At 65.9% G+C, this 57,671-nt stretch carries 47 protein-coding genes (1 of these 47 only partly in view); 20 read left to right on the top strand and 27 right to left on the bottom strand.

The window, feature by feature from the left end:
* Nucleotides 1-233 precede the first annotated feature (233 nt).
* The 5 genes from hutU (at nt 234) to hutG (ending at nt 7,114) form a co-directional block, all read left to right on the top strand.
* Nucleotides 234-1,907, top strand: a complete 1,674-nt coding sequence (gene hutU / locus N7422_RS19330; protein ID WP_279808030.1) for a urocanate hydratase — start codon at nt 234-236, stop codon at nt 1,905-1,907.
* A gap of 85 nt (nt 1,908-1,992) precedes the next feature.
* Complete coding sequence (gene hutH, locus N7422_RS19325) at nt 1,993-3,525, top strand: histidine ammonia-lyase (protein WP_279808029.1); 1,533 nt, start codon at nt 1,993-1,995, stop codon at nt 3,523-3,525.
* Between the two features lie 150 nt (nt 3,526-3,675).
* Nucleotides 3,676-5,079 carry an amino acid permease gene (locus N7422_RS19320; RefSeq protein WP_279808028.1) on the top strand — a complete coding sequence of 468 codons (1,404 nt, stop codon included), beginning with the start codon at nt 3,676-3,678 and terminating at the stop codon, nt 5,077-5,079.
* 15 nt (nt 5,080-5,094) lie between these two features.
* Nucleotides 5,095-6,300: an imidazolonepropionase gene (gene hutI, locus N7422_RS19315; RefSeq protein WP_279808027.1), complete on the top strand. Its 1,206-nt coding sequence runs from the start codon at nt 5,095-5,097 to the stop codon at nt 6,298-6,300.
* 10 nt (nt 6,301-6,310) lie between these two features.
* Nucleotides 6,311-7,114, top strand: coding sequence for an N-formylglutamate deformylase (hutG, locus tag N7422_RS19310; protein ID WP_279808026.1), 804 nt, complete (start codon nt 6,311-6,313; stop codon nt 7,112-7,114).
* 36 nt (nt 7,115-7,150) lie between these two features.
* On the opposite strand, the gene N7422_RS19305 is transcribed toward hutG, so the two are convergent.
* Nucleotides 7,151-12,679 carry a DUF6543 domain-containing protein gene (locus N7422_RS19305; RefSeq protein WP_279808025.1) on the bottom strand — a complete coding sequence of 1,843 codons (5,529 nt, stop codon included), beginning with the start codon at nt 12,677-12,679 and terminating at the stop codon, nt 7,151-7,153.
* Nucleotides 12,680-12,883: 204 nt separating this feature from the next.
* On the opposite strand from N7422_RS19305, the gene pip reads away from it, so the two are divergent.
* The 7 genes from pip (at nt 12,884) to N7422_RS19270 (ending at nt 21,640) form a co-directional block, all read left to right on the top strand.
* Nucleotides 12,884-13,855, top strand: coding sequence for a prolyl aminopeptidase (gene pip, locus N7422_RS19300; protein WP_279808024.1), 972 nt, complete (start codon nt 12,884-12,886; stop codon nt 13,853-13,855).
* Nucleotides 13,852-14,289, top strand: a complete 438-nt coding sequence (gene dtd / locus N7422_RS19295) for a D-aminoacyl-tRNA deacylase (RefSeq protein ID WP_279808022.1) — start codon at nt 13,852-13,854, stop codon at nt 14,287-14,289. Before pip ends, dtd begins: the two co-directional genes overlap by 4 nt.
* A 263-nt stretch (nt 14,290-14,552) precedes the next feature.
* Nucleotides 14,553-16,289 (top strand): glucan biosynthesis protein G, encoded by a 1,737-nt coding sequence (locus N7422_RS19290; RefSeq protein WP_279808021.1) that lies wholly within the window; start codon nt 14,553-14,555, stop codon nt 16,287-16,289.
* Complete coding sequence (mdoH, locus tag N7422_RS19285) at nt 16,282-18,849, top strand: glucans biosynthesis glucosyltransferase MdoH (protein WP_279808020.1); 2,568 nt, start codon at nt 16,282-16,284, stop codon at nt 18,847-18,849. The genes N7422_RS19290 and mdoH overlap by 8 nt, the downstream gene beginning before the upstream one ends.
* Nucleotides 18,850-19,074: 225 nt before the next feature.
* Nucleotides 19,075-19,872, top strand: a complete 798-nt coding sequence (locus tag N7422_RS19280; RefSeq protein WP_279808039.1) for a transporter substrate-binding domain-containing protein — start codon at nt 19,075-19,077, stop codon at nt 19,870-19,872.
* A 78-nt stretch (nt 19,873-19,950) separates the two neighbouring features.
* The gene (locus tag N7422_RS19275; RefSeq protein WP_279808019.1) at nt 19,951-20,913 is read left to right on the top strand and encodes an amino acid ABC transporter permease; all 963 of its coding nucleotides are present in this window, start codon (nt 19,951-19,953) and stop codon (nt 20,911-20,913) included.
* Nucleotides 20,906-21,640: an amino acid ABC transporter ATP-binding protein gene (locus tag N7422_RS19270; protein ID WP_279808038.1), complete on the top strand. Its 735-nt coding sequence runs from the start codon at nt 20,906-20,908 to the stop codon at nt 21,638-21,640. Before N7422_RS19275 ends, N7422_RS19270 begins: the two co-directional genes overlap by 8 nt.
* 85 nt (nt 21,641-21,725) lie before the next feature.
* On the opposite strand, the gene N7422_RS19265 is transcribed toward N7422_RS19270, so the two are convergent.
* The 11 genes from N7422_RS19265 to ubiE form a co-directional block, all read right to left on the bottom strand.
* On the bottom strand, nt 21,726-23,666 hold the full coding sequence (locus N7422_RS19265; protein ID WP_279808018.1) for a methyl-accepting chemotaxis protein: 1,941 nt from the start codon (nt 23,664-23,666) through the stop codon (nt 21,726-21,728).
* Nucleotides 23,667-23,806: 140 nt separating this feature from the next.
* On the bottom strand, nt 23,807-25,723 hold the full coding sequence (locus tag N7422_RS19260; protein ID WP_279808017.1) for a methyl-accepting chemotaxis protein: 1,917 nt from the start codon (nt 25,721-25,723) through the stop codon (nt 23,807-23,809).
* Nucleotides 25,724-25,822: 99 nt separating this feature from the next.
* Complete coding sequence (locus N7422_RS19255; RefSeq protein ID WP_279808016.1) at nt 25,823-26,530, bottom strand: 16S rRNA (uracil(1498)-N(3))-methyltransferase; 708 nt, start codon at nt 26,528-26,530, stop codon at nt 25,823-25,825.
* Nucleotides 26,527-27,318 (bottom strand): twin-arginine translocase subunit TatC, encoded by a 792-nt coding sequence (gene tatC / locus N7422_RS19250; RefSeq protein ID WP_279808015.1) that lies wholly within the window; start codon nt 27,316-27,318, stop codon nt 26,527-26,529. The genes N7422_RS19255 and tatC overlap by 4 nt, the downstream gene beginning before the upstream one ends.
* Complete coding sequence (gene tatB, locus N7422_RS19245; RefSeq protein WP_279808014.1) at nt 27,315-27,683, bottom strand: Sec-independent protein translocase protein TatB; 369 nt, start codon at nt 27,681-27,683, stop codon at nt 27,315-27,317. The genes tatC and tatB overlap by 4 nt, the downstream gene beginning before the upstream one ends.
* A 3-nt stretch (nt 27,684-27,686) precedes the next feature.
* Nucleotides 27,687-27,959, bottom strand: a complete 273-nt coding sequence (locus tag N7422_RS19240; protein WP_279808013.1) for a twin-arginine translocase TatA/TatE family subunit — start codon at nt 27,957-27,959, stop codon at nt 27,687-27,689.
* A gap of 154 nt (nt 27,960-28,113) precedes the next feature.
* On the bottom strand, nt 28,114-28,449 hold the full coding sequence (locus N7422_RS19235) for a phosphoribosyl-ATP diphosphatase (protein ID WP_050707262.1): 336 nt from the start codon (nt 28,447-28,449) through the stop codon (nt 28,114-28,116).
* A 1-nt stretch (nt 28,450) separates the two neighbouring features.
* Complete coding sequence (hisI, locus tag N7422_RS19230) at nt 28,451-28,843, bottom strand: phosphoribosyl-AMP cyclohydrolase (protein ID WP_023632585.1); 393 nt, start codon at nt 28,841-28,843, stop codon at nt 28,451-28,453.
* A gap of 73 nt (nt 28,844-28,916) precedes the next feature.
* Entirely contained in the window at nt 28,917-30,530 is a 1,614-nt protein-coding gene (gene ubiB / locus N7422_RS19225; RefSeq protein ID WP_279808012.1) for a ubiquinone biosynthesis regulatory protein kinase UbiB, read from the bottom strand.
* The gene (locus tag N7422_RS19220) at nt 30,527-31,150 is read right to left on the bottom strand and encodes an SCP2 sterol-binding domain-containing protein (protein ID WP_279808010.1); all 624 of its coding nucleotides are present in this window, start codon (nt 31,148-31,150) and stop codon (nt 30,527-30,529) included. The genes ubiB and N7422_RS19220 overlap by 4 nt, the downstream gene beginning before the upstream one ends.
* Nucleotides 31,150-31,920: a bifunctional demethylmenaquinone methyltransferase/2-methoxy-6-polyprenyl-1,4-benzoquinol methylase UbiE gene (gene ubiE, locus N7422_RS19215; RefSeq protein ID WP_279808009.1), complete on the bottom strand. Its 771-nt coding sequence runs from the start codon at nt 31,918-31,920 to the stop codon at nt 31,150-31,152. The genes N7422_RS19220 and ubiE overlap by 1 nt, the downstream gene beginning before the upstream one ends.
* A gap of 125 nt (nt 31,921-32,045) precedes the next feature.
* On the opposite strand from ubiE, the gene N7422_RS19210 reads away from it, so the two are divergent.
* On the top strand, nt 32,046-32,321 hold the full coding sequence (locus N7422_RS19210; protein WP_279808008.1) for a polyhydroxyalkanoic acid system family protein: 276 nt from the start codon (nt 32,046-32,048) through the stop codon (nt 32,319-32,321).
* Nucleotide 32,322: 1 nt separating this feature from the next.
* Here the strand turns inward: N7422_RS19210 and N7422_RS19205 are convergent, their stop codons facing one another.
* The gene (locus N7422_RS19205; RefSeq protein WP_279808007.1) at nt 32,323-37,059 is read right to left on the bottom strand and encodes a DUF6543 domain-containing protein; all 4,737 of its coding nucleotides are present in this window, start codon (nt 37,057-37,059) and stop codon (nt 32,323-32,325) included.
* Between the two features lie 183 nt (nt 37,060-37,242).
* Here N7422_RS19205 and N7422_RS19200 point away from each other — a divergent pair, with 183 nt between their 5' ends.
* A complete protein-coding gene (locus N7422_RS19200) occupies nt 37,243-37,662 on the top strand; it encodes a phasin family protein (RefSeq protein WP_279808006.1) in 420 nt (139 codons plus the stop codon).
* Nucleotides 37,663-37,672: 10 nt separating this feature from the next.
* Nucleotides 37,673-38,419 carry a phasin family protein gene (locus N7422_RS19195; protein ID WP_279808005.1) on the top strand — a complete coding sequence of 249 codons (747 nt, stop codon included), beginning with the start codon at nt 37,673-37,675 and terminating at the stop codon, nt 38,417-38,419.
* Nucleotides 38,420-38,504: 85 nt separating this feature from the next.
* Here the strand turns inward: N7422_RS19195 and N7422_RS19190 are convergent, their stop codons facing one another.
* The 14 genes from N7422_RS19190 to gshB all read right to left on the bottom strand — a co-directional run bounded on the left by N7422_RS19190 (nt 38,505) and on the right by gshB (nt 52,588).
* Nucleotides 38,505-39,119 (bottom strand): TetR/AcrR family transcriptional regulator, encoded by a 615-nt coding sequence (locus N7422_RS19190; protein ID WP_279808004.1) that lies wholly within the window; start codon nt 39,117-39,119, stop codon nt 38,505-38,507.
* 4 nt (nt 39,120-39,123) lie between these two features.
* The gene (phaC, locus tag N7422_RS19185) at nt 39,124-40,806 is read right to left on the bottom strand and encodes a class II poly(R)-hydroxyalkanoic acid synthase (RefSeq protein ID WP_279808003.1); all 1,683 of its coding nucleotides are present in this window, start codon (nt 40,804-40,806) and stop codon (nt 39,124-39,126) included.
* Between the two features lie 116 nt (nt 40,807-40,922).
* The gene (gene phaZ, locus N7422_RS19180; RefSeq protein WP_279808001.1) at nt 40,923-41,774 is read right to left on the bottom strand and encodes a poly(3-hydroxyalkanoate) depolymerase; all 852 of its coding nucleotides are present in this window, start codon (nt 41,772-41,774) and stop codon (nt 40,923-40,925) included.
* Between the two features lie 64 nt (nt 41,775-41,838).
* Nucleotides 41,839-43,518, bottom strand: a complete 1,680-nt coding sequence (phaC, locus tag N7422_RS19175; protein WP_279808000.1) for a class II poly(R)-hydroxyalkanoic acid synthase — start codon at nt 43,516-43,518, stop codon at nt 41,839-41,841.
* Nucleotides 43,519-43,854: 336 nt separating this feature from the next.
* Nucleotides 43,855-44,232, bottom strand: coding sequence for a DUF971 domain-containing protein (locus tag N7422_RS19170; RefSeq protein ID WP_279807999.1), 378 nt, complete (start codon nt 44,230-44,232; stop codon nt 43,855-43,857).
* A gap of 171 nt (nt 44,233-44,403) precedes the next feature.
* Nucleotides 44,404-45,747, bottom strand: a complete 1,344-nt coding sequence (gene hslU, locus N7422_RS19165) for an ATP-dependent protease ATPase subunit HslU (RefSeq protein WP_279807998.1) — start codon at nt 45,745-45,747, stop codon at nt 44,404-44,406.
* A gap of 73 nt (nt 45,748-45,820) precedes the next feature.
* The gene (gene hslV / locus N7422_RS19160; RefSeq protein ID WP_279807997.1) at nt 45,821-46,351 is read right to left on the bottom strand and encodes an ATP-dependent protease subunit HslV; all 531 of its coding nucleotides are present in this window, start codon (nt 46,349-46,351) and stop codon (nt 45,821-45,823) included.
* Nucleotides 46,352-46,595: 244 nt separating this feature from the next.
* Entirely contained in the window at nt 46,596-47,867 is a 1,272-nt protein-coding gene (locus N7422_RS19155) for a dihydroorotase (RefSeq protein ID WP_279807996.1), read from the bottom strand.
* Nucleotides 47,864-48,868 (bottom strand): aspartate carbamoyltransferase catalytic subunit, encoded by a 1,005-nt coding sequence (locus N7422_RS19150; protein WP_279807995.1) that lies wholly within the window; start codon nt 48,866-48,868, stop codon nt 47,864-47,866. The genes N7422_RS19155 and N7422_RS19150 overlap by 4 nt, the downstream gene beginning before the upstream one ends.
* A 12-nt stretch (nt 48,869-48,880) precedes the next feature.
* Nucleotides 48,881-49,399, bottom strand: coding sequence for a bifunctional pyr operon transcriptional regulator/uracil phosphoribosyltransferase PyrR (gene pyrR / locus N7422_RS19145; protein WP_279807994.1), 519 nt, complete (start codon nt 49,397-49,399; stop codon nt 48,881-48,883).
* A gap of 51 nt (nt 49,400-49,450) precedes the next feature.
* The gene (gene ruvX / locus N7422_RS19140; protein ID WP_028688357.1) at nt 49,451-49,876 is read right to left on the bottom strand and encodes a Holliday junction resolvase RuvX; all 426 of its coding nucleotides are present in this window, start codon (nt 49,874-49,876) and stop codon (nt 49,451-49,453) included.
* Nucleotides 49,876-50,445, bottom strand: a complete 570-nt coding sequence (locus N7422_RS19135) for a YqgE/AlgH family protein (protein WP_279807993.1) — start codon at nt 50,443-50,445, stop codon at nt 49,876-49,878. The genes ruvX and N7422_RS19135 overlap by 1 nt, the downstream gene beginning before the upstream one ends.
* Nucleotides 50,446-50,643: 198 nt before the next feature.
* Nucleotides 50,644-51,543, bottom strand: a complete 900-nt coding sequence (locus tag N7422_RS19130) for an energy transducer TonB (protein WP_279807992.1) — start codon at nt 51,541-51,543, stop codon at nt 50,644-50,646.
* 91 nt (nt 51,544-51,634) lie between these two features.
* Nucleotides 51,635-52,588, bottom strand: coding sequence for a glutathione synthase (gene gshB / locus N7422_RS19125; protein ID WP_279807991.1), 954 nt, complete (start codon nt 52,586-52,588; stop codon nt 51,635-51,637).
* A gap of 185 nt (nt 52,589-52,773) precedes the next feature.
* On the opposite strand from gshB, the gene pilG reads away from it, so the two are divergent.
* From pilG to N7422_RS19100, 5 genes are all read left to right on the top strand, one after another.
* Nucleotides 52,774-53,175: a twitching motility response regulator PilG gene (gene pilG, locus N7422_RS19120; protein ID WP_279807989.1), complete on the top strand. Its 402-nt coding sequence runs from the start codon at nt 52,774-52,776 to the stop codon at nt 53,173-53,175.
* Between the two features lie 46 nt (nt 53,176-53,221).
* A complete protein-coding gene (gene pilH / locus N7422_RS19115) occupies nt 53,222-53,587 on the top strand; it encodes a twitching motility response regulator PilH (RefSeq protein WP_279807988.1) in 366 nt (121 codons plus the stop codon).
* Complete coding sequence (locus N7422_RS19110; protein WP_166885909.1) at nt 53,584-54,138, top strand: chemotaxis protein CheW; 555 nt, start codon at nt 53,584-53,586, stop codon at nt 54,136-54,138. The genes pilH and N7422_RS19110 overlap by 4 nt, the downstream gene beginning before the upstream one ends.
* A gap of 63 nt (nt 54,139-54,201) precedes the next feature.
* On the top strand, nt 54,202-56,226 hold the full coding sequence (locus N7422_RS19105) for a methyl-accepting chemotaxis protein (protein WP_279808037.1): 2,025 nt from the start codon (nt 54,202-54,204) through the stop codon (nt 56,224-56,226).
* 11 nt (nt 56,227-56,237) lie between these two features.
* Nucleotides 56,238-57,671, top strand: partial view of an Hpt domain-containing protein gene (locus N7422_RS19100; protein WP_279807987.1) — the start only. 3,858 nt of this gene lie beyond the right edge of the window; the window shows 1,434 of its 5,292 coding nt (coding positions 1-1,434); it begins with the start codon at nt 56,238-56,240; the stop codon falls past the right edge of the window.

The following is a 57,671-nucleotide window of genomic DNA, read 5'->3' as shown; positions in this document are numbered from 1 at the left end:
CTTTCGCGACACAAGGCCGCTCCTACAATGCCCGCGTTTGCCCCGGCTGACGCGGTCCCCTGTAGGAGCGGCCTTGTGTCGCGAAAGGGCCGCAAAGCGGCCCCAGCTATTTCAGCCGCTCAGCGCAGAGGTCTAATTTTTTTGGTTGTCCATGCTTGTACATACAAGTAAAGGTGTGTTTGTATATCGACCACGACATACCCGCCCGCGGATGACCGCAGAGGACCTCTCCCGTGACTGACAACAACAAATACCGTGACGTAGAAATCCGTGCCCCGCGTGGCAACAAGCTGACCGCCAAGAGCTGGCTGACCGAAGCGCCGCTGCGCATGCTGATGAACAACCTCGACCCGCAGGTCGCCGAAAACCCGAAAGAGCTGGTGGTGTACGGCGGCATCGGCCGCGCCGCGCGCAACTGGGAGTGCTACGACAAGATCGTCGAGACCCTCACCCGCCTGGAAGACGACGAAACCCTGCTGGTGCAGTCGGGCAAGCCGGTCGGCGTGTTCAAGACCCATTCCAACGCCCCGCGCGTGCTGATCGCCAACTCCAACCTGGTGCCGCACTGGGCCAACTGGGAACACTTCAATGAGCTGGATGCCAAGGGCCTGGCCATGTACGGCCAGATGACCGCCGGCAGCTGGATCTACATCGGCAGCCAGGGCATCGTCCAGGGCACCTACGAAACCTTCGTCGAGGCTGGCCGCCAGCACTACAACGGCAGCCTCAAGGGCAAGTGGGTGCTGACCGCGGGCCTGGGTGGCATGGGCGGCGCCCAGCCTCTGGCCGCGACCCTCGCCGGCGCCTGCTCGCTGAACATCGAGTGCCAGCAGAGCCGCATCGATTTCCGCCTGGAAACCCGCTACGTCGACGAGCAGGCCAAGGATCTGGACGACGCCCTGGCGCGTATCGCCAAGTACACCGCCGAAGGCAAGGCCATCTCCATCGCCCTGCACGGCAACGCCGCCGAGATCCTGCCGGAGCTGGTCAAGCGTGGCGTGCGTCCTGACATGGTCACCGACCAGACCAGCGCCCACGACCCGCTCAACGGCTACCTGCCGGCCGGCTGGACCTGGGAGCAGTACCGCGACCGCGCGCAGACCGACCCGGCTGCGGTGGTCAAGGCCGCCAAGCAATCGATGGCCGTGCACGTCCAGGCCATGCTCGACTTCCAGAAGCAGGGCATCCCGACCTTCGACTACGGCAACAACATCCGCCAGATGGCCAAGGAAGAGGGCGTGGCCAACGCCTTCGACTTCCCGGGCTTCGTGCCGGCCTACATCCGCCCGCTGTTCTGCCGTGGCGTGGGTCCATTCCGCTGGGCCGCGCTGTCGGGCGATGCCGAGGACATCTACAAGACCGACGCCAAGGTCAAGGAACTGATTCCGGACGACGCCCACCTGCACCGTTGGCTGGACATGGCCCGCGAGCGCATCAGCTTCCAGGGTCTGCCGGCACGCATCTGCTGGGTCGGCCTGGGCCTGCGCGCCAAGCTTGGCCTGGCGTTCAACGAAATGGTCCGCAGTGGCGAGCTGTCGGCGCCGGTGGTCATCGGTCGTGACCACCTGGACTCGGGGTCGGTGTCCAGCCCCAACCGTGAGACCGAAGCCATGCGCGACGGCTCCGATGCGGTCTCCGACTGGCCACTGCTCAACGCCCTGCTCAACACCGCGGGTGGCGCCACCTGGGTTTCGCTGCACCACGGCGGTGGCGTGGGCATGGGCTTCTCCCAGCACTCGGGCATGGTCATCGTCTGCGACGGTACCGACGAGGCTGCCGAGCGCATCGCCCGTGTACTGACCAACGACCCGGGGACCGGCGTGATGCGCCACGCCGATGCCGGCTACCCGATCGCCATCAACTGCGCCAAGGAGCAGGGCCTGGACCTGCCGATGATCACCGGCTGATCGCCGCGCTTTGGATCGCACCCATCAGGGGTGATACTGAACAACAATTAGGGGCCTGAAGGCCCCAAGCGATTGGAGTAGCGAAGTGACCGAACTGACCCTCAAGCCTGGCACCCTGACCCTGGCCCAGCTGCGCGCCATCCATGCCGCGCCTGTGCGCCTGCAACTGGATGCCAGCGCCGCGCCGGCCATCGACGCCAGCGTCGCCTGCGTCGAGCAGATCATCGCCGAAGACCGTACCGCCTACGGTATCAACACCGGTTTCGGCCTGCTGGCCTCGACCCGCATCGCCAGCCATGACCTCGAGAACCTGCAGCGTTCGCTGGTGCTGTCCCACGCCGCCGGTATCGGCGCGCCGCTGGACGACGACCTGGTTCGGCTGATCATGGTGCTGAAGATCAACAGCCTCAGCCGTGGCTTCTCCGGCATCCGTCGCAAGGTCATCGACGCGCTGATCGGTCTGGTCAACGCCGAAGTCTATCCGCACATCCCGCTCAAGGGCTCGGTCGGCGCCTCCGGTGACCTGGCCCCGCTGGCGCACATGTCGCTGGTGCTGCTGGGCGAAGGCAAGGCCCGCTACAAGGGCCAGTGGCTGCCGGCCACCGAAGCCCTGGCCGTCGCCGGCCTGGAGCCGCTGACCCTGGCCGCGAAGGAGGGCCTGGCCCTGCTCAACGGTACCCAGGCCTCCACCGCCTATGCCCTGCGCGGCCTGTTCCAGGCCGAAGACCTGTACGCCGCGGCGATCGCCTGTGGCGGCTTGAGCGTGGAAGCCGCACTGGGCTCGCGTTCGCCATTCGATGCGCGCGTCCATGAAGTGCGTGGCCAGCGCGGCCAGATCGACACCGCCGCCTGCTTCCGCGACCTGCTGGGCGACGCCAGCGAAGTGTCGCTGTCGCACAAGAACTGCGACAAGGTCCAGGACCCGTACTCGCTGCGCTGCCAGCCGCAGGTCATGGGCGCCTGCCTGACCCAGATCCGCCAGGCCGCCGAGGTGCTGGGCATCGAGGCCAACGCGGTATCGGACAACCCGCTGGTGTTCGCCGCCGAGGGTGACGTGATCTCCGGTGGCAACTTCCACGCTGAACCGGTGGCCATGGCCGCCGACAACCTGGCCCTGGCCATCGCCGAGATCGGCTCGCTGAGCGAGCGCCGCATTTCGCTGATGATGGACAAGCACATGTCCCAACTGCCGCCGTTCCTGGTGGAGAACGGTGGGGTCAACTCCGGCTTCATGATCGCCCAGGTCACCGCCGCCGCCCTGGCCAGCGAGAACAAGGCACTGTCGCACCCGCACAGCGTCGACAGCCTGCCGACCTCGGCCAACCAGGAAGACCACGTGTCGATGGGCCCGGCCGCTGGCAAGCGGCTGTGGGAAATGGCCGAGAACACCCGTGGCGTGCTGGCCATCGAATGGCTGGGCGCCTGCCAGGGCCTGGACCTGCGCAAGGGGTTGAAGACTTCGGTCAAGCTCGAGCAGGCGCGCCAGGCGCTGCGTCGTGAAGTACCGCACTATGACCGCGACCGCTTCTTCGCGCCGGATATCGAGGCGGCCTCGGCGCTGCTGGCCAAAGGCACCTTGACCGGGCTGCTGCCGGTCGGGGTCCTGCCTAGCCTGTAATGCCGCTGGGGCCGCTATGCGGTCCTTTCGCCGGCAAGCCGGCTCTCACAGAGATACAGTGTGCTCCCTGTGGGAGCCGGCTTGCCGGCGAAAGGGCTGCGCAGCGGCCCCAATCCGATCTCACGACCAGAACAACAATAAGGACGTGACATGCAACAAGCTCAAGGTCTCACACGCGGGCTATCGTCCCGGCACATCCGTTTCATGGCGCTCGGTTCGGCTATCGGTACCGGGCTTTTCTACGGTTCGGCCTCGGCGATCCAGATGGCCGGCCCGGCCGTGCTGCTGGCCTACCTGATCGGCGGCGCCGCCGTGTTCATGGTGATGCGCGCCCTCGGCGAGATGGCCGTGCACAACCCGGTGTCCGGCTCTTTCGGCCATTACGCCAGCACCTACCTCGGCCCCATGGCCGGTTTCATCCTCGGCTGGACCTACGCCTTCGAGATGGTCATCGTCGCCATCGCCGACGTGACTGCCTTCGGTATCTACATGGGCTTCTGGTTCCCCGAAGTCCCTCGCTGGATCTGGGTGCTGGGCATCGTCTTCCTGATCGGCGGCCTGAACCTGTGCAACGTCAAGGTGTTCGGCGAGATGGAGTTCTGGCTGTCGCTGCTCAAGGTCGGCGCCATCGTCGCGATGATCCTCGCCGGTTTCGGCATCATGGCCTTCGGCTTCAGCCAGGTGGGCGTCGAGCAAGCGGTCGGGGTGAGCAACCTGTTCGAGCATGGCGGCTTCATGCCCAATGGCATCGGTGGCCTGATCGCTTCGTTCGCGGTGGTGATGTTCGCCTTCGGCGGCATCGAGATCATCGGTGTCACCGCCGGTGAGGCCAAGGACCCGCAGCGCGTGATTCCCAAGGCGATCAACGCCGTGCCGCTGCGCATCCTGCTGTTCTACGTGCTCACCTTGTTCGTGCTGATGTGCCTGTACCCCTGGCCGCAGATCGGCAGCCAGGGCAGCCCGTTCGTGCAGATCTTCAGCAACCTGGGGATCGGCTCGGCGGCGGCCGTGCTCAACATCGTGGTGATCTCGGCGGCGGTGTCGGCCATCAACAGCGACATCTTCGGTGCCGGCCGCATGATGTACGGCCTGGCCCAGCACGGCCAGGCGCCGCGTGGTTTCAGCAAGCTGTCCCGGCATGGCGTGCCGTGGCTGACCGTGGTGGTGATGGGCGTGGCGCTGCTGGTCGGCGTGCTGCTCAACTACCTGATCCCGGAGAACGTGTTCCTGCTGATCGCCTCGATCGCCACCTTCGCCACCGTGTGGGTATGGCTGATGATCCTGGTCACCCAGGTCGCCATGCGCCGCAGCATGAGCCGCGAGGAAGTCGCCCAGCTCAAGTTCCCGGTACCGTTCTGGCCCTATGGCCCGGCCATGGCCATTGCCTTCATGTTGTTCATCTTCGGTGTGCTCGGTTACTTCCCCGATACCCAGGCGGCGTTGATCGTCGGTGTGATCTGGGTGGTGTTCCTGGTGGCGTCCTACCTGCTGTGGTGCAAGCCGCGCGCGGGCAATGGCGAGCCTGTCCGGGAGCCGGCCGAGCTGCATCGCTGAAAAAAGGAGATCCTGATGAGAACCCTCTGGCAGCACTGCCACGCCGCGACCATGGCCGAGGGCCGTTACTCGGTCATCGAGGATGCGGCGATCGTCACCAGCGCCGGGCTGATCGAGTGGGTCGGCCCCCGCGCCGAGGTGCCGTCGGTCGCGGCCGACCGCGTCGTCGACCTGGGCGGTGCCTGGGTCACCCCCGGGCTGATCGACTGCCACACCCACGCGGTGTTCGGCGGCAATCGTAGCGGCGAGTTCGAGCAGCGGCTGCAGGGTGTCAGCTACGCCGAGATCGCCGCCCAGGGCGGTGGTATCGCCAGCACCGTGCGGGCCACCCGCGCGGCCAGCGAGGACGAACTGCTGGCCAGTGCCCGCCAGCGGGTGCGAGCGCTGATGCGCGATGGCGTGACCACGGTCGAGATCAAGTCCGGCTACGGCCTGGACCTTGAAAACGAGCGCAAGATGCTGCGCGTCGCCCGCCGCCTGGGCGAAGAGCTGCCGGTGACCGTGCGCAGCACCTGCCTGGCCGCCCACGCCCTGCCGCCGGAGTACGCGGGCAGGGCGGACGACTATATCGCCCACATCTGCGATGAGATGCTCCCGGCGCTGGCCGCCGAGGGCCTGGTGGACGCGGTGGACGCCTTCTGCGAGCACCTGGCGTTCTCCCCGGCCCAGGTCGAGCGCCTGTTCATCCAGGCGCGCGCGCTGGGGCTGCCGGTCAAGCTGCATGCCGAGCAGCTGTCGTCGTTGCACGGTTCGAGCCTGGCGGCGCGCTACCAGGCGCTGTCGGCCGATCACCTGGAGTTCATGACCGAGGAAGACGCCATCGCCATGGCCGCGGCCGGCACGGTCGCCGTGTTGTTGCCGGGGGCGTTCTATTTCCTGCGCGAAACCCAGCTGCCGCCCATGGACGCCCTGCGCCGCCACGACGTGAAGATCGCCCTGGCCAGCGATCTCAACCCCGGCACCTCGCCGGCGTTGTCGCTGCGCCTGATGCTGAACATGGGCTGCACCTGTTTTCGCATGACCCCGGAGGAGGCCCTGGCCGGCGTCACCCAGCATGCCGCCACGGCGCTGGGCCTGGGCGACAGCCACGGCTCGCTGGAAGTGGGCAAGGTGGCGGACTTCATCGCCTGGCAGATCGAGCGCCCGGCCGACCTCAGCTACTGGCTCGGCGGCGACCTGCCCAAGCGCGTGGTGCGCCTGGGCCACGAGATATCCAACTGAGCGAGGCGACATGGACAAGGTATTGAGTTTCCACCAGGGCCGTCTGCCCCTGCTGATCAGCATGCCCCATGCCGGGCTGAAGCTGACGGACGCCGTGCGTGATGGCCTGGTCGAACCGGCTCGAAGCCTGCCGGACACCGACTGGCATATTCCGCGCCTGTACGACTTCGCCCGTGAACTCGGCGCGAGCGTGGTGGCGGCGGAGTATTCGCGGTTCGTCATCGACCTGAATCGACCGGATGACGACAAGCCGCTGTATGTCGGCGCCACGACCGGCCTGTATCCGGCCACGCTGTTCGACGGCGAGCCGCTGTTCAGGGAAGGGAAGGCGCCGTCCGCCGACGAACGGGCGACCTACCTGGAGCGGATCTGGCGCCCCTACCACGACACCCTTCGCGGCGAGCTGGAGCGCCTGCGTGCCGAGTTCGGCTATGCGCTGCTGTGGGATGCCCACTCGATCCGTTCGCATATCCCCCACCTGTTCGACGGCAAGCTGCCGGATTTCAACCTGGGCACCTTCAACGGCGCCAGTTGCGATCCGGAGCTGGCCGAGCGGCTGCGGGGCGTGTGTGCCGAGGCCGAGGGCTACAGCCACGTGCTCAATGGCCGCTTCAAGGGCGGGCACATTACCCGCCACTATGGTGATCCGGCCAGCCATGTCCATGCGGTGCAACTGGAGCTGGCGCAGAGCACCTACATGGATGAGGTGGAACCCTTCGCCTACCGCCAGGACCTGGCGCAACCGACCCAGGCTGTCCTGCGCAAGCTGCTGCAGGCGCTGACAGCCTGGGGGGCGGAGCGCTACGGCCGCTGATGGTTCCTGGCCCGCCAGGGCGGGCCAGGAGCGGTGTCAGTCATGCCGGGTGTGCAGGATCGTCAGCTCCAGAAGCAAGGCCTTCTCTTCTCGCTCCCTGTCGTTCTGCAGGTCCTGCTGCAGGATCAGCTCTTCGCTCAACGGCACATCGAGCCGGCTTACCGCCAGGACCCTTTCGCCAAAGCGTTGCTCGATCTCGGTGAAGCGGCTCTGATACTCACCGCGCAAACGGCTGGTCCAGTCGTGGTTGGCCAGCAGGTATTCGAGGAACGCGCTACTGCCTTCCCTCTCCCGTACCTGCGCCAGCACGCTGGCCAGTTCGTCGGGAACCAGCATGGCGGCGCCGCGAAAGCGCAGGTTGTCGGCGATCGGCAGGTCAAGCTCCCGCGCGAGCTCGCGGCGGTAGGCCAGGCGCACCGATGCGCGATCTCCGGGGCCGGTGCGGCTGCTGGCCAGCAGCTCCAGCTGGCCCATGCGGTAAAGCTGGCGCAAGCGCTGATGCAAGTCTTTCAAGGTGTCGCCCGCCTCGATCAGCGCGCGGTTGCTCATCATCAGCAACTCGATGTTGTTGAACTCCTGAAGCGCTCCGTCGTGGCAGGTCTGCGATCCGGACACCGGGTCAGGCAGGGCGGCCTCGGCGATGCTGCTCATGGTGGGGCGCTCGCTGTCATTGGAGGCCGCCGTCACCAGCATCATGCGCACGCGCTCGCAGAAGCCGGCTCGCGTGGTCGGGTCGAGATAAGGCGCGGCATTGCGCAAGCGACCGGCCAGGCGTAGCAGGTTGTGGTTGGCGTCGAGCGCCTGGAGCGTGTCCCAGGCATCGTTCAACGCCTCGTTCTGCGCTGCGTTGCCCAGCATCCAGTCTTCGCGGCCGGGCGTGTCGTCTGCCGCGAAAGGCATCGGGAAGTGATGATGGTCGAGCTGCGAGCTGTCATCCGACGAGTCGGTGAGCATCAGGTTGTCGGGCATGTCCAGGGCGAAGGACAGGCTGTGCTGGCTGTCCGAATAGGTGCGCACGCGCTGGATGGTGTCGGCCGAGAGGGGATTGTCGAACAGCGAGATCGACGAGATCGGCATCGGGCTCTGGATGGTTTCCAGAATGTGATCGGGCAGTTGCGTGATGTTGTTGGCGCTCAGGTCCAGGAACTCCAGGGGCAGCAGGCTATCGCACCAGGCCGGCCAGGCCTGCAGGCTCATGTTGCTCAGGTTGAGCGATGTCAGGTTGGTGGACAGGCTGCGGGGAAGCTGGTTGATGGCGCCCACCCGGTTCCCGGACAGGTCCAGCGACGACAGATGTGGCAAGCGGCCGAAGGCTTCGAGCATGGCCTGGTCGATTTCCAGGCCCATGTTGCGAAACTCCAGGTGGGTGAGCCGTGTCAGGCGCGGCAGCACCGAGGCCAGGGCGGCGGTAGGGGCCACGTGGGCATCGATGGTCAGGCGGGTGATGTTGGGGAAGCGACCGAGCAACTCGCCCAGTTGTTCGGCCGAGCCGCTCACCCGGCTCAGTACCAGTGTTTCCAGACGTTCGCCAAAGAAGCCCGGCAGGCGCCGGGGAAAGTGCTCCAGCGCCACATCTTCGAAGCGCAGCCGCAGGTAGCGCTGGCCGCGTTCCAGGTTCGTCCAGAACGAGCGGATCGCCACTTCGATGTTGTGCCGGTCCTGCAGGATCGCTTGGGTCAGCGGGGCAGAGGAGCTCGAGGCGCCCCGCCAGCCATCGAACGCGTCCTGCAATTGCCGCCGCTCACGGCGAACGCGCTCGACCTGCTCGGTGACTTCCTCTGCCAGGTCGGCCCGCACCCGCGAGACGGGGCCGCTTTCGTTGATCAGCAAACGCTGCAGGTGATGTGCGTTGATGTCGTTGCCTTCCAGCGAGAGCAGGGGGAGGTTGGTCAGGGTGCCCGGGGCATCGAGCAGGAACGAGGGCAGTGACCTGAGGTTGTTGTTGCGTAGCGACACATGAGCGATCCGCTCCAGCGCGGTACTGCCCAGGCCGACCGGCCATTGGCCCAGTTGCATGTCGTCCAGGCCCAGGTAATCCAGGGAAAAGCCGGCGAAGTCGGGGCTGATGTGCTGCGCGAAGCGATTGCCGCTCAGGTCGAGGCGTCGCAGTTGGCGCAGCTCCGCCAGCCGCCCGATGTCGTTGGAGGACAGTGGGATGTTCTGGTTGGTCACGACCATTGTCTGCAGTTCGGGCAGTTGCTCGGTGATGCTGAGGATGCTGAACATGAAGGCCGATGGGGTGGCCGAGCGCATGTAGGGGCGACTGATTTCCAGTGCCTGGAGTTGTGGCAGCTGCTGCAGGAGGCGCTGCAGCAGGCGCTCGTGCTGCATCCAGCCTGCGAGGTTACCAGGAGGCAGATCGAGCAGGCGCAACCGGTGGACACGCGAGGTGAAGAACTCGGGCAGCGTCATCGGGATATCGGCCAGGGGCACGGCTTGAATGAGCAATTCGGCCGTGTGCTCGCCACTTTCCACCAGCGCGGTGTCGTACCAGTGCTGCATGATGGTGGCGCGCAGGGTGTCGTAGTGCTGCGCGGCCTGGTCGGAGCTGGGTGAGATGGCCTCGCTCCAGTCATCGAGTCTGCTCTGCAGTTCGCTGCGTTGTTCGAGCAGGGTCTGCAGCCACGCGAGTACCTGGGAAGGGGTACGGCCAGGGCTGGTGATGATCATCAGAATCTCCTGCGCTGATCGTCGGGTATGTTCGGTCAGGCCGGTCGCGACGATGGTGTCGAGCAAGGTCTGGCGCGTGATGCTCCGCTCCGACGGCAAGCCGCCGCTCAAGGGATAACCCAGGCGGCCATCGGCCAGGCGCATGGGCGAGCGGTAGTCGGGGCGTACAGCCTGCATCCCCAATACCTGCCTCACGCTCGCGCGTGGCGGCGGGTTCTCCCGCAGCAGTTGGCGCAACCCATCTTCGTTCGCGATACCCAGTTGCCTCATGGCTTCGGGCAAGGCCCGGTACAGGGCGGCATGGAGGGTGGCACTGGGGGTGAGGGCGGCGTCCGCGCTGCCCAGGCCTGTGACGAGATAGCCGGCCTCGACGCTGCTGATGGCCCTGTGCAAGGTCGCATTCGCCGGGCCTATGTCGATGTGCTGGCTCGGCCAGTAACGGTGCTGGTAAAGCGCGAGTCTGGTGTCCGCAGGCCAGCCCGGCAGGCGTGCGAGGGTATGCACGAGCAGGCGCTCGATGTCCCAGCTGCGCACGCACTGCAGATACAGCCCTTCGTAGGCTCTGGCCAGGCGAATCTGTTGCTGGTAGATGCGAATTTCCTCGGCCAGGCGCAGCGGGACCTTGTCGGCGGCGAGTGCCTGCAGCTCGACGCCGCTGGCGTGGCGCAGCAGCTCGTCGATGACCGTCGTCGGGAGCTTCGGGTACCCCCGGCGAATCGCGGCGGCCCCCGTTGCCTGGCTGCCGGGCAGGCGGCCATAGGCCCGTTCGAACTCGGTGCTCAGGACAGGTGTCCCAGGCAGGCGTTGGGTGGCGTGGTCCAGCTTGAAGCGGACTATCGTGTCCTGAAGCACGGCCGGCAACCCTTCGCTCTCGGCCAGCGCGCGCCGCAGCACGTCTTCTTCGATGCCACTGACCTGCAGCATGTGCCCGGCGGTCTCGGCGCTGAAATGGCTGGCCGAGAGGTCCATGCGTTGCAGCAGGGTTTCACGTGCCCATTGCAAGGGCTGCTCGAGCGGCAGCAGCCAGGCACCGGCGCCGTTGTGGCGTACGACCGGGCGAGCCGCTGATGCCTTGGTCGGGTGGACAAGATGATAGCGGGCGCCCGATGATGCCTTCTCGACCCTGTACCGGGCGCCTTGTATGACCAGCCAGCGCTTGTCTTGATGGCTCAGCAGGCCGTCTTCATCCGGCTCGACGGCGTCGGGCAGTGCCTGGTCGATGCGATAGGGGGCCAGGTCTGGTTTCCACAGGCGAAGCTGGCCATCGGGCAGCTCGATATCCTCAAGCTCCTCGATGAAGGACGGCGTCTGCACGGGGATCCGCTCTGGCACCGACGGCTCCGCTGCGGCACCGCCTTCGGCCGCGCTTGCGCCACGCACCACCGAGGTGACGGCAGCCAGTGCCGTCATGATCGCGATATTCTCGGCCACATCCACCAGGTACTGGCAGGCCTGGTCCTTTTCGTCGTTGTGCCAGCTCTCGAAGCCTTCGTAGACCTCGTAGGCCAGTTGCATGACGCACACCGCGAGCATGGCCTCGCCCAGGCCCGGCACGAAGAAACCGGCGATGTTCAGGGCTGTCAGCACCCGTGCGGCGATCAGCGCATGGTGGGCCTTGGCGGTCTGCAGGTCGACGACACGTGTCGGAACGGCGTGGTGGATGGCGTCTTTCTCGTGGCGTTCGGCCTTTTCAAACGCCATGACGCCGAGAAACGAATGACGCAAGCGGTGCGCGACCGGAGCCAGGCCGGCCTGTGGATTCGGCACGCGTTCCTGCAGGCCCCGGCGGCTCCAGCGGACAGGGGTGAGACGATCCGCGAGCCTGCGGCTCAACGACGCCCTGTCACGCTCGGCGACGTGCTTGTCCAGGTAATGGATGTCTGCCTGAAGCCGATTGCGCAAATCGTCTTCCAGGGCTTGCATGGACGCGAACGCCTTGATGGGTGTTTCGCTGTCGTCAGGCGTGTAGAGCGCCACGGTCTTTTGCGTTTGTGCAGGCAGCGCCACGAGCGCGATGCCAACCAGCTCGACTTCCCAGAGCGACAGCAGGCTGAACTCGACGGCAGCGGTCGCCGCAGAGGAGGGGGGCAGGTCCAGCGGGGTGGCGAGGGCGGCGTTGTACAGCGGCTCGCCTATGTCGCCTTTGAGCCGGGCGAAGTGCAAGGCCTGCCTGAATGCCGATTCCTCGGCCCGGCCAAGGGTCTGGTAGACCGCCAACGCCGCCGCGTCATCGGGCTGGCCCGATTCGTCCGTCGGGTAATAGATGCCGTGGAGCTTGGCGTGATACTGGCCACCAATGTCCAGCGTGCGACACAGGTCGGCGAAAGCCTCGGCGTCGAGATCCAGCGCATTGCCGATCGGCAGACTACCCATGAACCGGCGATGGTCGAGGATCACCGACTTCTTCAGCGGAGCATCGGCGGCGTCCATGCCGTTTGTTGCCGTGGCGGCGCTGTCGAAATTGTGCAGGGCACTCTGCAGCAGCGAGCGCGTCGCCCTGTCGACGGCCTGGCGAGTATCGATTGCACGCGATGGGTCGATCATCCGGGCATCCACCAGGTAGGTGGTGTCCACATCGAGGGTGAGGCCGAAACGCTTGGTCATGGCCTCGCTCAACTGCTGCCTGGCGAATGTCGCGAGGTCCGGGAGCTGTTCGAACAGTTTCGCGACTTGCGCCTGGCGTTCGCGAAGACGGGCGTGCTCTTCGCTCCAGGCCTTGGCGATGGTCGGTTTCTCTTGAATTGCCTTCGCCAGCCAGGCCGGCGGCCGTGGTCGCTCGCGGACGGCCGCGCGAAGCGTCGGTGAAGCGGTCTTCAGCCACTGGGGCAGTTTGCGCTCGACAGCGGCGTAATGAAGGGGGCGGGGCGGGTGGGTGGCGTCGGTCGGGGCTGTCATGAACAAGTCCGTGCATGATGAAAGGGGCACGGACTATGGGCGGGCCTTGGCGGCTCGGTGGGGTAGATAGGTCTGTCAGGTACCGGGTCTTCCCGGATCGGTCCGAGGCCGGTCACGCATAACGGTTGCCATGGATGCATGCTCAAAGCGCAATTCGGGTTTATGATGCCAGGCGGCAGAATAAATCCTCACACGGAGTGCGCAATGCAGACCCTGTATCCGCAGATCAAACCCTACGCCCGACACGATCTGGCCGTGGAAGCGCCGCATGTGCTGTATGTCGACGAGAGCGGTTCGCCGGAAGGTCTGCCGGTGGTGTTCATCCACGGTGGCCCGGGGGCCGGCTGCGATGCCCAGAGCCGTTGCTACTTCGACCCCAATCTGTATCGCATCATCACCTTCGACCAGCGCGGCTGTGGCCGCTCCACCCCACACGCCAGCCTGGAGAACAACACCACCTGGCATCTGGTCGAGGACCTGGAGCGCATCCGTGAGCACCTGGGGATCGACAAATGGGTGCTGTTCGGTGGTTCCTGGGGCTCCACCCTGGCCCTGGCCTACGCCCAGACCCATCCCGAGCGCGTGCATGGCCTGATCCTGCGCGGCATCTTCCTGTGCCGCCCGCAGGAGATCCACTGGTTCTACCAGGAAGGCGCCAGCCGCCTGTTCCCCGATTACTGGCAGGACTACATCGCGCCGATCCCGCCGGAGGAGCGCGGTGACCTGGTCACCGCCTTCCACAAGCGCCTGACCGGCAACGACCAGATCGCCCAGATGCACGCTGCCAAGGCCTGGTCCACCTGGGAAGGTCGCACCGCCACGCTGCGGCCCAACCCGCTGGTGGTCGACCGCTTCTCCGAGCCGCAGCGCGCGCTGTCGATCGCCCGTATCGAATGCCATTACTTCACCAACAACGCCTTCCTCGAGCAGGACCAGTTGATCCGCGACATGCCGAAGATCGCCCACCTGCCGGCGGTGATCGTGCATGGCCGCTATGACGTGATCTGCCCGCTGGACAACGCCTGGGAACTGCACCAGGCCTGGCCGAACAGCGAACTGAAGGTGATCCGCGACGCCGGCCACGCCGCTTCCGAGCCCGGCATCACCGACGCGCTGGTGCGCGCCGCCGACCAGATGGCCCGGCGCCTGCTCGACCTGCCCCTGGAAGAAGCATGAAGGGCCTGATCCAGCGGGTGCGTGGTGCGCGGGTGGAAGTGGCGGGGGAGATCGTCGGCGCCATCGACCAGGGTTTGCTGGCGCTGGTGGCGGTCGAGCCTGAAGATTCGCCCGAGCATGCCGACAAGCTGTTGCACAAGCTGCTCAATTACCGGGTGTTCAGCGACGAGCAGGGCAAGATGAACCGCTCGCTCAAGGATGTCGGTGGCGGTCTTTTGCTGGTGTCGCAGTTCACCCTGGCCGCCGACACCCGCAACGGTATGCGCCCAAGCTTCTCGACCGCGGCGCCGCCGGCGCTCGGCGCCGAGCTTTTCGACTATCTTTTGCGCCAGGCGCAGGAGCGGCACCCGGCTGTGGCGAGCGGGCGGTTCGGTGCCGACATGCAGGTGCACCTGGTCAATGATGGCCCGGTAACATTTATGTTACAAATATGAGGTCAAAAAACCCTTTGTTTGTCGAAAAACAAGGGGTTTTGTACGATAAATAGTTTGTTCAGCCTGATGCGTTGTAACGCGACCTGCTGGATAATCGCGCGCTGCATGAACCTGCGTTCGCAGGTTCGTTTCACTCTGACTCGAGCATTGTCTGGATCCGTTTGGGGAATCATTGCGCCCTCACGGGGTCCGAACAGTGCTCGCCAACCCGGCATTGGTCGCTGGCCGTTGGTTTCATGATCTGTTTTCGGCGAGGATTGCTCGTGATTGTAAGCCCCTGTATTGCACCAAGAATCCCCGGCATTCGCTTGCGCAAGGCCGTTCTGGCCGGCGTGGCGCTGGTCGGCCTGCTGAGCGCGGGCCAGCTGTGGGCATTCAATCTGGACGATGTTGCAGCCAAGGCAAAGGATCTGGCCGGTCAGAAATTCGAGGCACCGAAGAGCAACCTGCCGCCGGTGTTCCGCGACATGAAGTACGCCGACTACCAGAAGATCCGCTTCATCCAGGAAAAGGCCGAGTGGGCCAAGGACAAGACGCCGTTCAAACTGTCCTTCTACCACCAGGGCATGCACTTCGACACGCCGGTGAAGATCAACGAGGTCACCGCCACCAAGGTCGAGGAAATCAAGTACGACCCGAGCCGCTTCGAGTTCGGTGACGTGCCGCATGACGCCGAGGCCACCAAGAACCTGGGCTACGCCGGTTTCCGCGTGCTCTACCCGATCAACAAGGCCGACAAGCAGGACGAGATCATGACCCTGCTTGGCGCCAGCTATTTCCGCGTGGTCGGCAAGGGTCACCGCTACGGCCTGTCGGCCCGCGGCCTGGCCATCGACACCGCGCTGCCGTCCGGCGAAGAGTTCCCGCGCTTTCGCGAGTTCTGGATCGAGAAGCCCAAGCCCAACGACAAGCACCTGGTGATCTACGCGCTGCTGGATTCGCCACGCTCCACCGGCGCCTACAAGCTGACCCTGCGTCCGGGCGAGGACACCCTGGTCGACGTGAAGTCGCGTGTCTACCTGCGCGACAATGTCAGTCGCCTGGGTATCGCGCCGCTGACCAGCATGTACCTGTTCGGCCCCAACCAGCCCTCGAAGGTCATGAACTACCGTCCGGCCCTGCACGATTCCGAAGGCCTGTCGATCCACGCCGGCAATGGCGAATGGCTGTGGCGTCCGCTGAACAACCCGAAACACCTGGCTGTGAGCAACTTCAGCGTCGAGAACCCGCGTGGTTTCGGCCTGCTGCAGCGTCAGCGCGCCTTCAGCGACTACGAAGACCTCGACGACGAATACGAAAAGCGTCCGAGCACCTGGATCGAGCCGAAAGGCGACTGGGGCAAGGGCACCGTCGACCTGGTCGAGATCCCGACCGCCGACGAGACCAACGACAACATCGTGGCTTTCTGGAGCCCCGAGAAGCTGCCTGAGCCAGGCAAGCCGTTCGAGTACGACTACCGCCTGCGCTGGACCATCAAGGAAGACCAGCTGCACTCGCCCGAGCTGGGCTGGGTCAAGCAGACCCTGCGCTCCACCGGCGACGTCAAGCAGTCCAACCTGATCCGCCAGCCGGATGGCACCGTTGCCTTCCTGGTCGACTTCATCGGCCCGAACCTGGCCAACCTGCCGGCCGATACCGCCGTGCGCAGCCAGGTCAGCGTCGGTGACAACGCCGAGCTGGTCGAGAACAACCTGCGTTACAACGCGGAGACCAAGGGCTGGCGCCTGACCCTGCGCCTGAAGGTGCAGGATCCGAAGAAGTCGACCGAGATGCGTGCCGCGCTGCTGCACGACGTGCCGGTCGAACAGCCCAAGCCGGCCAAGGACGCCAAGCAGGACAAGGCCGCGGCCAAGCATGCCCACGCCAAGGCCGAAAAAGCCAAGGCCGAGGCAGCCGCCGAGCAACCCGCCGCCGACGCGGCATCCACCAACGGGACCCCGGCCACCACCGAGAAAGTGCTGACCGAGACCTGGAGCTATCAGTTGCCTGCCGATGAGTAACTCAAGCGCAAGGCCGGAATCGCTTGGCGAGTACCTGGCCCACCTCCCACTGAACGACGAGCAGCGCGCGGAACTCGCCCGCTGCACCTCGTTCAGCGAGCTGCACCAACGTCTGGCGGCCCAACCGGCCGCCAACACCGCCGAGGCCGCCCAGGCCTCGGTGGGCTCCCGTCTTACCGTCGGCAGCGCCGCCGAGCTCGAGGAAGCCGAGATGCTCGGCGTCGATGCCGGCGGGCGGCTGTGCCTGAAGATCGCGCCGCCGATCAAGCGCACCAAGGTCGTCCCCGAGCCGTGGCGCACCAACATCCTGATTCGCATGTGGCGGCGCATGACCGGCCGCACCAATGCCCCGCAGCCGCCCAAGCGCGAGCTGCCGCCGGCGCGCTGGCGCACGGTCGGCTCGATCCGTCGCTACATCCTGCTGACCCTGATGATCGGCCAGACCCTCGTCGCCGGCTGGTACATGAAGGGCATCCTGCCGTACCAGGGCTGGTCGTTCGTCGACCTGGACGAAATCCTCAACCAGCCGCTGTGGGACACCGTGGTGCAGGTCTGGCCCTATGCCTTGCAGACCTCCATCCTGATCCTCTTCGGCATCCTGTTCTGCTGGGTCTCGGCCGGCTTCTGGACCGCCCTGATGGGCTTCCTCGAGCTGCTGACCGGGCGTGACAAGTACCGTATCTCCGGCAGCAGCGCCGGCAACGAGCCGATCGCCGCCGATGCGCGCACCGCGCTGGTGATGCCGATCTGCAACGAAGACGTGCCACGCGTGTTCGCCGGCCTGCGCGCGACCTTCGAGTCGGTGGCGGCCAGCGGCAACCTCGACCGCTTCGATTTCTTCGTGCTCAGCGACACCAACGACACCGATATCGCCGTGGCCGAGCAACAGGCCTGGCTCGACGTGTGCCGTGAGACCAAAGGCTTCGGCCGTATCTTCTACCGCCGCCGTCGGCGCCGGGTGAAGCGCAAGAGCGGCAACCTCGACGACTTCTGCCGGCGCTGGGGTGGCGAGTACAAGTACATGGTCGTGCTCGACGCCGACAGCGTCATGAGCGGCGAGTGCCTGAGCAGCCTGGTGCGCCTGATGGAGGCCAACCCGGACGCCGGCATCATCCAGACCGGGCCGAAAGCCTCGGGCATGGACACCCTGTATGCGCGCATGCAGCAGTTCGCCACCCGCGTCTACGGCCCGCTGTTCACCGCCGGCCTGCACTTCTGGCAGCTGGGTGAATCGCACTACTGGGGTCACAACGCGATCATCCGCATGAAGCCGTTCATCGAGCACTGCGCCCTGGCGCCGTTGCCGGGCAAGGGCGCCTTCGCCGGCGCGATCCTCTCCCACGACTTCGTCGAGGCCGCGCTGATGCGCCGTGCCGGCTGGGGCGTGTGGATCGCCTACGACCTGCCGGGCAGCTATGAAGAGCTGCCGCCGAACCTGCTCGACGAGCTCAAGCGCGACCGGCGCTGGTGCCACGGCAACCTGATGAACTTCCGCCTGTTCCTGGTCAAGGGCATGCACCCGGTGCACCGCGCGGTGTTCCTCACCGGGGTGATGTCGTACCTGTCGGCGCCGCTGTGGTTCCTGTTCCTGGTGCTGTCGACCGCGCTGCTGGCAACCAACACCCTGATGGAGCCGCAGTACTTCATCGAGCCGTTCCAGCTCTACCCGCTGTGGCCGCAGTGGCACCCGGAGAAGGCCATCGCGCTGTTCTCCACCACCATCGTGCTGCTGTTCCTGCCCAAGCTGCTCAGCGTCATCCTGATCTGGGCCAAGGGCGCCACCGAGTTCGGCGGGCGGATCAAGGTCACCCTGTCGATGCTGATGGAGATGCTGTTCTCCATGCTGCTGGCGCCGGTGCGGATGATCTTCCACACCCGCTTCGTGCTGGCCGCGTTCCTCGGCTGGGCGGCGACCTGGAACTCGCCGCAGCGTGACGACGACTCGACCCCGTGGAGCGAAGCCGTGCGCCGTCATGGCCCACAGACCTTGCTGGGCATCGCCTGGGCCGGGCTGGTGGCCTGGTTGAACCCTAGCTTCCTGTGGTGGCTGGCGCCGATCGTCGGCTCGCTGGTGCTGTCGATCCCGGTGTCGGTGATCTCCAGCCGCACGCGCCTGGGCCTGGCGGCCAAGGACGAGAAGCTGTTCCTCATCCCCGAGGAATACGCCACGCCGCAAGAGCTGCTGGCGACCGATCAGTACACCCACGAGAACCGCTGGCACGCCCTGCATGACGGTTTCGTGCGTGCCGTGGTCGATCCGCGCCAGAACGCCCTGGCCTGTGCCATGGCCACGGCGCGTCATGGCCAGGCGGCGCCGATCGAGGCGCTACGCGCCGAGCGCGTGACCAAGGCGCTGGAAGTGGGGCCCAAGGGCCTGGACCTGAACACCCGCCTGGCGCTGCTGAGCGACCCGGTGGCGCTGTCGCGCCTGCACGAGCGGGTGTGGGCCGAGCACAATGCGGCGTGGATCGACGTGTGGCGTGCGTCGATCGACAACGATCCGCACTCGCCGCTGTTGCCGCTGCATCCGGAGAACGCGGCTCAGCCAGCCCTGGCTTGATTCGCGCAGGCACCATCGCGGGGCAAACCCGCTCTCACGTCGTATCGACATGGGAGCGGGTTTGCCCCGCGATGCTTTCTGGTCGATTTTGGCCAACAAAGTCCCCCCCGGCTCTAGGTCCCTGCCCGCGCATGCGTTAGCATCCCACCCGACATTACGCATCGGCCTGTCAGGCCGTGCTTACAAGAAAAATCTGCGTACTTCTTGCTAGGGGACTTGGTGATGATGAAGAAATACCTGTCGCGACTGCTGATCGGCGCGACCGCCCTGATCGCGGTGACCGCCGCCCAGGCCGGCGCCATCGATGACGCGGTCAAGCGCGGCACCCTGCGTGTGGGCATGGATCCGACCTACATGCCATTCGAGATGACCAACAAGCGCGGTGAGATCATCGGCTTCGAAGTCGACATCCTCAAGGCCATGGCCAAGTCCATGGGCGTCAAGCTGGAAATGGTCTCCACTGCCTACGACGGCATCATTCCGGCCCTGATGACCGACAAGTTCGACTTCATCGGCAGCGGCATGACCCTGACCCAGGAGCGCAACCTGCGGCTGAACTTCAGCGAACCCTTCATCGTCGTCGGCCAGACCCTGCTGATCCGCAAGGAACTGGCGGGTGAGATCAAGTCGTACAAGGACCTGAACAACGAGAAGTACCGTCTCACCTCCAAGCTCGGCACCACGGGTGAAATGGTCGCGAAAAAACTGATCGGCAAGGCCAAGTACCACGGCTACGACAACGAACAGGAAGGCGTGATGGACGTGGTCAACGGCAAGGCCGACGCCTTCGTCTATGACTCGCCGTACAACGTGGTGGCGGTAGAGAAGGCCGGTGCCGGCAAGCTGGTGTTCCTGGAAGAGCCCTTCACCTACGAGCCGCTGGCCTTCGGCCTGAAGAAAGGCGACTACGACAGCCTCAACTACATCAACAACTTCCTGCACCAGATCAAGCATGACGGGACCTACGATCGTATTCACGACAAGTGGTTCAAGAGCAAGGACTGGCTGAAGGAAATGGAATAAGGCCCGGGCCAAAAACCCAAGCGCTGACCTCGACGCGCAGGCAAGCCCTGCGCGTTCGCATTTACGGAAGTACCCCACGTGATCAAACACAAGAAAGCCCTGTGGCCCTGGCACGGGCTGACCGCACTGGTCCTGGTGGGCCTGGCGTTCAGTCTGTACCTGGCCACCTCGATGATTTCCTACGAGTGGCGCTGGAACCGCGTTCCGCAATACTTCGCCTACAAGGCCGAGGAAACCCAGCGTGCCGCCAACCCGGGCACGATCGAGGAAATCGTGGTGTCCGGCGACAACGCCCGGGTCACCCTGAAGGACGAAAACGGCGACACCCAGGTCGTCGAGGTAGCCAAGGACAGCATGCTGCTGGCCCGTGGCGACGACGTCGCCGAAGGCGATGCCATCGGCGTGACCCGGCACTGGGCGGCAGGTCCCTTGGCCTGGGGCCTGTGGACCACGTTGTGGCTGTCGGTGGTGTCCGGTGCCCTGGGCCTGGTGCTCGGCCTGTTCGCCGGGCTATGCCGGCTGTCCAGCAACCCCACGCTGCGTGACCTGTCCACGGTGTACGTCGAACTGGTGCGCGGCACGCCGTTGCTGGTGCAGATCTTCATTTTCTACTTCTTCATCGGCACCGTGCTCAACCTGTCCCGCGAGTTCGCCGGGGTTGCCGCGCTGGCCCTGTTCACCGGCGCCTATGTGGCCGAGATCGTCCGGGCCGGCGTGCAGTCGATCGCCAAGGGCCAGAACGAGGCGGCGCGCTCGCTGGGCCTGAACGGCGCCCAGTCGATGCGCCATGTGATCCTGCCCCAGGCCTTCAAGCGCGTGCTGCCACCGCTGGCCGGCCAGTTCATCAGCCTGGTCAAGGACACTTCGCTGGTGTCGGTGATCGCCATCACCGAGCTGACCAAGAGCGGCCGCGAGGCCATCACCACCTCGTTCTCGACCTTCGAGATCTGGTTCTGCGTGGCGGGCCTGTACCTGCTGATCAACCTGCCGCTGTCGCACATCGCCAGCCGGCTCGAGCGGAGGCTTGCGCAAAGTGATTGAAGTCCGTGACCTGCTGAAAGTCTTCGACACCCGTGGCCAAGTCGTGCGCGCGGTGGACAACGTCACCACCCAGGTCGCCAAGGGCGAAGTGGTGGTGGTGCTCGGTCCGTCCGGCTCGGGCAAGTCGACCTTCCTGCGTTGCCTGAATGGGTTGGAGCACTTCGACGAGGGCCATGTGTCCATCGACGGACTGCAACTGGATAACCCCAAGACCGATATCAATGCCTATCGACGCGAAGTCGGCATGGTGTTCCAGCACTTCAACCTGTTCCCGCACATGACCGTGCTGGAGAACCTGTGCCTGGCGCAGAAGGTGGTGCGCAAGCGCAACAAGGCCGAGCGCGAAGCCAAGGCTCGGGCGTTGCTGGAAAAGGTCGGCATCGCGCAGAAGGCCAACGAATACCCGTCGCGCCTCTCGGGTGGCCAGCAGCAGCGGGTGGCCATCGCCCGAGCCCTGGCGATGGACCCGAAGGTGATGCTGTTCGACGAGCCGACCTCGGCGCTCGACCCGGAAATGGTCGGCGAGGTGCTGGACGTGATGAAGACCCTGGCCCAGGAAGGCATGACCATGGTCTGCGTCACCCACGAAATGGGCTTTGCCCGGGAAGTGGCGGATCGGGTGCTGTTCTTCGACCATGGCAAGTTGCTGGAGGACTCGCCGCCACAGCAGTTCTTCGCGGCGCCGAAGGATCCGCGCGCCCAGGCGTTCCTGCGCCAGGTGCTCTAGCCCCTTCGCGGGCAAGCCCGCTCCCACGGAGGCAAGGCATGGCTTCTGTGGGAGCGGGCTTGCCGGCGAAGCCAGCGACGCACTTCTAGAGGCTGAAGCGCCCCACCATCCCCCGCAGCTGTTGCCCCAACTGCTCCAGCTCCCCGCTCGACGCTGCCGTCTGTTCGCTGGCCACGCTGGTCCGGTCCGACACATCCCTGACATTCATCACACTGCGGTTGATCTGCTCGGCAACCACGCTCTGTTCTTCACTGGCCGTGGCGATCTGCTGGTTCATGCCCTGGATGGCCGACACCGTCTCGGTGATCTGCCCCAGGGCACTGCCGGCCTTGCGGCTGAGCTCGACGCTCTGCTCGGTGAGGCGCTTGCTGTCGTCGAGCAGGCCGGTGACTTCGTCGGTGCCGCGATGCAGGCTCTCGATCAGTTGCTCGATCTCCTCGGTCGACTGCTGGGTGCGCTGGGCCAGGCCGCGTACTTCGTCGGCCACCACGGCGAAGCCACGTCCGGCCTCGCCCGCCCGTGCCGCTTCGATGGCCGCGTTGAGGGCCAGCAGATTGGTCTGCTCGGACACCGACTTGATCACATCGAGGATCGAACCGATGCGCTGGCTCTCGCCGGCCAGATGCCCCATCGCCTTGAGGCAGTGGTCCATCTGCCCGGCCAGCTGCTCGATACGGGCGACGGCTTCGGCCACCACCTGATCGCCCAGTCGAGCCTGGCTGTCGGCCGTGGTGGCGGCCACGGACGCCTGCTCGGCGCTCTGCGCGACTTCCTGCACCGTGGCGCTCATCTGGTTCATGGCGGTGGCGACCTGGTCGGTCTCCTCGCGCTGCTGGCTGATGCGTTCGCGGGTGTCCGCGCTGGAGCTGGCCAGTTCGCAGGCCGCTCGCGACAGGTGCCCGACGCCATCGTCAATGCCGCCGAGCAGCTCGCGCAGGCTCAGCGTCATCTCGCACATACGCGCCTGCAGCTGCCCCATCTCGTCGCGACGTTGCACCGTGTCCAGCCTGCCGAGGTCGCCGCCGGCGATACGCGATGCCTGCTCCAGTACCTGACGCAACGGGTGGGTGATCTGCCGGGTGATCAGCCAGCCTGCGAGCACGCCGACCAGCAGGGCCAGGATCGCTACGCTGGTCAGCAGCGAGCGGGCGGCGAGGGCCTCGCTGTCGCGTTGTGCGACCTTGCGCTCACCCAGCGCGATACTCACGGTCTGCAGTTCCTCGCCCAGTTTCTCCATGTTGTCCTGCAACTGTTCGACTTCCAGCGCTGCGCTGCGGTATTGCCGCAGGGCGGCGCGGTAGCGATCGAGCTCAGCTCTGGGGCGCTGGGTCAGCGCTTGCGGCAGGTCGAGTGGCGCAATACCCCGCAGCAATTGCGCGAGGCTGTTGTCCGCGGCATCGAGGGCGGCATCGCCCATCCTGGCGAAGGCGTCGCGGGGAGAGAAAGCGTAGGCCGGCACCTGGCTTTGCTGGCTGGCGCTGTCGACATGGCGGCCCAGGGTGTCCAGCAGACCGATGACATTGCCCTGTTGGCCGTCGGCCATTTTCAACAGCACCTGGGTCTGCAGCTCGTCGATCACCTTCTCCAGGGTCATGGCCTGCTGTCGCATGCTCGCTTGCAGGACCTGGCGGCTGTCGACCGTGCGCTGCAGTGTGGCGAAGTCCTGTTGCAGACGCTCCAGCAGCTGCAGTTTCTGGGTCAGCATCTGCCGTGACTGATCGACCTGGCTGCGTTGTTGCAGCAGGGTCAGGCGGCTGTGCAGCTGCTCGAGGATCCGGGTGATCCGCGCCTTGCTGGTGTCGTCAGCAAGCACCCGGTAGGTGATGCGTTCGGCGCGCAGGTCGCGGGTCAGGTCGTTGAGCTCGCTGATGTCGCTGAGCTGTTCCGAGCGGTTGATGGCGCCATCCAGGGCTCGCCAGCCGCTGAGGGTGGTGGCCAGGGTGAGCAGCAGTACCACGGCGAAGCCCAGGGCGAGTTTCAGCCCGACGCTCAAGTTGCCGAGTTTGCGGTCGAGGTAAGCGAACATGGCAGGTCTCCGTCCAATTGAAAAAAGACCATGCCGGCAAAATGCCGCCATGGTCTTTTCTCATCGGCAGAGAGGGCGTGGGACTGGACCTGCAAACCAGGTAGGAAAAGTCTCGCCGAGCCGAAGGATCTAGCCTGAGGTCAGAGCCTGAAACGACCCACCAGCCCCTGCAGGTGAGTGCCCAGGCGCGCCAGTTCGACACTGGAACTGGCCGTCTCTTCGCTGGCTGCCGAGGTCTGGTCGGAGATGTCGCGCACGTTCATCACGCTGCGGTTGATCTCTTCGGCCACGGCGCTCTGCTGCTCGGCGGCGGTGGCGATCTGCTGGTTCATCGCCTGGATCGACGACACGGTGCGGGTGATGGTTTCCAGCGAGCCACCGGCACGGCGGGTGAGTTCGACACTGCTGTCGGTCAACGCGCGGCTGCTGTCCATGACGCTGGCCACGCGCTCGGTGCCGTTCTGCAGGCCGGCGATCAACGTTTCGATTTCCTCGGTGGACTGCTGGGTGCGCTGGGCCAGGCTGCGCACCTCGTCGGCGACCACGGCGAAGCCACGTCCGGCTTCGCCAGCGCGGGCTGCCTCGATGGCGGCGTTGAGCGCCAGCAGGTTGGTCTGCTGGGCCACCGACTTGATCACGTCGAGCACGCTGCCGATCTTGTCGCTTTCGGCCTTGAGCTGGTTCATCGCCTCGCTGGAGTTCTCCACCTCGCCCGCCAGGCGCTCGATCTGGGCAATGGCCTCGCCGACCACCTTGTCACCTTCGCGGGCCTGCTGGTCGGCCATCAGCGCCGCTTCCGAGGCCTGTTCGGCATTGCGTGCCACTTCCTGCACGGTGGCGGCCATCTCGTTCATGGCGGTGGCCACCTGGTCGGTCTCGACCTTCTGGTTGTTGACCCCGGCGCTGGTCTGCTCGGTCACCGCCGACAGCTCCTCGGCGGCACTGGCGATCTGCGTCACGCCGTCGCCGATGCCGCCGATCAGATCGCGCAGGCCCTGGGTCATGCGCTGCATGCTGGCCTGCAGTTGGCCCAGCTCGTCGCGGCGCTCGACCTTGAGGTCCTGGCGCAGGTCGCCACCGGCCACGCGTTCGGCGGCGGCGAGGGTCTGGCGCAGGGGAACGATGATCTGCCGGGTGATGGCGAAGGCGGCCAGCACGCCCAGCAGCAGGGCCAGGCCGGTGACGCCGGCGAGCAGGGTCTTGGCCTGCTGGGTGCCCTGGTCGCGGACCTCGGTCTGCGAAACGGTCATCTCCTGGCTGGTGCCGAGCAGAATCTGGCCTTGTGCGGCCATGCGGCCCAAGGCCTGCTCGCTGGCGGACTGGGTGCTGCCGAACTGGTTCACCGCATCACGGTAGGCGGCAAGCGCTATGGCGGCGTCGTCAAGGCTGGCGGCGAACTCGGCCGGGAGCCTGGCCGGCAGGGCCTTGAGCACGGTCATGGCCTGGTCGATGGCGGTGAGCGCGGTCTGCTGGAACTCGGCCTTGCCGCTGTAGGTATAGCCGCGCACCTGGAAGCGCGCCTGCTGCAGCAGGGCGGCGACCTGCACGGCTTCCTGGTACTGCTGGATATCGCCACCCTGCAACAGGCGCTGCTGGACCTTGCCGATCAGGTCGGCGGCCTTGTCGGCGCTGTCGCCCAGCACGCCGCGGCTGGCCTCGCGGCGCTGGCCGGCCTGCCTGAGCTCGGCGAAGGCCTGCTGGTACTGGCGCACGGCGTCCTGTTGCTGGTCCAGGCGCTGGCGATCGGCGGGCAGCTCGATCTGGCCGAGCATGAACTGCACCTGGCGCTCGAGGTTGGCCAGGGCCTTTTCCAACTCGGCAACGGACGCGTCGTCACGGCTGCGCTCGTAGTGCTGGCGGGCGATGCGCAGGTCCTGGGTGTACTGGTGGATCACCGAGATGTTGCCGAGCTTGTCACCACGGCTGGTGACACTGTCGATACCCAGCCAGCCGGTGAAGGTGATGCCGAGGGTGAGCAGCAGCACCAGGCCGAAGCCGACCCCCAACTTGCGATTGACGCTTACATTTCCCAGTGTCTGGGCGAACCAACGGTACATAGACGACTCCCCGGCGTGCGGCAGTGCGGATTATTGTTCTGTTGCACAGGCCATCGGCGTGGGGCGGGGAAACTTGATGGGGAAAATCTGACCCGGCTGTCAGAAAATTCGCGAAAGCAGGGCCGTGACCGCTGTCTCCACGCGCAGGATACGATCACCCAGTTGCACCGGAGCCAGCCCGGCCTTGCCGAGCAGGTCGACTTCATAGGGGATCCAGCCGCCTTCCGGGCCGATCGCCAGGGTAACCGGGCCTTCCACGGCCCGCGGACAGGCAGGGTAGGGACCGGGGTGGCCGACCAGGCCGAGGGTGCCGGCGGCGATGGCGGGCAGGCGGTCTTCGACGAACGGTTTGAAGCGCTTCTCGATGATCACTTCGGGCAGCACCGTGTCGCGAGCCTGTTCCAGGCCGAGGATCAGGTTCTCGCGGATGTTGTCGGGGTTGAGGAAGGGCGTCTGCCAGAAGCTCTTCTCGACCTTGTAGCTGTTGACCAGGATCAGCCGTGGCACGCCCAGCGTGGCGACTGTCTGGAACAGCCGGCGCAGCATCTTCGGCCGGGGCACGGCCAGCACCAGGGTCAGCGGCAGCTTGGTCGGTGGCGGCTGATCGAAAGCCACCTGCAGCTCGGCTTCATGGCCTTCGAGGCGAATGACCTCGGCCTTGCCCATCAAGCCATTGATACGCCCCACGCGCAGGCTGTCACCCACCGCCACGCGGTGGATCTCCTGCATGTGGGTGAAGCGGCGATCGGCCAGGACGACACGGTCGGCCGACACGAAGTCGGCCTCTTCAAGCAGCAACAGGTTCACGGTTGGGTCGCAGGCGGTTGGTCGTTGGGGTCGTCGGTGGTTTCGTCCGGTTCGCGACTGCGCTTGCGGATCAGGCTGCCGCACAGCACGCCGACTTCGAACAGCATCCACATCGGCACCGCCAGCAGGGTCTGGGAGAAGATGTCAGGCGGCGTGAGGATCATGCCGACCACGAAGCAGCCAATGATCACGTAGGGGCGGATCTTCTTCAGGTACTGCACGTCGACCACGCCGATCCACACCAGTAGCACCACGGCCACCGGGATCTCGAACGCCACGCCGAAGGCGAAGAACAGGGTCATGACGAAGTCGAGGTAGCTGGAAATGTCGGTCATCATCGACACGCCTTCGGGCGTGGCGCTGGCGAAGAAGCCGAAGATCAGCGGGAACACCAGGAAGTAGGCGAAGGCCATGCCGGCGTAGAACAGGAAGATGCTCGACACCAGCAGCGGAATGGCGATGCGCTTTTCGTGGCGGTACAGGCCGGGGGCGATGAAGCCCCAGATCTGCTGCAGGATGAACGGGATCGCCAGGAACAGCGAGACGATCATGGTCAGCTTGAACGGCGTGAGGAACGGTGAGGCCACGTCAGTGGCGATCATCGTCGCGTTGGCCGGCAAGTGCGCGCGCAGCGGCGCCGAGACCAGGGTGTAGATCTGCTGGGCGAAGGAGAACAGCCCGGCGAAGATCAGGAAGATGGCGGCAACGCAGCGCAGCAGGCGGGTGCGCAGCTCGGTCAGGTGCGAGACCAGCGGCATTGGCTGGTCATGTTCCGGATTCTCGCTCATGGGGCTCGTGGCGGTGGTGGCGGCTCGGAGGGTGGCGTCGCGGCCGGCTGCGCGGGGGCGGTCTCGGCGGCGGGTGTGGCGGGTGTTTCAGCGCTGGTCGGCGGCTGCGCGGGTGGCGTCAGCGGGTTGAGGATGCGCTTGGCTTCCTCTTCCATGCGCAGGATGTGCTCGTTGTGCAACTGGCGACGGATGTCGTCGGCGCCGATCTCGCGCTCGACCTCCATCTTGATCGCATTGAAGCTGCGCTTGAGGCGGCCGATCCACAGGCCCGCGGTACGAGCGGCCCCCGGCAGGCGCTCGGGGCCGAGCACCAGCAGGGCGACCAGGCCGACGAGCAGCAGCTCGCTGAAACTGATGCCGAACATGGGTCAGTCTTTCCGCTGCGGCTCTTGGACCGGCTGGGCCTGGCCCTCGATGGTGTGGCCCTGGTTCGGCTGTGCGGTGTTCTGTACCGGCGGCACGGGCTGGGCGGGCGGAGGGGTCTGCTCGGCCGGCTTGGATTCTTCCTCGTTCATCGCCTTGCGGAAGCCCTTGATCGATTCGCCCAGGTCGCTGCCGAAGTTCTTCAGCTTCTTGGTGCCGAACACCAGCACCACGACGACCAGCAGGACGATCCAGTGTTTCCAGTCAAAAATGCCCATTTCGTACTCCTGAAAAATGTGTGTCGGTCTATCGGGCCCTGGGGCTGCTGCGCAGCCTTTTCGCCACAGGGTATCGCGAATCTGTCAGGCGATGCGGGCGCCTGTAGGAGCGGCCTTGCGTCGCGAAAGGGGCGCAACGCGCCCCCGGCAATCTTCAGGCAGAAGGCTGGCGCGCAGCCTTCTCGTCATGCCCGGAAAGCCCGAACCGACGCTCCAGCTCGTCGAGCACCGCCTGTGGATGCTGGCCCAGCGCGCTGAGCATGACCAGGCTATGAAACCACAGGTCCGCGGTCTCATAGATGACATCGCTGTAATCCTTGCTGGCGGCGGCATCCTTGGCGGCGATGATGGTCTCGATGGACTCTTCGCCGAGCTTCTCGAGGATCTTGTTCAGGCCCTTGTGATACAGGCTGGCCACGTAGCTGCTGTCCGGCGCCGCGTGCTTGCGCTCTTCCAGCACCTCGGCGAGGCGGTTCAGGGTGTCGCTCATGTCAGTGTCCCGCGCTGTAGATGGCGTCCGGATCCTTGAGGACCGGGTCGACGATTTTCCATTGGCCGTCTTCGAAGACGCGATAGAAGCAGCTTTCGCGGCCGGTATGGCAGGCGATATGGCCCAGCTGCTCGACCATGAGGATGATCACGTCGGCGTCGCAGTCCAGGCGCATTTCATGCAGTTTCTGCACATGGCCCGACTCTTCGCCCTTGCGCCACAGCTTGCCCCGCGAGCGCGACCAGTAGATGGCGCGATGCTCGGCGGCGGTCAGGGCGAGGGATTCACGGTTCATCCAGGCCATCATCAGCACGCGCCCGGTCTTGTGGTCCTGGGCGATGGCCGGTACCAGGCCATCGCTGTTCCACTTGATCTCGTCCAGCCAGTCTTTCATCGTCGACTCCAAACCGGGCCCGCTCCTGTACCGGGCCCCTGTGCGCTAGTGTGCCAGCCGGCAGCGCGGCTGGCTATCGGCGCACGATCAGGTACAGGCCGGCGGCAAGCATCAGCCAGGCCGGCCAGGCGGCCGGGGCGCTGAGGCTGACGGCGCCGGCCGCCAGGGTGGCGCCGCCGCCGAACAGGCCGGCGCCGAGCAGGCGCAGCGCCCAGTTGTCGCCGGCACGGCGCCGTTCGGGCAATTGCGGGTCATGCAGGTGCGGTTGCGACAGGCGCTCGAGCAGGTCGCGGGTCATGTCGGCCAGGTGTGGCAACTGCTCGGCCTGGCTGTACAGGTTGCCGATCACCGCCTTCGGGCTCATGCGTTCGCGCATCCAGCGCTCGAGAAACGGCTTGGCGGTGCTCCACAGGTCCAGGTCGGGGTAGAGCTGGCGGCCCAGGCCTTCGATGTTGAGCAGGGTCTTCTGCAGCAGCACCAGCTGCGGCTGGACCTCCATGTTGAAGCGCCGGGCAGTCTGGAACAGGCGCATCAGCACCTGGCCGAAGGAGATGTCCTTGAGTGGTTTCTCGAAGATCGGTTCGCACACGGTGCGGATCGCCGCTTCGAACTCGTTGACCTTGGTCTGGGCCGGCACCCAGCCCGAATCGATGTGCAACTGGGCCACGCGGCGGTAGTCGCGCTTGAAGAAGGCGATCAGGTTGCGCGCCAGGTAGTCCTGGTCCTCGGACGTGAGGCTGCCGACGATGCCGCAGTCGATGGCGATGTACTGCGGGCTCCACGGCTTGACCGTGCTGACGAAGATGTTGCCTGGGTGCATGTCGGCGTGGAAGAAGCTGTCACGGAATACCTGGGTGAAGAACACTTCGACGCCGCGCTCGGCCAGCAGCTTCATGTCGGTGCGCTGGTCGGCCAGGGTGGCCATGTCGGTGACCGGCACGCCGTAGATGCGCTCCATCACCAGCACCTTGGGTCGGCACAAGTCCCAGTACACCTGCGGCACGTACATCAGCTCCGAGCCTTCGAAGTTGCGCCGCAGCTGGCTGGCGTTGGCCGCCTCGCGCAGCAGGTCGAGCTCGTCGTAGATGGTCTTCTCGTAGTCGCCGACGATTTCCACCGGGTGCAGGCGGCGGGCATCGGCGGAGGCGCGCTCGGCGGCCTTGGCGATCAGGAACAGCCAGGCCAGATCCTGGGCGATTACCGGCTTGAGGCCCGGACGCACCACCTTGACCACCACTTCCTCGCCGCTCTTGAGGCGTGCGGCGTGGACCTGGGCCACGGAGGCCGACGCCAGCGGCTCGACGTCGAAGCGGCTGAACACCTCGCCGACCTTGGCGCCAAGCTGTTCCTCGATCAGCGCCACGGCCTTCTGCGGGTCGAACGGCGGCACGCGGTCCTGCAGCAGCATCAGCTCGTCGGCGATGTCGGTAGGCAACAGGTCGCGGCGGGTGGACAGCAATTGGCCGAACTTGATGAAGATCGGCCCCAGGTCCTGCAACGCCAGGCGCAGGCGCGCGCCACGGCTCAGCTGCGAGGGCTTGCGCGGCAGCCAGCGCCAGGGCATCAGCAGGCGCAGGCTGGCCAGCCACCAGGGCAGCAGGGGTTGATCGAAGAGCAGGTCGTCGAGGCGATAGCGGATCACGACGCGCTGGATGCGCAACAGACGGCGGACGGCGAGCAGCTTCATGCGTTATCGCTGGTATCAAGAGTGTGGGCGAGGCGGCGCAGGCGCGCCTCAAGGCGTTCGATATCGACTTTCAGGGCATCGAGCTCGCTGAACGCCGCTTCGGCTTCACGTTTGCCGACCAGGGTGCGGGACTCCTCGGCCAGGTATTCGGAGAGGTTCTGGCTGAAGCGGGCCAGGCCTTGCCGGGTCCAGCGCGCGCGCAGGCGCACGTGGCCGGCGATCAGCGCGGTCGGCACCGGGCCCAGCCAGCGCTGCAGCTCGTACTCCCAGTCCAGTTCCAGGTCCTGCAGCACGCCGAACAGGTCGAGCAGCACGGCGCTGTCGCCATGCAGCTCGACCTGCGGGCTGTGCAGCACGGCGGTCTTGTCCCTGGCCAGGGCCAGCTGCGCGAGGCGCCCGGCGGGTGCGCGCAGGGTACAGTCGACCTCGCCCTCCCAGTGGGCGGCGAGCATCAGGCCTTGTTCGTCGGGCAGCGCGAACAGCTTCAGGGCCGGCTGCACGCAGTCGATCTCGATCACCCTGCCCTCCAGCGCCGCCAGGCGCGGCAGGGCGGTGCTGTCCAGGCGCAGGACACGGTTGAGCCCGTGTTCGACGCTGGCGAGCAGGCCGGCCAGGAGCATCAGGGTTTGATCCCCCGGTGCACGGCGACGATGCCGCTGGTCATGTTGTGGTAGGTGACGCGGTCGAAGCCGGCCTCGACCATCATGCTCTTCAGGGTTTCCTGGTCGGGGTGCATGCGGATCGACTCGGCCAGATAGCGGTAGCTGTCGGCGTCGTTGGTGATCAGCTTGCCGGCCAGCGGCATGAAGGCGAACGAGTAGGCGTCGTAGGCCTTGGACATCAGCTTGCTGGTCGGCTTGGAGAACTCGAGGATCAACAGGCGGCCACCGGGCTTGAGCACCCGCAGCATGGAGCGGATGGCTTCGTCCTTGTGGGTCACGTTGCGCAGGCCGAAGGCGATGGTCACGCAGTCGAAGTGGTTGTCCGGGAATGGCAGCTTCTCGGCGTCGGCCTGGACGAACTCGATATTGCCGGCCACGCCGCGGTCGAGCAGGCGGTCGCGGCCGACCTTGAGCATCGAGTCGTTGATGTCGGCCAGTACCACCTGGCCGGTCGGGCCGACCAGCCGGGAGAACTTGGCGGCCAGGTCACCGGTGCCGCCGGCGATGTCCAGCACCCGGTTGCCGCTGCGCACCCCGGACAGCTCGATGGTGAAGCGCTTCCACAGGCGGTGCATGCCGCCGGAGAGCACGTCGTTCATCAGGTCGTACTTGGCGGCCACGGAGTGGAAGACCTCGGCGACTTTCTTCGCCTTCTGGCTTTCCGGCACGTCCTGGTAGCCGAAGTGGGTGGTGGGTTCGGCGTGGTCGCCTTTGCGCTGGTCGGTCATATCGCTTCACCAGAAAAAAATTACGGCCATTCTAGGGGCAACGGGCGGATTTGTCTTGGCGGGGTGTGCCGTCGGGCGGGCGGGGGCATAATGCTGCCATTGTCTTCATATCCAGGATCACCCGCATGACCCAGATCAGCGTCGAACGCAAACACACCCTCGGCCGCGAGGCCGCCCGCGCCAAGGCCGAGGTGCTGGTGGACAGGCTGACTCGCGAATACGACCTCAAGGCCAGCTGGAACGGCGACCGCGTCGACGTGTCGCGCAGCGGCGCCAATGGCAGCGTGCACATCGGCGAGGACATCATTCGCGTCGAGCTGAAGCTGGGCATGATGCTGTCGATGATGAGCGCCAGCATCAAGGGCGAGATCGAGCGGGCGCTGGACAAGGCGCTGGCCTGAGTCAGGACGCCGGGAACGGGATCAGCCCCTCGATCTGCGCGAGGCGCAGGTCGCCGCGGTAGATGCTGATCCGCTCCCTGGCAGTGGTCGAGCGTTCCAACTGCTCGGCCCGGCTCATCGCACGCGGTTCCCAGAACTTCAGGTGCCCCTTGGCGAACGCGCGTGGGGCCGCCTGGGCGCTGCTGTAGTGGAAATGAGCCTCCCAGAGCTTCTGCCTGGGGGCCTTGCGGGTGATGCTGTAGACGTCCAGGTAATCATTGGCCTTGAGGCGTTTGCGCACGGTGATGGCCATCACCTCGACCTGGTTTTCGCGCACCAGGAAACCCAGGGCCGTGCTGTCGGGGTGTCGGGTATTGAAATAGGCATCGGTGAGCATGCGGCGCTTCTCCTCTTGCATCTCCTGCACGGCGGTATCCAGTTGGCTTGCCAGCGTCTTGTCGGCCGCAGTACCGGTGTTCAGCTTCTGCGAGATGCCACTCATGTCCTCGATCTGCCAGTCCATCAGGTCTGCCAGGCTGTTGGGCTCATTCGCATAGCGTTTCGCCAGCGCGATCCGCTCATCCTTCTGGGCCAGCAGGCGCCGGCCGGTGCGCCGCAGGTCGGCGTTGCTGCGGGTGGCCGTGACAGCCGCCCCGGCGACGTCTTGCCAATGGTCGCCACGCTGTTCGTAGTGGAATGCGGCATGGGTCAGCGGATCGTTCTGCACGGCACGGCGGCTGCCCGGCTCCTCGTCGGCAAGGACCGCCCGGCCACGGTTCGTGCGAATCAGCCGGGGCTTGGCGGGGCGTGCCCGGTGCGTCATCGGCCTGGCCGGCGGCGCAACCCCTTGGTCGCTGTCGCGCAGGCAGTTGCTCAGTTCGCTCTCGGCCAGTGACTTCAAGTCGCTCAGCGCCCCGATGTAGTCGTTCACCCAGGCCCTGTCCAGCGCGGGCTCCGTGTCTGCGAGGGACAGCAGATAGCTGGCTTTGCCAATCGATATCTCGTACTCGCGTAACGCCGTGGCCAGGATCTCGGCCTGTTGGTCAAGCGGCAGATCGGCTTCGATCAGGCTGTCATGGCTCAGCAAGGCTTCGTGGAAGTCTCTGTTGCGCAAGTCGGCCAACAGGTGCAGCAATTGATCGTGGTTGTCCTGGGTCAGCAGGTCCCGCGCGATCACCAGCTGGCTGATATCGCTGATGACCTGGGCGTGGACGATGACAATGGAGTACTGACGCTGGGCGATGATTTCGTCCAGTCGGGCCTTTTTGTTCTTGAACTGGATCTTCGCGTCGTTGAGCACGGTGCTCAGGCTCTCATCCAGGCGGCGGCTGGTTGTCAGCATGCGTTTGTGGGTGGCCAGCGCGGCCTCCAGATTCGAACGATATTCCCTGAACAGGGTGGCCTGCTCCTGGCCGACGGGCAGCGACGCGAGCCGTGTCGATTGCTCCTTGAGCACCTGGTAGTCGGTCAGGTCGAGCAGATTGTGGAACAGGTGCAGATCAGTCTCTATCAGTTGCTCCCACCACACGCCATGGGCATAGGTGGAGACGTTCTTCCGATCGAAGCGGGTGAAGCGCGGCTCACTCAGTTGCGCATACAGCCTCACTTGCGACGTCAGCAGGCTGGACAGCTTCTCGTAGGTCAGGGACAGCATGTACAACCCGGTCCGGCTCCTGCTGCGCAGGTCGCGCAGTGCCTGCAGCTGGCCACGCAGGTCGTCCGGCAGATTGTCGGGGCCGGCGCCGGGGTGACGTGCCAATGCCTGGTTGAAGGCCTTTGCCATGGCGTCGTAGTCCTTGGTCTGCTCCAGGTATCGACGGGCCAGGGTTTCGTTCTTCTTCAACTGCTCATCGATATCGCGCGTTTCCTTCCTCAGCGCGTCGAATGCTTTCCTGTTGTCCTCACGCGTGGCTTCGAGGGTTCTCGGCATGCCGCCGGCGAGGTTCAGGTCGAGCATCCATTCGCCGTTCCAGCGAGTGATCCAGGGGCCTCGTTTCCGTTCGCGGCCGGGAATGTAGTAGCCGTCCCAATTGCCACCCCACTGGTCGGCCCATTGGCCCCGGCTTTCCTCGGGGCCGATGATGCGAATGCCGCCCCAGGTCTCCTCGATCTCGTAGGGATGGCCCTGCAGCTTCACGTAGCAGTGCTCGCCGACCTTGTAGAGGCCGCGCAAGCGACCTGCTGCCACGGCGACATGATCGACCAGGCTGATTCGCGCGCGCAGCGGGTTCAGCGCCTCGAGCTGTTCGGGGGGCAGGTTGCCCAGGCGCTGGTTGCCATGCCAGCGGGTGATCGCGATCGCCTCGCTTCGTCGCGCATCGACGGTGTTTTTCCAGGCTCTGGTCTCGGGCTTCACGGCGGCTCCCGGGGCACCGGTCTCGCGGGGCGCCGGGCCGTGGAAGCGCGGACGGAGGTCGTCGCCCAGGCGTATGCCAGTGGTGCTGGGGGCGCTGCCGTGGACCAGCAGCATGGCGAGGTTGATCAGCAGGTCGCTACCGGCCAGTGCTCTCTGTGCGGTAGTGCCTTCGGTCAGGCTGGACAGGTCGTCCTGCAGGGTGGTCAGGGTCGCGATCAGCCAGGCCACTGTGCCTACCGGCCCTGGCAGCAATGGCGTCAGTGTGTTGAAGGCCAGCCATGCGCACTGCATGATCAGCGCCCAGCGCTGCTGGGCGTTGGACACGCTCTGCCGCGAAGCCAGCAGCACCATGGCCTTGGCCTTGGCCTTCAGCACCTGATCGTCCAGATCGCCCGTCCAGGCGCTGAAGTCGATCGTGACGGGGTCTTGCAACTGCCGCAGCAACGAGTCGCTCAGTGCCGATCCCGCCCCCACCAGATGCGCCAACTCCGACAGGTGACGGTGCAGGTGCGGGCGGGTGAAGCCATCGTTTTCGTAGATGGGGCGGGCATCGTCGTCCAACCAGGCGAGGACGCTGTCCTGCACCTCGCCCTTGGCGCGGATGCTGGCCATCAGTTGGTCCTGGCTGGCGAATGCCTTCACCGCGCCGTTGCCGATCAGGGGACGGTACAGAATCCAGGTGCGTGGGGCATGCACCCGGATCACGAACATGCAGTGTGCCTGGTTGGCCGTCGACGCGCCTGGGGCGCAGCGAAACGCCAGGGGGGCCATGCTCACGCGGGGCGAATCGTCCTCTCTACCGCGGCAGAAGTCGGCGAGCACCTGCCAGGCACGTTCGTCGAGTTGGCCTTCGATCTTGGCGCGCAGGGCGCTGAGCAACAGGCTGTTGTGCCACTCGGTGGTAAACCGCACGAGGCGGGCGGCCTGCCGAGCCGAGTCGTGCAATTGCCGGTCGACGTAAAGGGGGTACTGGCCGCCGACATCCACCCGGTCGATCAGGGCCGCCACATAGTCAAGATTCATCCAGCGGGCGTCGATCGGCTTGCTGACGTCCGCCACCGTGGTGGCCACTTCCTGCTCGGTGGATTGCAGGCGGGAAATGGCAAGGTCGGTCAGCGTCAGTGTTTTCAGATAGTCGAGCCGCACAGGCCCCAGGGAGGAAGTCTGCACCCGCTGGGCAACCGTGATGATCAGCTGCCCAGGATCATGCTGGAGCTTGTCCGGGTGGTCCGCCTGCATCTGCTCGCGTAGGCGTCGGGCGGCGTACTGGCGAAGGTCCTCGATGCCGTCCAGCGATGTCGCGCCGCGGGACAGTGCCTGGCTGGCGGATAGCTCCAGCAATGCCGTGTGGTACTGAAAGCGGTCTTGCGTCGAGGCTGTGGCCAGCCAGCTCGGCAACGGAATGTCCAGTGGTTGGCGCACGATCCCGGCATGGCCGGGGAACGCCAGCCCTGGATCGCTCAGTATGCCGAACAGGGCCTGGAGATCGCTGACCTTGTCGATCGCCCGCAGCTGCAAGCGGCCGATGTCATCGAGCATGAGGTTGAGCAACTGGTTGGCCTGATAGCTGAATGCATCCCCGTCCAGCGGTTTGCAGGCCCAGGTCATCGCATCGAAATCGTAACGGTCCGCCAGCTCGTCGCGCAGGGCGTTGGCGAATGCCGGCAAGTCGGGGTAGCTGCGCACGGTGCCGGACGGCTTGCTCCAGAGCACAGGTGCGCCGCGTTGTCCGGTGATCAGCAGGTCGGGCAGCATCAGGTCGTCAAGGGTGTCCTGCTGACCAAGCGTGACCTGCATGCCATGGATGACGAGGGTGTCGTCGGTACCGTTGACCAGCGCGTACAAGGCGTCCTTGCCGGTTTCGTCCAGGCCTTGACGTTCGATGGCGCTGAGCAGGGCGGCCTTGAGGACTTGCTCCATCCAGCGCAGGCGCGGCACGTCCGAGTCGCCCTCGCTGCCATTCCAGAAACTGATCTGCGCTTGCTGGAAGGTGCCCGTCAGGGTGTCCAGCAACCTGTCGAAGATCGTGTTCACGGTTGGCATGTCGAGGTTGACTTCCTGGCGCTTGGTGCTGCGCGGCTGAGGCCGGAAGACCTGCGGCGGGGCGACGCTCAGATGGTCCGAGGCCGCCAGTGCCATGTTGCGGTCGGTCAGGAACCGTTCGAGCAGGTCGTCCAGCAGCGCCGTGTGCTGGGCGTTTCCTTGCGGATCCGGCGCATGGATGACGGTGAATGCTTCCAGGGAGTGCAGTTGAGGGTGATTCACCCGGATCCAGGGATAGTGGTCGGCCAAGGTCTCGAACGCTGCCTTGGCCAGAACCTGGCGCAGCGTGGGCCGGTTGCGAAAGCGGGTGCTGACAAGGCTTCTGAACGATAGGGGATGTACAGCGGATGTGGCGGGCATGGCGCTGGCGCTCCAGTCAATCGTGGGGGCCAGCATGCTGAGGCAGCCGAATGCTCTGGTGGCGGTAGATAGCGCAATGCCGCGACCTTAGGGTGAGAATTCTAATTTCTGCCTCTAACGTGTAGCCAAGCCCAACCTCCATGGGCGGTTCCTCCCTCCACTCATGAGCATGAGGTACAGAACATGGCCAAAGTAAACGTGAAGAAAAAGGACGAGACCCAGGGCTCCCTGGGTGAGGTGCGCGGTTACGCGCGCAAGATCTGGCTGGCGGGGCTGGGTGCCTACGCCCGTGTCGGCCAGGAAGGTTCGGAGTACCTGAAGGAGCTGGTCAAGGCCGGCGAAGGCGTCGAGAAACGTGGCAAGAAACGTCTCGACAAGGAGCTCGACGCCGCCAACAGCCAGATCGACGATGCCAGCCGCGAAGTGACCCGCGTGCGTGGCAAGGTCGAGGTCCAGCTGGACAAAATCGAGCAAGCCTTCGATGCACGCGTCGGTCGCGCCTTGAATCGCCTCGGCATTCCGTCTAAACATGACGTTGAGGCGTTGTCCATCAAGCTTGAACAGCTGCACGAGCTGCTCGAGCGCGTCGCGCACAAACCATAAGGAGAGCAGGATGGCTGGCAAGAAGAACACCGAGAAAGAAAGCAGCTCCTGGATCGGCGGGGTCGAGAAGTATTCCCGCAAGATCTGGCTGGCGGGCCTGGGTATCTACTCCAAGATCGACCAGGATGGTCCGAAGCTGTTCGATTCGCTGGTGAAGGATGGTGAAAAGGCCGAGAAGCAGGCGAAGAAGAGCGTCGACTCGGCCACCGACAGCGCCAAGTCGGCGACCACCTCGCGAGTGTCGGACGTCAAGGAACGCGCATTGGGCAAGTGGAGCGAGCTCGAGGAAGCCTTCGACAAGCGCCTGAACAGCGCCATCTCGCGCCTGGGTGTGCCCAGCCGCAATGAGATCAAGGCCCTGCACCAGCAGGTCGACTCGCTGACCAAGCAGATCGAGAAACTGACCGGCGCTTCGGTCACGCCGATCTCCAAGGCCAGCGCGAGCAAGACGGCGGCCAAGCCCCTGGCCAAGGCGGCAGCGAAGCCGGTAGCCAAGACCGCGGCGGCAAAACCTGCGGCCAAGCCTGCGGCGAAAACCGCGGCGGCCAAACCGGCAGCCAGGCCTGCCGCGAAACCTGTGGCGGCCAAACCCGCCGCCAAGCCTGCTGCGGCGAAAAAACCTGCTGTGAAGAAAGCCCCGGCCAAACCGGCGGCGGCCAAGCCGGCAGCACCAGCAGCCAGCGCAGCGCCGGCACCGAGCGCAGCCCCGGCCAGCAGCACCCCGTCGGCACCGCTCAATCCGGCCACCCAGGCCTGATACCGCGTCGCTCTGATCGCGGGGCAAGCCCGCTCCCACGAAGTCTGCACAGACCTCGTGGGGGCGGGCTTGCCCCGTGATTGCTTCAGCCTTCCAGATACCTCATCGCCAGCTGTTCCGCCGCCTTGCGCGCCGGTGCCTGCAAGTGCGGCGCCACCAGCATCATCACCTGATACACCACCACTCCCACGTCGCCTTCGCGCCCCAGCACTCGCTGGTAGTCCAGCGAACACATCAGCGTCAGCGTGATCTGTTCCACCAGTTGTCCCAGCGCCTGGGTCTCGCTGGTCACCTGCCCCTGGCCCTTGAGGCTGGCCAGCAGCGCGGCGAGGGTGCGCTTGAGCGCGTTGATCAGGCTGCGCATGCCCCGCGCCAGCTTGGGCAGACGCCCGGTGAGGTTGGACAGGTCCTGGAACAGGAAGCGGTACTGGGCCATGCGCTCGACGATCAGGTGCAGGAACAGCCAGTAGTCCTCGGCGTCCAGGCGCACGTCCAGCGGCGGATCGAGCAGCGGCATCAGTTCTTCTTCGAACCGCTCGAACAGGCCAATGACCAGCGGCTCCTTGCCGTGGAAGTGGTAATACAGGTTGCCTGGGCTGATCCCCAGTTCGTTGGCGATCTCCAGGGTCGAGACGTTCGGCTCGCCCTGGCGGTTGAACAGCTGCAGGGCGCACTCAAGGATGCGGTCACGGGTCTTCATTCGCTCAGCGCGCCAGCACGTAGCTGCCCGGCGCGGGGCCCAGCGCTGGATAGGTGGCGTTGCCCAGCTCGTCGCGTGATGGCTTGAGCGTGCCGGAGCGCTGGCCGATCCACTCCATCCACAGTGGCCACCAGCTGCCGTCGCGGCGCTGGGCGTCGTGGAACCAGGCCCGTGGGTCGCTGGAGAGCTTGGGGTTTTCCAGGTAATAGGACTTGGGGTTGCCGGGCGGGTTGATGATGCTCTGGATGTGGCCGCTGTTGGCCAGGATGAAACGCCGATCGCCACCGAGCAGCAGCGTCGAGCGGTATACCGCGTCCCAGGGGGTGATGTGGTCGTTGCTGCCGGCCACGGTGAAGCTGTCCAGCCCGACCTGCCTGAGGTCGATCGGCGTGCCGCACACCTCAAGCCCTTCAGGGAAGGTCAGCGGGTTGAGCTTGAAGAAGTCCAGCAGGTCGCCGTGCAGGGCCGCTGGCAGACGGGTACTGTCGGCGTTCCAGTAGAGGATGTCGAAGGCCGGTGGCGTCCTGCCCATCAGGTAGTTGTTGACCCAGTAGTTCCAGATCAGGTCGTTGGGGCGCATCCAGGCGAAGATCCGCGCCACCTCGCCGCCATCCAGCACGCCGCGCTGGTAGGAGCGGCGCTTCGCCGCCTCGACGGTCTGCTCGTCGGCGAACAGGCTGGCCGGGCTGTCGAACTGGCTGTCGAGCAGGCTCACCAGGTAGGTGGCGCTGCGCACCTTGCGCAGCTGCTTTTTCGCCTGCAGGTGGCCCTGCAGCGCAGCCATGGTCAGGCCGCCGGCGCAGGCCCCCATCAGGTTGGGGTCGCGGCTGCCGCTGATGCTGCGGCAGGCGTTGAGCGCTTCTTCCAGGGCTTGCACATAGCTGGACAGCCCCCATTCACGGTGACGCGGATCGGGGTTGCGCCAGCTGACCATGAACACCTGCAGGCCCTGCTTGAGCATGTACTGGACAAAGCTGTTGGTCGGGCTCAGGTCGAAGATGTAGAACTTGTTGATTTGCGGTGGCACCACCAGCAGCGGCCGGGCGTACTGTTTCTCGCTCATGGGCTTGTACTGGATCAACTCCAGCAGCTCGTTGCGAAACACCACCGCACCAGCGGTGGCGGCGAGGTTGCCACCGACCTCGAAGGCCCGTTCGTCCACCTGGCGTGGCAAGCCGTCGTTGTGGCGCAGGTCGTCGAGCAGGTGGCTGGCGCCGCGCAGCAGGCTCAGGCCACCGGTGTTGAGCAGCTCCTTGACCGCCAGCGGGTTGAGCAGCGAGTTGCTGGGGGCCAGGGCGTCACTGACCAGATTGAACAGAAACTGCGCCCGGGCGCGGTCGTCGTCGGCCAGGCTGCTTTCCTCGATCCACAGGCGGGTCTGTTTCTGCCAGGCCAGGTAGGCTTGCAGGCCACGGCGGTAGAGCGGGTTCTGGCTCCAGGTCGGATCACTGAAGCGGGCATCGCGCGGGTGCGGTTGAAAGGGGCTGTCGCCGATCAGCACACGGCCCAGCTGGCCCCCCAGGCTCAGCAGGTGGTGCGCGGTGTGCAGCGGGTTGCGCAACCCGATCCGGCCAACCTGGCGCAGGGTCGATATGAGATCGCGACCGCGCAGGCCGGTGATGGCGTTCTGCACATTCATGCTGGTGACCGGGGGCGAAGCCTTCCCTTTTTCCGGTTTGTCCTTCATGGCAACACTCCCTCGTCGTTCCATTTGCGCGGAGTCCTCTTCGCGGGCAGGCCCGCTCCCACAGGGTTCAACGCTGTCCACCGTGGAAGCGGGCTTGCCCGCGAAGGCAAATAGCGTCAGGTGCCCGAAGCGGGCCGTGGGTGCATGACCGCGCGCTGGCGCTCTTGCTGGAGGAATTTCATGATGATCGGGGCGACGGCCTCGGCCCGGGTGATCAGGAACAGGTGGCCATCGTCGATTATGTGTAGCTGGGCATTGGGAATTCGCCAGGCCAGCAGGCGCATGTTGATCAGCGGAATCAGCGGATCGTCGTCGCCGGCCAGTACCAGGGTCGGCTGCTGGATCTTGTGCAGCCAGTGGATGCTGGTCCAGCCGAGCCCGGCGAACAGCTGCCAGTAGTAGCCCAACTTGCCGCCGGAGCGCACCTTCGAGGCATGGTGCATGGCCAGGTCCGGATCGCGGCGAAAGCCGCCGCCGTAGATCAGCGGGGCGATGCGGATCACATGGGACGGCTGCACGTAGCGCCGCGGGCTGGCCATCATCCACAGTACCTTGGGCTTGCCCGGCACCATCACCGCGCCCGCGGCGGTGGCGGCCAGCACCAGTTTCTTGCAGCGTTCCGGGTAGTCGTAGGCGAACTGCTGTGCCAGTGCACCGCCCCAGGACACGCCGATGACATTGACCTGGCCGTAGTCCAGGTAGTCGAGCATGCGCGCGGTGAGCTTGGCCAGGCCGGGGAAGCGGTAGGGGTGGCGTGGCGTCGACGAGCCGCCGACCCCGGGCACGTCGAAGGCGATGACCTCCAGGTCCGGGTCCAGCGCCTCGATGAACGGGAACACCAGCTCCAGGTTGGCGCCGATGCCGTTGAAGATCAGCAGCGGCGTCAGGTGAGGCTTGCCCGGGCGGACCGCGGTGCGGATGGACTGGTTGTCCAGCTCGACGGTCCTGAAGATGTACGGTTGCGGCATGCGCGTGACTCTGTGGTGAAAGTAGCGCCGCGCCGTTCCTGCGGAGGCGTCGCGGCGGTTCTGCTCAACGCTCGTGAACGTAGGTGCCAGGTGCGGCCTCGCCGGCGGCGTAGGCGCGATTGCCCAGGCGCGTCGGGGCCTTCTTCAACGCGCCGGCCCGTTCGCCCAGCCAGGTCTGCCAGTGCAGCCACCAGGAGTCGGCATGCTTGATCGCGTTGTCCTGCCAGGCCACCGGATCGTCCGGGCGGTCCTCGCCGGTCATGAAGCGTGCCTTGGGGTTGCCCGGCGGGTTGAGGATGCTCTGGATGTGTCCGCTGTTGGACAGCACGAATTCGATCTTGCCGCCGAACAGGTGCGCCGAGCGGTAGCACGATTGCCACGGGGTGATGTGGTCGGCGGTGCCGGCGACGCTGTAGATGTCGCAGTCGACTTTCTTCAGGTCGATGGCGGTGCCGCATACCTCCAGTGCTTCGGAGCGTGTCAGCGGGTTGTTCTTGAACATCTCGATCAGGTCGCCGTGGAAGGCGGCCGGCAGCCGGGTGGTGTCGTTGTTCCAGAACAGGATGTCGAACACCGGTGGCTCATTGCCGAGCAGGTAGTTGTTGACCCAGTAGTTCCAGATCAGGTCGTTGGGGCGCATCCAGGCGAACACCTTGGCCATGTCGCTGCCCTCTAGCACGCCGGCCTGGTAGGAGTGGCGCTTGGCGGCTTCGAGGGTCTGCTCGTCGACGAACAGGGCGACCTGGGTATCGACCGTGGTATCGAGCACGCTCACCAGCAGGGTGAGGGCGTTGACCTTCTTTTCGCCGAGCGCGGCGTAATGGCCCACCAGCGCGGTGCAGGTGATGCCGCCGGAGCAGGCGCCGAGCATGTTCAGATCCTTGCTGCCGGTGATCGCCAGCACCGCGTCGACCGCCTCCTTGAGCGCATCGATGTAGGTCGACAGCCCCCACTCGCGCTGGGCCTTGGTCGGGTTGCGCCAGCTGACGATGAAGGTCTGCTGCTGCGAGCGCAGGCAGAAGCGCGCCAGGCTCTTCTCCGGACTCAGGTCGAAGACATAGAACTTGTTGATCTGCGGCGGCACCACCAGCAGCGGGCGGCTGTGCACCTGTTCGGTGATCGGGCGGTACTGGATCAGCTCCAGCACATCGTTGCGGTACACCACCGAGCCTTCGCTGGTGCCCAGGTTCTTGCCGACCTCGAAGGCCTCCATGTTCACCTGGCTGGGCATGCCACCGTTGTTGACCATGTCCTTGGCCAGGTTGGACAGGCCATCGAGCAGGCTCTTGCCGCCGGTCTCGAAGAAGCGCTTGACCGCGGCGGGGTTGGAGAGGGTGTTGGTGGGGGCCATGGCCTCGGTCATCAGGTTGATGACGAACTGCCCGCGGCTGATGTCCTGCGGCGACAGGTCGCTCTCGGCGATCCAGTCGTTGAGCTCCTTGCGCCAGGCCAGGTAGGTCTGCAGGTAGCGGCGATACAGCGGGTTCTTGCTCCACGCCGGGTCGCTGAAGCGACGGTCGTCGCCTTCGGGCTGCAGGGCCGACTTGCCCAGCAGCACGTTCTTCAGTTCCAGGCCGAAATGCGCCACGTGCTTGGCGCTGTGCAACGGCTGGCGAATAGCCTGGCGCAATACCGTGCGCGCCGAGGTCAGCAGGTCCTTGCGGCGAATGCCGATGACCGGGTTCAGCCCCAGGGTGTTTTCCGAGGCCTGCCGCTGCAACTCATCGTTGTTCTTGTTACTCATCTACGACGCTCCGTTGTCCTGAGACGAGTACCGGTGTGCTGTGACAGCCCGGTACTGCTACTCGGGTGACCAGTGATAAGGAACAGCGGTGCTGCGACCGGATGCGTGTCGATGATGAGCTGCGGGGGTTTCTGCGTGTGAAGACAACCTGCTTTCGCTCGCGACCTCTACATACCGGCCTGGCCCTGCCTGCCACGAGGGCGATGCAGGGAACTTGCCAGCTCCATTGGTTACCCGACTTTCATGTAATGCGCAAGACAGCCAGTCTTTGGCGGCCATTCACGCATTCAAGCAGATGGGATTAGAAAATGCGCTCTAAAGCCTGGAGGCCTTGAGCTAGAGCATCAGTTTCACGACGGATTCGGACGGGTCGCGGGATTTGCCGGCCTTGTGCAGTTCGTCGAGGTACTCGGCCCACAGCTGTTCCTGGCGCAGGCACAGCTGCTCGAGGTACTCCCAGGTGAACAATCCGGAGTCATGGCCGTCGTCGAAGGTCAGTTTCAGTGCGTACTGACCGGCCGGTTCCAGGCCGCTGAGGCCAACGTTGATCTTGCCGAATTGCAGGATGGGGTTGCCATGGCCCTGGACCTCGGCGGAGGGAGAGTGCACCCGCAGGAACTCGGCGGGCAGGTGGTAGACCTCGTCGGGGGCGTAGGTGAGGGTGAGGGTCTTGGAGGCTTTGTGCAGATTGATGGCGGTGGGCAGGCGGGCCATGGGCGAATCTCTCTTTGGCTTCAAGCTGCAAGCTTCGAGTGATTCCTGGCATTGTGCAAGGGGGCTGCTGCGCAGCCCAATCGCGACACAAGGCCGCTCCTACAGGGAAACGCGATCTTCTGTAGGAGCGGCCTTGTGTCGCGATAGGGCCGCGCAGCGGCCCCTGCGGTCTTACAGGATGTAGCGCGACAGGTCTTCGTTCTGCGCCAGCTCACCGAGGTGGCTGTTCACGTACGCCGCGTCGATGTGGATCGGCTTCTCGTCATGGGTGCTGGCCAGGTCGCCGGCGCTGAACGACACCTCTTCGAGCAGGCGCTCGAGCAGGGTGTGCAGGCGACGGGCACCGATGTTCTCGGTCTTCTCGTTGACCTGGAACGCGATTTCGGCCAGGCGCTTGAGGCCTTCGTCGGCGAACTCGATGTGCAGGCCTTCGGTCTTGAGCAGTTCGCGGTACTGTTCGGTCAGCGACGCATGCGGTTCTTTCAGGATGCGCTCGAAATCTTCCGGGGTCAGGGCCTTGAGCTCGACGCGGATCGGCAGGCGACCCTGCAGCTCGGGTACCAGGTCGCTTGGCTTGCTCAGGTGGAACGCGCCGGAGGCGATGAACAGGATGTGGTCGGTCTTGACCATGCCCAGCTTGGTGTTGACGGTGCAGCCTTCGATCAGCGGCAGCAGGTCGCGCTGCACGCCTTCGCGGGACACATCGGCGCCGCCAACGTTGCCACGCTTGGCCACCTTGTCGATCTCGTCGATGAACACGATGCCGTGCTGCTCGACCGCTTCCAGGGCCTTGGCCTTGAGCTCTTCCTCGTTGACCAGGCGGCCGGCCTCTTCATCGCGGATCATCTTCAGGGCGTCCTTGACCTTCAGCTTGCGCGCCTTGCGCTTGCCCTTGCCCATGTTGGCGAACAGGCTCTGCAGCTGGTTGGTCATCTCTTCCATGCCAGGCGGCGCGGCGATCTCGACGCCCATGTTCTCGGCGACTTCGATCTCGATTTCCTTGTCGTCCAGCTGGCCTTCGCGCAGGCGCTTGCGGAACAGCTGGCGGGTGTTGGAGTCGCCGCTGGACTGCTGGGCTTCCTCGCTGAAACTGCTGACCCGCGCCTGCGGCAGCAGGGCGTCGAGGATGCGGTCTTCGGCGGCGTCCTCGGCACGGTGGCGCACGCGGACGATCTCCTGCTCGCGCAGCATCTTCAGCGCGGCGTCGGCCAGGTCGCGGATGATCGACTCGACGTCACGGCCAACGTAGCCGACTTCGGTGAACTTGGTCGCTTCGACCTTGATGAACGGCGCGTTGGCCAGCTTGGCCAGGCGGCGGGCGATTTCGGTCTTGCCCACGCCGGTGGGGCCGATCATCAGGATGTTCTTGGGGGTGACTTCGGCACGCAGCTCGGCGGGCAGCTGCATGCGCCGCCAGCGGTTGCGCAGGGCGATGGCGACGGCGCGCTTGGCGTCGTCCTGGCCGATGATGTGGCGGTTGAGTTCGTGGACGATCTCGCGGGGGGTCATGGACATGGTGAATACGGTCCTCGAGCAGAGCTGTCAGTGTGGAAAAGTCCCGCTACGAGCGGGACGCCAAAACAACTGATCAGTCGGCCAGGTCCTGCTCCTCGATGGTCAGGTTGTGGTTGGTGAACACGCAGATGTCACCGGCGATGTTCAGGGCGGTCTCGGCGATTTCGCGGGCCGAGAGGTCGGTCTTGTTCAGCAGCGCGCGGGCCGCGGCCTGGGCGTAGGCGCCGCCGGAACCCATGGCGATCAGGCCATCCTCGGGTTCGACCACGTCGCCATTGCCGGTGATGATCAGCGAGGCATCCTTGTTGGCCACGGCCAGCATGGCCTCCAGGCGGCTCAGGGTACGGTCGGTACGCCATTCCTTGGCCAGCTCGACGGCGGCGCGCACCAGGTGGCCGGAGTGTTTCTGCAGCTGGGCTTCAAAGCGCTCGAACAGCGTGAAGGCGTCGGCGGTGGCACCGGCGAAGCCGGCGATGACCTGGCCGTTGTACAGGCGACGGACTTTTTTGGCGTTGCCTTTCATCACGGTGTTGCCGAGGGAAACCTGGCCGTCGCCGCCCATGACGACTTTGCCGTTACGGCGGACAGAAACGATGGTAGTCAAGGGAGAGTCTCCACGCAGCGGGGCGAAAATGCCTGATGGAGAGTCATATGGGGGGAGGGGGGAAGGATTTCAACCGGGGGAGATGAATGGTTGCTGCAGCTTCAAGGCGAAAGGTGAACAGTGTGGGAGCGGCCTTGCGTCGCGAAAGGGCTGCGCAGCAGCCCCACAACCTCGACATCATGCATGGATTGCTGGGGCCGCTTTGCGGCCCTTTCGCGACACAAGGCCGCTCCCACAGCGATACTCAGGCCTCGTGGCAGACGTGCCCGTCGACCAAGGTATAACGCACTGCACCCGGCAGGCAGTGGCCGATGAACGGGCAGTTCTCGCCACGGGAGAACCACTGCTCGCCCGCCACGGTGGAGGCTTGAGGGTCGAACAGCAGCAGATCCGCCGCGCCGCCCACCTTCAACTCGCCCGCCGGCAGGCGCATGGCCTGGGCCGGACCACTGCTCAGGCGTGCCAGCAGCGTCGGCAGGTCGAGCAGGCCGTCTTCCACCAGGGTCATGGCCAGCGGCAGCAGCAGCTCGACGCTGCTGATACCCGGCTCGGTGGCGCCGAACGGCGCCAGCTTGGCGTCGCGCTCATGGGGCTGATGGTGGCTGCAGATCGCCTGGATCACCCCGGACTTCACCGCCTCACGCAGGCCGTCGCGGTCGGCCGCGGTGCGCAGCGGCGGCTGCACGTGGTACAGGCTGGAGAAGTCGCGCAGGGCCTCGTCGGTGAGGATCAGCTGGTACAGCGCCACGTCGGCGGTGACCGGCAGACCCAGCTGCTGGGCCTGGGCGATCAGCCGGGCGCCACGGGCGCTGGTGATCTGGCTGAAATGGGCGCGCACGCCGGTCTGTTCGACCAGCAGCAGGTTGCGCGCCAGGGCCACGGTCTCGGCGGTTTCCGGGATGCCGGGCAAGCCGAGGAAACTGGCCATGGGGCCTTCGTGGGCCAGGCCGCCTTGCGACAGGTCGCGGTCCTGGGAGTGGAACACCACGGTCAGGTCGAAGGTGGCGGCGTACTCCAGCGCGCGGGCCAGGGTACGGTTGTTGGGGATTTCCTTGAGGCCGTTGCCGAATGCCACGCAACCGGTGTCACGCAGGGCCACCAGCTCGGCCAGTTGCTCGCCTTCCAGGCCCTTGGTCAGGGCGCCGATCGGGTAGACCTTGCTGTTGGCGGCTTCGCGGGCGCGGTCGAGGATCAGCTCGGCCACCGCCGAGGTGTCCAGCACCGGCTTGGTCTGCGGCGGGCAGCACAGGCTGGTGACGCCGCCGGCGACCGCAGCGCGGGTTTCGCTGGCGATGTTGCCCTTGCGGCTGTAGCCCGGCTCGCGCAGCGAGACGCCGAGGTCGACCAGGCCAGGGGCGGCGACCAGGCCGTCGGCCTGGATCGTGCGGCTGGCGCTGAAGCCGGCCGGCGCCGCGCCGATGGCGGCAATGCGCCCGCCGTCCAGGTGCAGGTCGGTGATGCGGTCCAGGCCGCTGGCAGGATCGATGACCCGGGCGCCGATGATGCTGATGGTCACTGGGCGTTCTCCTGCTCGAATTGACGTTGCGCGGTCTGTCCGCTCATGGCCATGGACAGCACGGCCATGCGCACGGCGATGCCGTAGGTGACCTGGTTGAGGATCACCGAATGCTGGCCGTCGGCCACCGCCGATTCGATCTCCACGCCGCGGTTGATCGGGCCCGGGTGCATGACGATGGCATCGGGCTTGGCCCCGGCCAGGCGCGCGGTGGTCAGGCCGAACAGGCGGTAGAACTCGCCCTCGCTGGGCAGCAGGCCACCGGCCATGCGCTCGCGCTGCAGGCGCAGCATGATCACCACGTCGACGTCCTTGAGGCCTTCGGCCAGGTCGGTGTAGACCTTCACCCCGTACTGCTCGATGCCGATCGGGATCAGGGTTTTCGGGCCGATCACGCGGATGTCCGGGCAGCCCAGCGCCTTGAGCGCGAGCATGTCGGAGCGGGCCACGCGCGAGTGCAGGATATCGCCGACGATCGCCACCGACAGGTTCTCGAAACTGCCCTTGTGACGGCGGATGGTCAGCATGTCGAGCATGCCCTGGGTCGGGTGGGCGTGGCGGCCATCGCCGCCGTTGATCACCGCCACGTCCGGGCACACGTGCTCGGCGATGAAGTGGGCGGCGCCGGAGTCGGAGTGACGCACGACGAACATGTCGGCGGCCATGGCCTCCAGGTTGCGCAGGGTGTCGAACAGGGTCTCGCCCTTGCTGGTCGAGGAAGTCGACACGTTCAGGCTGATCACGTCGGCCGACAGGCGCTGGGCCGCCAGTTCGAAGGTGGTGCGGGTACGGGTCGAGTTCTCGAAGAACACGTTGCACACGGTCTTGCCGCGCAGCAACGGGACTTTCTTCACGGCCCGGGCGCCGACTTCGAGGAACGAGTCGGCGGTGTCGAGGATCTCGGTGAGCAGTTCGCGGGGCAAACCGTCGAGCGAGAGGAAGTGGCGCAGCTGGCCCTGGTCATTGAGCTGCAGCGGGCGCTTGGCGTCGGATGGCGTCATCGCGGGGGACTCTTAAAGGGCGGATGCGGAGGCGAGGTCCTGGCGCTCGAGGGCGAGCGGCGTGGGTCCGGTCAATTTTACCCGTTCATGGGCGGCCAGGGACAGGGTGGCGCCAAGCACGTTCGGGCGGATCGGCAGTTCGCCGGCATCCAGGTCGAGCAGGCACGCCAGCGTCACGCTGGCCGGGCGACCGTAGTCGAACAGTTCGTTGAGAGCGGCGCGGATGGTGCGACCGCTCATCAGCACGTCGTCCACCAGCACCAGGTGCTGGCCTTCGATCTCGAACGGCAGCTCCGAGGGGCGTACCTGCGGGTGCAGGCCGTTCTGGCTGAAATCGTCGCGGTAGAAGGAGACGTCGAGGGTGCCCAGCGGGCTTTGGTCGCCGAGCTCGGCCTGCAGGGCCTGGGCCACCCACACGCCGCCGGTGCGAATGCCGATGAAGCGCGGCTCGGTGATGCCGCGGCGGGCCAGGTGGGCGCGAAGGTCGACGGCCATCTGCCGGATCAGGTCGGCGGGATTGGGTAGGCTCATTGCGTGCTCCTCGAAAGGCGGGCGCCGGGTCTGCCCGGCGGCAAAGCGGATTTAAGTGTTGGCCTCCAGCCAGCCTTGCAGCAGCAGGGCGGCGGCGATGGCGTCGACCGGGTTGTCGCGGTAGCTGCCGTGGCGCCCGCCTCGGGCCATCTGTTCGCCCTTGGCTTCGAAAGTGGTCAGGCGTTCGTCGTGGGTGTGCACCGGCAGGTTGTAGCGGCCATGCAGGCGGCGGGCGAACTTTTCGGCGCGCTCGCTCATCTCGCTGGGCGTGCCGTCCATGTTCAGCGGCAGGCCGACGACGATGGCATCGGGTTTCCATTCCTTGATCAGCTTCTCGACCTGGTTCCAGTCCGGCACGCCGTTCTGCGCCTTGAGCGTGCACAGCTCGCGGGCCTGGCCGGTGATCACCTGGCCGACGGCGACGCCGATCTGCCGGGTGCCGTAGTCGAAGCCCAGCAGCAGGCGCAGTTCGGCCATCAGGCGTGCCCTGCCTGGCTGGTCAGCAGGCTGAGGTTGATGCCCAGGCTGGCGGCGGCGGCATCCAGGCGCAGGTCGCTGGCCAGGCCGAAGATGATCTCGGGGTCGAACGGACAGTTGAGCCAGGCGTTGTCGGCCAGCTCCGCTTCCAGCTGGCCGGCTTCCCAGCCGGCGTAGCCGAGGGTGATCAGGCTCTGTTTCGGCCCCACGCCGGCGGCGATGGCCAGCAGCACGTCCTGCGAGGTGGTCAGCGACAGCCCTTCCAGCGCCACCGTGGCCTGGAAGCTGCATTCGTCGCTGTGCAGCACGAAACCACGATCGGTCTGCACCGGGCCACCCTGGTAGATCGGCACGTGCAGGGTGCTGGCCGGTGGCTGTTCGTCCGGTCGCAACTGCTCGAGGATATCGGCCAGGTTCAGCTCCTGCGGGCGGTTGACCACCAGGCCCATGGCGCCGTGGGCATTGTGCTCGACGATGTAGGTGAGGGTCTGGGCAAAGTTCGGATCGGCCATGTGCGGCATGGCGATCAGGAACTGGTGCTTGAGGTAGCTGGGGGCGAGGGTTTTCATGAGCGATAGTGTGGCGCCAGGTGGCGAGGCTGACAAGGTGCGCGAGTGGCTGTCGGTGACCCTTGTAGGAGCGGCCTTGTGTCGCGAAAGGGCTGCACCGCAGCCCCGGCAGTTCTGCATGAGGCCAAGACCCTGGGGCCGCTACGCAGCCCTTTCGCGACACGAGGCCGCTCCTGCAGGGGGCAAGCAAGCCCTGCGTTAGTTGCTCGACAGCTTGTCGCCCCGGGCAAAGCGCCAGGTGCGGATGATCTCCAGCCGGTCGAACTCGGCCAGGTCCCCGGTGAACGGCGCGAACGGCGCCGCCAGGCGGACGATGCGCTGGGCCGCCTGGTCCAGCACCGGCTGCCCGGACGACTCCAGCACCAGCACCTCGAACAGCGAACCATCGCGGTTGATCGACACCATCATGCGCAAGCTGCCATACATCTGTTGGCGCCGGGCTTCCTCGGGGTAGTTGAGGTTGCCGATGCGCTCGACCTTCTTGCGCCACTCTTCCTTGTACCAGGCGCCTTTGTCGCGCATGGTCGAGGCGGCATTGAGACGGTGAATGCGCGGGCGTTTGGCGTACAGCTGCTGTTCGTTGGACAGCTCGGCCTCGAGGCTGGCGATCTGGCTGGACAGCTGCGAGCTGTCGAAGTCCGGCACCTTGGCCTCGGGCTTGGGCTGCGGCTTGCTTTCCTTTGGCCTGGGCTCGACCTTCTGTGGCTTCGGCGCCTGGGTGGCGACCACCGATTTTGCCGGCGCCGGTGGGGTTTGCGGTCGCGCGGCCGGTGGCGGGGTGATCTTGTTGATCTTGCTGTCCTGGAAAGGCGCCACCTCGGTGGTCTTGGGCACCGCCTTTTTCTCCAGGGTACCGCTGCCCTGCTGGTTGTCCTGGGCCTGGAAGTCGGCCTTCTCGGGCGCTTTTTCGCTCTTGAAGGTGGCCAGGGTGATGTCCATGGTGTGGCGGATTTCGGCTGGCTTGACCACGCTGAAGCCCACACCCAGGATCAGTGCCAGGTGCACCAGGGCAGCCAGGAACAGGGTGAAGCCGAGCCGGTCCACCGGGCGAACGCGTGGTGGCAGCAGGTCGGGCGGGATGTCGGCGGGCAGCGTCATCGGGTATCCAGCAACCGCGCGCAAGGGCAGCGGCTCAGTCGTAAAGGACCGGCATCATACCCCACTGCGCGGCGTTGCCACGTGTCCTCGGTCAGCGCGCCTGCAGCTTGCGATCAATGGCATCCATCAATCGTCCGCCGATGTCGGTGTTGTAGGCCGCGTCGATCTCGCGGATGCAGGTCGGGCTGGTGACGTTGATTTCGGTGAGGTAGTCGCCGATCACGTCCAGACCCACGAACAGCAGGCCCTTCGCGCGCAGGGTCGGGCCGACCTGATTGGCGATCCAGCGGTCGCGCTCGCTCAGCGGGCGGGCCTCGCCGCGGCCGCCGGCGGCCAGGTTGCCGCGGGTCTCGCCGCTGGCCGGGATGCGCGCCAGGCAGTAGTCCACCGGGTCGCCGTCGATCATCAGGATGCGCTTGTCGCCGTCCTTGATAGCCGGCAGGTAGGCCTGGGCCATGATCTGCTGGGCGCCCAGCGCGGTAAGGGTCTCGAGGATCACCGACAGGTTGGGGTCGCCGACCCGGTGACGGAAGATCGAGGTGCCGCCCATGCCATCCAGTGGCTTGAGAATCACGTCGCCATGCTCGGCGGCGAATTGGCGAATGATGTCCGGGCGACGGCTGACCAGGGTGGGCGGCGTGCACTGCGGGAACAGCGTGGCGAACAGTTTCTCGTTGCAGTCGCGCAGGCTCTGCGGACGGTTGACCACCAGCACGCCTTCGGCTTCGGCCTGCTCCAGCAGGTAGGTGCTGTAGACGAACTCCATGTCGAAGGGCGGGTCCTTGCGCATGAGGATCACGTCCAGCTCGGCCAGGGGGCTGTCCTGCTCCTCGCCCAGCTCGAACCAGCGGGCCGGGTCGGCGAACACCTTGAGTGGGCGCATGCGCGCGCGTGCCTTGCCCTGGCCCTGGTACAGATCGCGCTGCTCCATGTAGAACAGGCTCCAGCCGCGCGCCTGGGCGGCCAGCAACATGGCCAGCGAGCTGTCCTTTTTGTAGGAGATGGACGCGATGGGGTCCATGACAATCCCGAGGCGAACGCTCATGGGGTAATTCCTCTTGGCGGCGGGTGGCCGCGATGGCACGAAAGAAAAGTGGCTCAGGGTGGCGCCGGGCGCGCCCACGGTCAAGGGGCCGGCGGATGGAATGGCTATCGCGAGTGTGCTAAAAAGGCCAGGCACATGGCCTGCACGGCCTTTTGGCGAATTCGCTCCCAGGCAGAAGCGCAACTATGGAACAGCCCCTGAAGGTGATGGTGATCGACGACTCCCGCACGATCCGCCGCACCGCCCAGATGTTGCTCGGCGAGGCGGGCTGCGAGGTGATCACCGCCAGTGACGGTTTCGACGCCCTCGCCAAGATCATCGATCACAGACCCCGGATCATCTTCGTCGATGTGCTCATGCCGCGCCTGGACGGCTACCAGACCTGCGCGGTGATCAAGCACAACAGCGAATTCAAGGACACCCCGGTGATCCTGCTTTCATCGCGCGATGGCCTGTTCGACAAGGCTCGCGGTCGGGTGGTCGGCTCCGACCAGTTCCTGACCAAACCCTTCAACAAGGAAGAACTGCTCGATGCGATCCGCGCCCATGTGCCCGGCTTCGCCGCGCAGGACCCACACGCACCCTGACGCCGCCGGCGAAGGCGGCGCCTCACGTTCCTCATGGGGAAACAGCATGGCCCGAGTTCTGATTGTCGACGACTCGCCGACAGAGATGTACAGATTGACCGAATGGCTGGAGAAGCACGGCTATGGGGTGCTCAAGGCCGACAATGGCGCCGACGGCGTGGCCCTGGCCCGCCAGGAGAAGCCCGACGCGGTGCTGATGGACATCGTCATGCCCGGCATGAACGGCTTCCAGGCCACCCGCCAGCTGAGCAAGGACCCGGAAACCAGCGCCATTCCGGTCATCGTGGTCACCACCAAGGACCAGGACACCGACCGCATCTGGGCCCAGCGCCAGGGCGCCCGCGATTTCCTGACCAAACCGGTGGAAGAGGACGCGCTGATCGCCAAGCTCAAAGAAGTGCTGGGCGCTTGACCACCCGCCCCCAGGGCGCGTCGCTGACCGCCTTCGAGCTGCTGCTGGACATCGACCGGCGCTGCCGCCTGCTGGTGGCCGACCAGCCGCCGCAGGATACCCGCCTGCAACAGTGGAGCGGCATCGGCTTTCGCATTGCCGGGCAATGGTTCGTCGCCCCCATGGGCGAGGTCGCCGAAGTGCTGCGCGAGCCTCGCAGCAGCCGGGTACCGGGCGTGCAGCCCTGGGTGCGCGGGGTGGCCAACCTGCGCGGGCGGCTGCTGCCGGTGATGGACCTGTGCGCGTTCTTCGGTCTGGGGCCGGCGGCGGCGGGCAAGCAGCGGCGGGTGCTGGTGCTCGATCACGAAGAGCTGTTCGCGGGGTTGCTGGTGGACGAGGTAGTGGGCCTGCAGCATTTCGCCCTGAGCAGCCTCGAGCTGTCGCCGCCACAGCCGCTGATCCGCGCCGCGGCGCCGTTCGTGCAGGGGCATTTCCCCCGTGAACGCAACTGGGCGATCTTCAGCCCGTTCGCCCTGGCCCAGGCGCCGGGGTTTCTCGATGTGGCGTTGTAGAGGACTTTCGACGTGAACAAGCCAGGACCCACCGTTCCCGCCGCGGCCGTTTCTCCCGCCGCCGTGGCCCAGCGGCCACGCAGCACGGCGCAGATCACCGTGCTGTTCGTGGTGCTGATCCTGTCGATCATCCTGCTGTTCGCCAACTTCGCCTACCTCAACACCCAGGCCAACCACGACAAGCAGTACATCGGCCATGCCGGCGAGCTGCGCGTGCTGTCGCAGCGCATCGCCAAGAACGCCACCGAGGCCGCCGCCGGCAAGGCCCTGGCGTTCAGGTTGCTGAGCGATGCGCGCAACGATTTCGAGCGGCGCTGGAGCTACCTGCGCGAAGGCGACAAGACCACCGGCCTGCCCGCCGCCCCGGTAGCCGTGCGCGACGAGATGGATGCCGTGCGCCAGGACTGGGAGAACCTGCGCAAGAACACCGACACCATCCTCGCCAGCGAGCAGACCGTGCTGTCACTGCACCAGGTCGCGGCGACCCTGGCCGAAACCGTGCCGCAACTGCAGGTGGAATACGAAAAAGTCGTCGAGATTTTGCTGCAGAGCGGCGCACCGGCCAGCCAGGTGGCGGTGGCCCAGCGCCAGTTGCTGCTGGCCGAGCGCATCCTCGGGTCGGTCAACACCGTGCTCGCCGGCGATGACACCTCGGTGCAGGCCGCCGATGCCTTTGGCCGCGATGCCAGCCGCTTCGGCCAGGTGCTCGAGGGCATGCTCGCCGGCAACCCGGCGATCCAGGTGACCCGGGTCGAGGACGCCGATGCGCGGGCCCGCCTGGCCGAGATCGCCGAGCTGTTCCAGTTCGTCGCAGGCTCCGTGGACGAAATCCTCGAGACCTCGCCCGAACTGCTGCGCGTGCGCGAGGCCGCGAGCAACATCTTCAGCCTGTCGCAGACCCTGCTCGACGAAGCCTCGCACCTGGCCAACGGCTTCGAGAACCTGGCCGGCGGGCGCACCCTGGACACCGTCGGAGGCTATGCGCTCGGCCTGCTGGCGCTGGCGTCGATCATCCTCATCGGCCTGGTGATGGTGCGCGCCACCAGCCGCCAGCTGCGCGAGACCGCCGAGAAGAACGAGCGCAACCAGCAGGCGATCATGCGCCTGCTCGATGAAATCGAGGAACTGGCCGATGGCGACCTGACCGTCACCGTGTCGGTCACCGAGGACTTCACCGGGGCCATCGCCGACTCGATCAACTATTCGGTCGACCAGCTGCGCGACCTGGTCGCGACCATCAACCACAGCGCCGAGCAGGTCGCTTCCGCCGTGCAGGACACCCAGAACACCGCCCGCCAGCTGGCCAAGGCCTCCGAGCACCAGGCCGAGCAGATCAGCGAGGCCTCCGAGGCAGTGGGGGACATGGTCGAGTCGATCGACCGCGTGTCGGCCCACGCCTACGAATCGGCCAAGGTGGCCGAGCGCTCGGTGGCCATCGCCAACAAGGGCAACGAGGTGGTGCACAACACCATCCACGGCATGGACAACATCCGCGAGCAGATCCAGGACACCGCCAAGCGGATCAAGCGCCTTGGCGAGTCTTCCCAGGAGATCGGCGATATCGTCAGCCTGATCGACGATATTGCCGACCAGACCAACATTCTCGCCCTCAACGCGGCGATCCAGGCGTCGCTGGCCGGCGAAGCCGGGCGAGGCTTTGCCGTGGTCGCCGACGAAGTGCAGCGCCTGGCCGAGCGTTCGTCCTCGGCCACCCGCCAGATCGAGGCGCTGGTGCGTACCATCCAGGCCGACACCAACGAGGCGGTGATCTCCATGGAGCAGACCACCGCCGAGGTGGTGCGCGGCGCGCGCCTGGCCCAGGACGCCGGGGTCGCGCTGGCCGAGATCGAAGGCGTGTCGCAGACCCTGGCCGACCTTATCCACAGCATCTCGGACGCCGCTCAGCTGCAGACGTCGTCGGCCGGGCAGATTTCCCACACCATGGCGGTGATCCAGCAGATCACCGCGCAGACCTCCGCCGGCTCCGGCGCTACCGCCGACAGCATCCGCCACCTGGCGCGCATGGCCAGCGAGATGCGCCGCTCGGTGTCCGGCTTCACCCTGCCGAAACCGGCGCAGCGCTCGTGAAGGAGGTGGGCATGGTGCCGTCCACCGGGCATCGCGAACGCCACGACACGGTCGCCCTGGCCTGGGCCAAGGCACCGATTCTCGACTGCCTGGGCCAGGCGCGCCAGGCACTGGAGCGTTTTTCGGGCGAGCCGGGCGACCTGTCGATGCTGGCGTTCTTCGTCGATAACCTGCATCAGGTGCATGGCTGTCTGCGCATGCTCGAACTGCCGGGCGCCACGCGCCTGGCCGAGGAGCTGGAACTGCTCGGGCGGGCCATGGCCGACGGCCAGGTAAGTCCCCGTGGCGATTGCCTGGGCGCGCTGTTCCGAGGCCTGGAGCAGCTGCCGCCGTATCTCGACCGATTGCGCGGCGCACGACACGACCTGCCGCTGGTGGTCATGCCGCTGCTCAACCAGCTGCGCACCTGCCGTGGGGCCGAGCCGCTGGCCCAGGTCAGCCTGCTGGGCGAACTCGGACAGCGCCTGGCGGGGCCGGCGGACCTGGCCAACCTCGACCTGTCACTGGGCAGCTGGCGCGAGCACATGCAGGCCGGCACCGGGCGTGACGCGCTGCGTTCGGTGGTGATGGCCCTGTGCGACGACCTGATGCGGATCAAGGATCGCCTGGACCCGTTCGTCGCCGTCGAACGCGTGCCGAGCGAACCGTTGGAGGCCCTGCTCGCGCCTCTGCGTCACGTCGCCGACACCTTGGCGGTGCTCGGCTTCCAGCAACCGCGGCGGGTGATCATCGATCAGGTACTGGCATTGCAGGCCCTGGCCGAGCAGGACGGGGCGGTGGACGAAGCGGTGCTGATGGATGTGGCCGGTGCGCTGTTGTACGTCGAGGCCACCCTCAACGGCATGGTCGGCCCGTTGGAGGAGACCGCCCCCGGCAGCCTCCCGGGTTCGGACCTGGCCGATATCCGCCAACTGTTGCTCAACGAATGCCTGAACGTGCTGCAGCAGGCCAAGGACCTGATCGGTGATTGCCTGGAGTCGGATTGGTCGCGCCAGCGCCTGCAGGCCTTGCCGGGCTTGCTGCAGCAGGTGCGGGGGGCGCTGGCCATGTTGATGCTGCCTGGCGCCGCCGAGGTGTTCGGCGCGTGCGCGGGCTATGTACAGGGCTGGCTGGTGCACCTGGAAGACGAGCCGTCGCCGGATGAACTGGCGCACCTGGCCGATGCGCTGAGCGCCGGCGAGGCCTGGCTGCAGTGGCGGGTCGCCGACCCGCTGGCCGACGCCCAGCGCTTCCTCGACATGGCCCAGGCCAGCCTGGGCGCGCTGGGCGTGCAGTGTCGGCGCCAGGACGGCACGGGCCGGCTCGACCCGACCGCGGACGGTGTCGACGACGAGTTGCGCGAGGTGTTTCTCGAAGAGGCCGGCGACCTGCTGCCGGAGATCGAGCGTCATTGGTTGCGCTGGCGCGCCGACAACGGCCTGCGCGATGCCCTGGTCGAGGTGCGC

The sequence above is a fragment of the Pseudomonas sp. GD04091 genome, assembly GCF_029836165.1.
Taxonomy (GTDB): Bacteria; Pseudomonadota; Gammaproteobacteria; order Pseudomonadales; family Pseudomonadaceae; genus Aquipseudomonas.
This window is presented reverse-complemented; position numbering and strand designations above follow the sequence as displayed.

What these genes read in the sequence shown, in the direction of transcription:
- N7422_RS19320 (WP_279808028.1), top strand. Translation starts at nt 3,676, where the DNA reads ATGCAACAAGCTCAAGGTCTCACACGCGGGCTATCGTCCCGGCACATC.
- hutI (WP_279808027.1), top strand. Translation starts at nt 5,095, where the DNA reads ATGAGAACCCTCTGGCAGCACTGCCACGCCGCGACCATGGCCGAGGGC.
- hutG (WP_279808026.1), top strand. Translation starts at nt 6,311, where the DNA reads ATGGACAAGGTATTGAGTTTCCACCAGGGCCGTCTGCCCCTGCTGATC.
- N7422_RS19305 (WP_279808025.1), bottom strand. Translation starts at nt 12,679, where the DNA reads ATGACAGCCCCGACCGACGCCACCCACCCGCCCCGCCCCCTTCATTAC.
- pip (WP_279808024.1), top strand. Translation starts at nt 12,884, where the DNA reads ATGCAGACCCTGTATCCGCAGATCAAACCCTACGCCCGACACGATCTG.
- dtd (WP_279808022.1), top strand. Translation starts at nt 13,852, where the DNA reads ATGAAGGGCCTGATCCAGCGGGTGCGTGGTGCGCGGGTGGAAGTGGCG.
- mdoH (WP_279808020.1), top strand. Translation starts at nt 16,282, where the DNA reads ATGAGTAACTCAAGCGCAAGGCCGGAATCGCTTGGCGAGTACCTGGCC.
- N7422_RS19280 (WP_279808039.1), top strand. Translation starts at nt 19,075, where the DNA reads ATGAAGAAATACCTGTCGCGACTGCTGATCGGCGCGACCGCCCTGATC.
- N7422_RS19265 (WP_279808018.1), bottom strand. Translation starts at nt 23,666, where the DNA reads ATGTTCGCTTACCTCGACCGCAAACTCGGCAACTTGAGCGTCGGGCTG.
- N7422_RS19260 (WP_279808017.1), bottom strand. Translation starts at nt 25,723, where the DNA reads ATGTACCGTTGGTTCGCCCAGACACTGGGAAATGTAAGCGTCAATCGC.
- tatC (WP_279808015.1), bottom strand. Translation starts at nt 27,318, where the DNA reads ATGAGCGAGAATCCGGAACATGACCAGCCAATGCCGCTGGTCTCGCAC.
- tatB (WP_279808014.1), bottom strand. Translation starts at nt 27,683, where the DNA reads ATGTTCGGCATCAGTTTCAGCGAGCTGCTGCTCGTCGGCCTGGTCGCC.
- N7422_RS19240 (WP_279808013.1), bottom strand. Translation starts at nt 27,959, where the DNA reads ATGGGCATTTTTGACTGGAAACACTGGATCGTCCTGCTGGTCGTCGTG.
- N7422_RS19235 (WP_050707262.1), bottom strand. Translation starts at nt 28,449, where the DNA reads ATGAGCGACACCCTGAACCGCCTCGCCGAGGTGCTGGAAGAGCGCAAG.
- hisI (WP_023632585.1), bottom strand. Translation starts at nt 28,843, where the DNA reads ATGAAAGACTGGCTGGACGAGATCAAGTGGAACAGCGATGGCCTGGTA.
- ubiB (WP_279808012.1), bottom strand. Translation starts at nt 30,530, where the DNA reads ATGAAGCTGCTCGCCGTCCGCCGTCTGTTGCGCATCCAGCGCGTCGTG.
- N7422_RS19220 (WP_279808010.1), bottom strand. Translation starts at nt 31,150, where the DNA reads ATGCTCCTGGCCGGCCTGCTCGCCAGCGTCGAACACGGGCTCAACCGT.
- ubiE (WP_279808009.1), bottom strand. Translation starts at nt 31,920, where the DNA reads ATGACCGACCAGCGCAAAGGCGACCACGCCGAACCCACCACCCACTTC.
- N7422_RS19210 (WP_279808008.1), top strand. Translation starts at nt 32,046, where the DNA reads ATGACCCAGATCAGCGTCGAACGCAAACACACCCTCGGCCGCGAGGCC.
- N7422_RS19205 (WP_279808007.1), bottom strand. Translation starts at nt 37,059, where the DNA reads ATGCCCGCCACATCCGCTGTACATCCCCTATCGTTCAGAAGCCTTGTC.
- N7422_RS19200 (WP_279808006.1), top strand. Translation starts at nt 37,243, where the DNA reads ATGGCCAAAGTAAACGTGAAGAAAAAGGACGAGACCCAGGGCTCCCTG.
- N7422_RS19195 (WP_279808005.1), top strand. Translation starts at nt 37,673, where the DNA reads ATGGCTGGCAAGAAGAACACCGAGAAAGAAAGCAGCTCCTGGATCGGC.
- N7422_RS19190 (WP_279808004.1), bottom strand. Translation starts at nt 39,119, where the DNA reads ATGAAGACCCGTGACCGCATCCTTGAGTGCGCCCTGCAGCTGTTCAAC.
- phaC (WP_279808003.1), bottom strand. Translation starts at nt 40,806, where the DNA reads ATGAAGGACAAACCGGAAAAAGGGAAGGCTTCGCCCCCGGTCACCAGC.
- phaZ (WP_279808001.1), bottom strand. Translation starts at nt 41,774, where the DNA reads ATGCCGCAACCGTACATCTTCAGGACCGTCGAGCTGGACAACCAGTCC.
- phaC (WP_279808000.1), bottom strand. Translation starts at nt 43,518, where the DNA reads ATGAGTAACAAGAACAACGATGAGTTGCAGCGGCAGGCCTCGGAAAAC.
- N7422_RS19170 (WP_279807999.1), bottom strand. Translation starts at nt 44,232, where the DNA reads ATGGCCCGCCTGCCCACCGCCATCAATCTGCACAAAGCCTCCAAGACC.
- hslU (WP_279807998.1), bottom strand. Translation starts at nt 45,747, where the DNA reads ATGTCCATGACCCCCCGCGAGATCGTCCACGAACTCAACCGCCACATC.
- N7422_RS19150 (WP_279807995.1), bottom strand. Translation starts at nt 48,868, where the DNA reads ATGACGCCATCCGACGCCAAGCGCCCGCTGCAGCTCAATGACCAGGGC.
- pyrR (WP_279807994.1), bottom strand. Translation starts at nt 49,399, where the DNA reads ATGAGCCTACCCAATCCCGCCGACCTGATCCGGCAGATGGCCGTCGAC.
- ruvX (WP_028688357.1), bottom strand. Translation starts at nt 49,876, where the DNA reads ATGGCCGAACTGCGCCTGCTGCTGGGCTTCGACTACGGCACCCGGCAG.
- N7422_RS19135 (WP_279807993.1), bottom strand. Translation starts at nt 50,445, where the DNA reads ATGAAAACCCTCGCCCCCAGCTACCTCAAGCACCAGTTCCTGATCGCC.
- N7422_RS19130 (WP_279807992.1), bottom strand. Translation starts at nt 51,543, where the DNA reads ATGACGCTGCCCGCCGACATCCCGCCCGACCTGCTGCCACCACGCGTT.
- gshB (WP_279807991.1), bottom strand. Translation starts at nt 52,588, where the DNA reads ATGAGCGTTCGCCTCGGGATTGTCATGGACCCCATCGCGTCCATCTCC.
- pilG (WP_279807989.1), top strand. Translation starts at nt 52,774, where the DNA reads ATGGAACAGCCCCTGAAGGTGATGGTGATCGACGACTCCCGCACGATC.
- pilH (WP_279807988.1), top strand. Translation starts at nt 53,222, where the DNA reads ATGGCCCGAGTTCTGATTGTCGACGACTCGCCGACAGAGATGTACAGA.